This window comes from Gayadomonas joobiniege G7, from assembly GCF_000300815.1.
GTDB lineage: Bacteria > Pseudomonadota > Gammaproteobacteria > Enterobacterales > Alteromonadaceae > Catenovulum > Catenovulum joobiniege.
Genome location: NZ_AMRX01000003.1, coordinates 461370 through 519040, shown reverse-complemented (window position 1 = coordinate 519040; position 57671 = coordinate 461370). Strand labels below are relative to the sequence as shown.

Annotated in this window: 56 protein-coding genes and 3 pseudogenes (2 of these 59 cut by a window edge); 19 read left to right on the top strand and 40 right to left on the bottom strand. The window is 41.6% G+C overall.

What is annotated here, in order from left to right; translation table 11 throughout:
- The 7 genes from nusB to glyA form a co-directional block, all read right to left on the bottom strand.
- Positions 1-4, bottom strand: partial view of a transcription antitermination factor NusB gene (gene nusB, locus C727_RS0106545; protein ID WP_017444829.1) — the start only. 416 nt of this gene lie to the left of the window's left edge; the window shows 4 of its 420 coding nt (coding positions 1-4); it begins with the start codon at positions 2-4; its stop codon lies off the left edge, out of view.
- Positions 5-14: 10 nt separating this feature from the next.
- On the bottom strand, positions 15-479 hold the full coding sequence (ribH, locus tag C727_RS0106540) for a 6,7-dimethyl-8-ribityllumazine synthase (protein WP_017444828.1): 465 nt from the start codon (positions 477-479) through the stop codon (positions 15-17).
- Between the two features lie 64 nt (positions 480-543).
- Positions 544-1656: a bifunctional 3,4-dihydroxy-2-butanone-4-phosphate synthase/GTP cyclohydrolase II gene (ribBA, locus tag C727_RS0106535; protein WP_017444827.1), complete on the bottom strand. Its 1113-nt coding sequence runs from the start codon at positions 1654-1656 to the stop codon at positions 544-546.
- A 10-nt stretch (positions 1657-1666) separates the two neighbouring features.
- Entirely contained in the window at positions 1667-2317 is a 651-nt protein-coding gene (locus tag C727_RS0106530; RefSeq protein ID WP_017444826.1) for a riboflavin synthase, read from the bottom strand.
- 3 nt (positions 2318-2320) lie between these two features.
- Positions 2321-3430, bottom strand: a complete 1110-nt coding sequence (gene ribD, locus C727_RS0106525) for a bifunctional diaminohydroxyphosphoribosylaminopyrimidine deaminase/5-amino-6-(5-phosphoribosylamino)uracil reductase RibD (protein ID WP_017444825.1) — start codon at positions 3428-3430, stop codon at positions 2321-2323.
- Complete coding sequence (gene nrdR / locus C727_RS0106520) at positions 3427-3906, bottom strand: transcriptional regulator NrdR (RefSeq protein WP_026052594.1); 480 nt, start codon at positions 3904-3906, stop codon at positions 3427-3429. Before nrdR ends, ribD begins: the two co-directional genes overlap by 4 nt.
- 84 nt (positions 3907-3990) lie before the next feature.
- Entirely contained in the window at positions 3991-5247 is a 1257-nt protein-coding gene (glyA, locus tag C727_RS0106515; protein ID WP_017444823.1) for a serine hydroxymethyltransferase, read from the bottom strand.
- Positions 5248-5497: 250 nt separating this feature from the next.
- Here glyA and C727_RS0106510 point away from each other — a divergent pair, with 250 nt between their 5' ends.
- A complete protein-coding gene (locus C727_RS0106510; RefSeq protein WP_017444822.1) occupies positions 5498-6211 on the top strand; it encodes an NlpC/P60 family protein in 714 nt (237 codons plus the stop codon).
- 53 nt (positions 6212-6264) lie between these two features.
- On the opposite strand, the gene C727_RS0106505 is transcribed toward C727_RS0106510, so the two are convergent.
- Positions 6265-7263, bottom strand: a complete 999-nt coding sequence (locus C727_RS0106505; protein ID WP_017444821.1) for a DUF4382 domain-containing protein — start codon at positions 7261-7263, stop codon at positions 6265-6267.
- 238 nt (positions 7264-7501) lie between these two features.
- A complete protein-coding gene (locus C727_RS0106500; protein ID WP_017444820.1) occupies positions 7502-10171 on the bottom strand; it encodes a TonB-dependent receptor in 2670 nt (889 codons plus the stop codon).
- Between the two features lie 232 nt (positions 10172-10403).
- Here C727_RS0106500 and C727_RS19755 point away from each other — a divergent pair.
- The 7 genes and pseudogenes from C727_RS19755 to C727_RS0106455 form a co-directional block, all read left to right on the top strand.
- Positions 10404-11226 (top strand): annotated as a pseudogene (locus tag C727_RS19755) (IS3 family transposase); the annotation flags it as partial.
- Between the two features lie 261 nt (positions 11227-11487).
- Entirely contained in the window at positions 11488-12333 is an 846-nt protein-coding gene (locus C727_RS0106480) for an LAPAL motif-containing putative phage structural protein (protein ID WP_017444818.1), read from the top strand.
- Positions 12334-12368: 35 nt separating this feature from the next.
- Positions 12369-12617 (top strand): hypothetical protein, encoded by a 249-nt coding sequence (locus C727_RS0106475; RefSeq protein WP_017444817.1) that lies wholly within the window; start codon positions 12369-12371, stop codon positions 12615-12617.
- Positions 12614-13084 carry a hypothetical protein gene (locus C727_RS0106470; RefSeq protein ID WP_017444816.1) on the top strand — a complete coding sequence of 157 codons (471 nt, stop codon included), beginning with the start codon at positions 12614-12616 and terminating at the stop codon, positions 13082-13084. Before C727_RS0106475 ends, C727_RS0106470 begins: the two co-directional genes overlap by 4 nt.
- 241 nt (positions 13085-13325) lie before the next feature.
- A complete protein-coding gene (locus C727_RS19520; protein ID WP_017444815.1) occupies positions 13326-13478 on the top strand; it encodes a hypothetical protein in 153 nt (50 codons plus the stop codon).
- Positions 13436-13758: pseudogene (locus C727_RS19965) on the top strand (transposase); the annotation flags it as partial. The gene C727_RS19520 and the pseudogene C727_RS19965, both read left to right, overlap by 43 nt.
- 344 nt (positions 13759-14102) lie before the next feature.
- Positions 14103-15869, top strand: coding sequence for a GmrSD restriction endonuclease domain-containing protein (locus C727_RS0106455; protein WP_017444813.1), 1767 nt, complete (start codon positions 14103-14105; stop codon positions 15867-15869).
- Positions 15870-15949: 80 nt separating this feature from the next.
- Here the strand turns inward: C727_RS0106455 and ltrA are convergent, their stop codons facing one another.
- Together ltrA and C727_RS19515 are read right to left on the bottom strand one after the other, a co-directional pair.
- Entirely contained in the window at positions 15950-17287 is a 1338-nt protein-coding gene (gene ltrA / locus C727_RS0106450) for a group II intron reverse transcriptase/maturase (RefSeq protein ID WP_017444812.1), read from the bottom strand.
- Between the two features lie 48 nt (positions 17288-17335).
- The gene (locus tag C727_RS19515; protein ID WP_017444811.1) at positions 17336-17500 is read right to left on the bottom strand and encodes a hypothetical protein; all 165 of its coding nucleotides are present in this window, start codon (positions 17498-17500) and stop codon (positions 17336-17338) included.
- Between the two features lie 493 nt (positions 17501-17993).
- Between C727_RS19515 and C727_RS0106440 the strand changes: the two genes are divergently transcribed.
- On the top strand, positions 17994-19787 hold the full coding sequence (locus tag C727_RS0106440; protein WP_017444810.1) for a DUF262 domain-containing protein: 1794 nt from the start codon (positions 17994-17996) through the stop codon (positions 19785-19787).
- Between the two features lie 339 nt (positions 19788-20126).
- Here C727_RS0106440 and C727_RS0106435 read toward each other — a convergent pair whose 3' ends face one another.
- Entirely contained in the window at positions 20127-20630 is a 504-nt protein-coding gene (locus tag C727_RS0106435) for a hypothetical protein (RefSeq protein WP_017444809.1), read from the bottom strand.
- A 98-nt stretch (positions 20631-20728) separates the two neighbouring features.
- Here C727_RS0106435 and C727_RS19750 point away from each other — a divergent pair.
- A pseudogene (locus tag C727_RS19750) lies at positions 20729-20938 on the top strand (IS110 family transposase); the annotation flags it as partial.
- Between the two features lie 117 nt (positions 20939-21055).
- On the opposite strand, the gene C727_RS18135 reads toward C727_RS19750, so the two are convergent.
- From C727_RS18135 to C727_RS0106405, 5 genes are all read right to left on the bottom strand, one after another.
- On the bottom strand, positions 21056-21526 hold the full coding sequence (locus C727_RS18135; protein ID WP_017444807.1) for a YhfG family protein: 471 nt from the start codon (positions 21524-21526) through the stop codon (positions 21056-21058).
- A 571-nt stretch (positions 21527-22097) separates the two neighbouring features.
- Entirely contained in the window at positions 22098-23744 is a 1647-nt protein-coding gene (groL, locus tag C727_RS0106420) for a chaperonin GroEL (RefSeq protein WP_017444806.1), read from the bottom strand.
- A 60-nt stretch (positions 23745-23804) separates the two neighbouring features.
- On the bottom strand, positions 23805-24095 hold the full coding sequence (locus C727_RS0106415) for a co-chaperone GroES (RefSeq protein ID WP_017444805.1): 291 nt from the start codon (positions 24093-24095) through the stop codon (positions 23805-23807).
- A 188-nt stretch (positions 24096-24283) separates the two neighbouring features.
- Complete coding sequence (locus C727_RS0106410; RefSeq protein ID WP_017444804.1) at positions 24284-25033, bottom strand: methylenetetrahydrofolate reductase; 750 nt, start codon at positions 25031-25033, stop codon at positions 24284-24286.
- Positions 25034-25045: 12 nt separating this feature from the next.
- The gene (locus C727_RS0106405) at positions 25046-25789 is read right to left on the bottom strand and encodes a dienelactone hydrolase family protein (protein WP_017444803.1); all 744 of its coding nucleotides are present in this window, start codon (positions 25787-25789) and stop codon (positions 25046-25048) included.
- Positions 25790-26017: 228 nt separating this feature from the next.
- Between C727_RS0106405 and C727_RS0106400 the strand changes: the two genes are divergently transcribed.
- The 6 genes from C727_RS0106400 (at position 26018) to C727_RS0106375 (ending at position 33608) form a co-directional block, all read left to right on the top strand.
- Positions 26018-26920 carry a hypothetical protein gene (locus C727_RS0106400; protein ID WP_237742320.1) on the top strand — a complete coding sequence of 301 codons (903 nt, stop codon included), beginning with the start codon at positions 26018-26020 and terminating at the stop codon, positions 26918-26920.
- Positions 26917-27726 carry an HAD-IIB family hydrolase gene (locus tag C727_RS0106395; RefSeq protein WP_017444801.1) on the top strand — a complete coding sequence of 270 codons (810 nt, stop codon included), beginning with the start codon at positions 26917-26919 and terminating at the stop codon, positions 27724-27726. The genes C727_RS0106400 and C727_RS0106395 overlap by 4 nt, the downstream gene beginning before the upstream one ends.
- A 42-nt stretch (positions 27727-27768) precedes the next feature.
- Complete coding sequence (locus C727_RS0106390) at positions 27769-29001, top strand: glycosyltransferase family protein (protein WP_017444800.1); 1233 nt, start codon at positions 27769-27771, stop codon at positions 28999-29001.
- Between the two features lie 10 nt (positions 29002-29011).
- Positions 29012-30751: a sugar phosphorylase gene (locus C727_RS0106385; protein ID WP_017444799.1), complete on the top strand. Its 1740-nt coding sequence runs from the start codon at positions 29012-29014 to the stop codon at positions 30749-30751.
- Between the two features lie 79 nt (positions 30752-30830).
- Entirely contained in the window at positions 30831-31529 is a 699-nt protein-coding gene (locus C727_RS0106380) for a DUF3334 family protein (RefSeq protein WP_017444798.1), read from the top strand.
- A gap of 15 nt (positions 31530-31544) precedes the next feature.
- Positions 31545-33608 carry a tRNA(Met) cytidine acetyltransferase TmcA domain-containing protein gene (locus C727_RS0106375; protein ID WP_017444797.1) on the top strand — a complete coding sequence of 688 codons (2064 nt, stop codon included), beginning with the start codon at positions 31545-31547 and terminating at the stop codon, positions 33606-33608.
- Here C727_RS0106375 and C727_RS0106370 read toward each other — a convergent pair.
- Genes C727_RS0106370 through rsgA form a run of 4 tightly spaced genes read right to left on the bottom strand, consistent with a single transcriptional unit; the run spans position 33592 to position 37116 of the window.
- Positions 33592-34257 carry a glycerophosphodiester phosphodiesterase gene (locus C727_RS0106370; RefSeq protein WP_017444796.1) on the bottom strand — a complete coding sequence of 222 codons (666 nt, stop codon included), beginning with the start codon at positions 34255-34257 and terminating at the stop codon, positions 33592-33594. The genes C727_RS0106375 and C727_RS0106370 overlap by 17 nt on opposite strands.
- A 40-nt stretch (positions 34258-34297) precedes the next feature.
- Positions 34298-35176: a DMT family transporter gene (locus C727_RS0106365; RefSeq protein ID WP_017444795.1), complete on the bottom strand. Its 879-nt coding sequence runs from the start codon at positions 35174-35176 to the stop codon at positions 34298-34300.
- The gene (gene asd / locus C727_RS0106360) at positions 35173-36036 is read right to left on the bottom strand and encodes an archaetidylserine decarboxylase (RefSeq protein ID WP_017444794.1); all 864 of its coding nucleotides are present in this window, start codon (positions 36034-36036) and stop codon (positions 35173-35175) included. The genes C727_RS0106365 and asd overlap by 4 nt, the downstream gene beginning before the upstream one ends.
- A 39-nt stretch (positions 36037-36075) precedes the next feature.
- Positions 36076-37116, bottom strand: a complete 1041-nt coding sequence (rsgA, locus tag C727_RS0106355) for a small ribosomal subunit biogenesis GTPase RsgA (RefSeq protein ID WP_017444793.1) — start codon at positions 37114-37116, stop codon at positions 36076-36078.
- A 113-nt stretch (positions 37117-37229) separates the two neighbouring features.
- Here rsgA and orn point away from each other — a divergent pair, with 113 nt between their 5' ends.
- From orn to C727_RS0106340, 3 genes are read left to right on the top strand one after another with little or no spacing between them, the layout of a single operon-like run.
- Positions 37230-37775 (top strand): oligoribonuclease, encoded by a 546-nt coding sequence (gene orn, locus C727_RS0106350; protein WP_017444792.1) that lies wholly within the window; start codon positions 37230-37232, stop codon positions 37773-37775.
- 11 nt (positions 37776-37786) lie between these two features.
- Complete coding sequence (locus tag C727_RS0106345; protein ID WP_017444791.1) at positions 37787-39175, top strand: S41 family peptidase; 1389 nt, start codon at positions 37787-37789, stop codon at positions 39173-39175.
- Between the two features lie 4 nt (positions 39176-39179).
- On the top strand, positions 39180-40055 hold the full coding sequence (locus C727_RS0106340) for a TraB/GumN family protein (protein ID WP_017444790.1): 876 nt from the start codon (positions 39180-39182) through the stop codon (positions 40053-40055).
- Here the strand turns inward: C727_RS0106340 and flhB are convergent.
- The 19 genes from flhB to C727_RS0106245 form a co-directional block, all read right to left on the bottom strand.
- Positions 40052-41185 (bottom strand): flagellar biosynthesis protein FlhB, encoded by a 1134-nt coding sequence (gene flhB / locus C727_RS0106335; protein WP_017444789.1) that lies wholly within the window; start codon positions 41183-41185, stop codon positions 40052-40054. The two genes, C727_RS0106340 and flhB, sit on opposite strands and share 4 nt — an antisense overlap.
- Positions 41186-41959, bottom strand: a complete 774-nt coding sequence (gene fliR, locus C727_RS0106330; RefSeq protein WP_017444788.1) for a flagellar biosynthetic protein FliR — start codon at positions 41957-41959, stop codon at positions 41186-41188.
- A gap of 2 nt (positions 41960-41961) precedes the next feature.
- Complete coding sequence (gene fliQ, locus C727_RS0106325) at positions 41962-42231, bottom strand: flagellar biosynthesis protein FliQ (protein ID WP_017444787.1); 270 nt, start codon at positions 42229-42231, stop codon at positions 41962-41964.
- A gap of 1 nt (position 42232) precedes the next feature.
- Positions 42233-42982, bottom strand: coding sequence for a flagellar type III secretion system pore protein FliP (gene fliP, locus C727_RS0106320; protein WP_017444786.1), 750 nt, complete (start codon positions 42980-42982; stop codon positions 42233-42235).
- Positions 42979-43362 (bottom strand): flagellar biosynthetic protein FliO, encoded by a 384-nt coding sequence (gene fliO, locus C727_RS0106315; protein WP_017444785.1) that lies wholly within the window; start codon positions 43360-43362, stop codon positions 42979-42981. The genes fliP and fliO overlap by 4 nt, the downstream gene beginning before the upstream one ends.
- Positions 43362-43757, bottom strand: coding sequence for a flagellar motor switch protein FliN (gene fliN, locus C727_RS0106310; RefSeq protein WP_017444784.1), 396 nt, complete (start codon positions 43755-43757; stop codon positions 43362-43364). The genes fliO and fliN overlap by 1 nt, the downstream gene beginning before the upstream one ends.
- A 21-nt stretch (positions 43758-43778) precedes the next feature.
- Entirely contained in the window at positions 43779-44846 is a 1068-nt protein-coding gene (gene fliM, locus C727_RS0106305) for a flagellar motor switch protein FliM (protein WP_017444783.1), read from the bottom strand.
- 11 nt (positions 44847-44857) lie between these two features.
- Positions 44858-45376: a flagellar basal body-associated protein FliL gene (fliL, locus tag C727_RS0106300; RefSeq protein WP_017444782.1), complete on the bottom strand. Its 519-nt coding sequence runs from the start codon at positions 45374-45376 to the stop codon at positions 44858-44860.
- Positions 45377-45432: 56 nt separating this feature from the next.
- Positions 45433-47814: a flagellar hook-length control protein FliK gene (locus tag C727_RS0106295; protein ID WP_017444781.1), complete on the bottom strand. Its 2382-nt coding sequence runs from the start codon at positions 47812-47814 to the stop codon at positions 45433-45435.
- A gap of 85 nt (positions 47815-47899) precedes the next feature.
- Positions 47900-48340, bottom strand: a complete 441-nt coding sequence (fliJ, locus tag C727_RS0106290; protein WP_017444780.1) for a flagellar export protein FliJ — start codon at positions 48338-48340, stop codon at positions 47900-47902.
- Position 48341: 1 nt separating this feature from the next.
- Positions 48342-49673 (bottom strand): flagellar protein export ATPase FliI, encoded by a 1332-nt coding sequence (fliI, locus tag C727_RS0106285; RefSeq protein WP_017444779.1) that lies wholly within the window; start codon positions 49671-49673, stop codon positions 48342-48344.
- Between the two features lie 2 nt (positions 49674-49675).
- A complete protein-coding gene (gene fliH, locus C727_RS0106280; RefSeq protein WP_017444778.1) occupies positions 49676-50446 on the bottom strand; it encodes a flagellar assembly protein FliH in 771 nt (256 codons plus the stop codon).
- Entirely contained in the window at positions 50433-51470 is a 1038-nt protein-coding gene (gene fliG, locus C727_RS0106275; RefSeq protein WP_017444777.1) for a flagellar motor switch protein FliG, read from the bottom strand. The genes fliH and fliG overlap by 14 nt, the downstream gene beginning before the upstream one ends.
- Positions 51463-53169, bottom strand: a complete 1707-nt coding sequence (gene fliF, locus C727_RS0106270; RefSeq protein WP_017444776.1) for a flagellar basal-body MS-ring/collar protein FliF — start codon at positions 53167-53169, stop codon at positions 51463-51465. Before fliF ends, fliG begins: the two co-directional genes overlap by 8 nt.
- Positions 53170-53191: 22 nt before the next feature.
- Entirely contained in the window at positions 53192-53530 is a 339-nt protein-coding gene (gene fliE / locus C727_RS0106265) for a flagellar hook-basal body complex protein FliE (RefSeq protein ID WP_017444775.1), read from the bottom strand.
- A 70-nt stretch (positions 53531-53600) separates the two neighbouring features.
- Positions 53601-54935 carry a sigma-54-dependent transcriptional regulator gene (locus C727_RS0106260; protein WP_017444774.1) on the bottom strand — a complete coding sequence of 445 codons (1335 nt, stop codon included), beginning with the start codon at positions 54933-54935 and terminating at the stop codon, positions 53601-53603.
- The gene (locus tag C727_RS18130; protein ID WP_017444773.1) at positions 54925-55947 is read right to left on the bottom strand and encodes a sensor histidine kinase; all 1023 of its coding nucleotides are present in this window, start codon (positions 55945-55947) and stop codon (positions 54925-54927) included. Before C727_RS18130 ends, C727_RS0106260 begins: the two co-directional genes overlap by 11 nt.
- Before the next feature lie 86 nt (positions 55948-56033).
- Positions 56034-57473 carry a sigma-54 dependent transcriptional regulator gene (locus C727_RS0106250; protein ID WP_017444772.1) on the bottom strand — a complete coding sequence of 480 codons (1440 nt, stop codon included), beginning with the start codon at positions 57471-57473 and terminating at the stop codon, positions 56034-56036.
- 153 nt (positions 57474-57626) lie between these two features.
- On the bottom strand, positions 57627-57671 hold the 3' end of the coding sequence (locus tag C727_RS0106245; RefSeq protein WP_017444771.1) for a flagellin N-terminal helical domain-containing protein. The gene runs 753 nt beyond the window's last position; only the last 45 of its 798 coding nucleotides appear in the window; its start codon lies beyond the right edge, outside the window — the gene reads right to left on this strand; it ends in the stop codon at positions 57627-57629.

The following is a 57671-nucleotide window of genomic DNA, read 5'->3' as shown; positions in this document are numbered from 1 at the left end:
TCAACGATAGGCTCCTATATTTGACCTAATACGTTAACCATTTCAAGCGCGCTCAGAGCCGCTTCACCGCCTTTATTACCCATTTTAGTGCCCGCACGTTCAATGGTTTGTTCAATTGTATCTGTTGTTAATACACCAAAAGCTAACGGAATTGAGTACTCTAACGATACTTGCGCCAAACCTTTATTGCATTCATTCGCCACAAAATCAAAATGTGGTGTGCCACCACGGATCACAGCGCCTAATGCAATGATTGCATCATATTTGCCTGACTCAGCTACTTTTTTTGCAATCAAAGGCAACTCATATGCACCTGGGCAACGAACAATAGTAATGTCGTCATCAGCAACCTGACCGTGGCGTTTTAACGTATCAATGGCGCCTTCAACCAAACTCTCTACGATAAAGCTGTTAAAACGAGAAACAACAATGGCAAACTTTTTACCTTGTGCTGGAAATGCACCTTCAATTACTTGCATCTTTTAAACCTTTTAATTTCATCTATGGGCGCGAATTTTAGCAAAAATTTGCGCCGCAGGGTATTTATTCTTCGACGTAATCAACTACTTCTAAACCAAAACCACCTAACGAGTGATAACGTTTTTGCGAGCTTAATAATCGCATTTTGCCAACATTCAAGGCCGCTAAAATCTGTGAACCGACACCAACAGTGCGTGAAGTGCCTCGCCAAGACCCTGTTGTGCGTAGAGGTTTGCCCTGATCTTCGGCCTCAAACGCTTTAACCTTGGCGATGAGTTCTTGCGGTGTTTCATTCTTGCCTAACAAAACAAGCACACCACCTTCTTTGGCTATTTTTTCCAGAGCGTGGTGCAACTCCCAGCTTTTTGATGCTTCGCGGGTTGAGCGTAACAAATCAGCCAGCACATTAGTAACATGCACCCTGACTAAAACAGGTTGATCAGGCGTTATCTCTGTATTTTTAAGCGCAAAGTGAACCTGTCCGTCAATGGTATCCACAAAGGTTACTAAATCGAACTCACCAAACTCGGTTGGCAATTTACATTGACCAATTTTTTCAATGGTCGTTTCAGTATTATTGCGGTACTCAATTAAGTCAGCAATAGTGCCGATTTTAATGTCGTGTTTTTTGGCAAATACTTCTAACTCAGGACGGCGCGCCATAGTGCCATCTTCATTGAGGACTTCAACAATGACACCTGCGGGCTCTAACCCGGCCAAACGCGCTAAATCACACCCCGCTTCAGTATGGCCAGCTCTATTTAAGACACCACCATCCTGCGCCATAATTGGAAAAATATGGCCTGGCTGCACTACGTCTTCCGGTTTAGCGTTTTTGGCAACCGCGGCTTTTACAGTTGTAGCCCTATCTGCCGCTGAGATACCCGTTGTAACCCCTTCTGCAGCTTCAATTGACAAAGTAAAGTTAGTGCCAAATTGTGCTTTGTTACGGTCAACCATTAACGGTAAATCAAGTTGCTCGCAACGGTCACGAGTTAAGGTTAAACAAATTAACCCGCGACCATGAGTGGCCATAAAATTGATCACTTCTGGCGTACAATGTTCTGCGGCAACGATGAGATCACCTTCGTTTTCTCTATCTTCGTCATCCATCAAGATCACAATTTTACCTTGACGAATATCTTCGATGATTTCTGCTGCTGAGTTTAACTTCATATTTTTTACCTTATTTAAGCATGCCACTTTTTTGCAGCAGATCCAAAGTCACACCACCTTGTGGGATCTCTCGTGCTTGCATTAGACGTTCTAAATAACGGGCAATCACATCCACTTCTATGTTGATTCTAGCACCCGGCTGCCAATCTTTTATCGATGTGACTTCCGTGGTATGAGGGATAATGGTTAACCGAAAAAACCGTCCATTCACTTCATTCACGGTTAAACTAATGCCATCAAGCGTGATAGAACCTTTTTCTGCAATATAGTGAGCGAGCTCTGCCGGTGCTTCAATCCAATAATCTGTTGCATTGGCATTGGCAGAGACTCTGTCTACACGAGCAACCCCATCAACATGACCACTGACGATATGTCCCCCTAAACGGGTTGTGGGCAAACAAGCTTTTTCAAGGTTAACTAAGTCTCCTGCTTGTTGATCGGCCAATTTAGTGCGTTTAATGGTTTCAGCTGATACGTCTGCTGAAAAGCTTTGGCCTGTATAATGGGTCACTGTTAAACAAACACCATTCACGGCTATACTATCACCCAGCGCCACATCGGAGAGATCCAGTTGACCTGTATTAATGACTAATTCAAAGTCGCCCCCTTTGGGTTTAATTTGCTCGATAGTGCCTACGCATTCGATAATTCCGGTGAACATGTTTTAGATAGCCTTTAAAATTAGTTTTAAATCATTGCCAACGCGTGTTTGACTAACATATTGCCAGCGACTGGCATTTTCAAGCTGGCTAAGGGCATTAAATTCAACCAAACGGCGAGTTTGTTGACCTAACAATATAGGGGCTTGATAAATAATTAACTCATCAACTAAATTTTCATCAATTAGCGCGCCAGCTAATTGGCTGCCCGCTTCAACCCAAATATCATTGTATTCTTGTACCCCAAGTTGTTTAAACAACTCACTTAACTGAACTTGGTCGTTTTTATCATTTTTAGTAACAGTTAAAAATTTAACCGTATCAGGCCAATTCCCAGAACGATGTTCTGTTCCAACTAAAGTCACTGACTGGCCGTCATTAAACATTTTATAATCAGGCGTTAGTTTATGCTTACTATCAATTACCAACCTTTCAGGCTGACGTATTTCACCCGGATACTCAAAGTTTAATTCGGCTGCTCTGACATTCAGAATTGGGTCGTCAGCCAGTACTGTACCCGAACCGGTTAAAATTGCTGAACTTTTTGCTCGATAACCTTGTACATCGCGTCTAGCAGCTGCGCCGGTGATCCATTGACTTTGTCCGGATGCCATCGCTGTGGCACCATCTAGACTGCAAGCCAATTTTAATCTTACATAAGGTAAACCTGTACGCATGCGTTTTAAAAAACCAGGATTAAGTTGCTCGCAGGCTGCCTCTAAACATTCGGTGATCACGTAGATGCCTGCGTCACGCAATTTTTGAATGCCACGGCCACTCACCTTTGGATTTGGATCTTGCATCCCGACAACAACGCGTGCGACCCCCGCTCGAATTAAAGCGTCAGCACAAGGCCCCGTTCGTCCAGTGTGTGAACAAGGTTCTAAGGTGACATACACACAACTTCCACGAGCCATACTACCGGCTTGTTCTAACGCATGACGTTCGGCGTGCGGTCCACCGGCTATTTTATGATAACCACGACCTATCACTTGACCGTCTTTTACTATTACACAACCAACGTTTGGATTAGGGTGAGTAGTAAAGCGACCTTGCTCTGCCAGTTTGATGGCCTGCGCCATGTATTGAAAATCTTGTTGCGTTAAAACACTCATAGATCCTCCTGCGCTTTAATGTGCTTACCTTTATTTAAACCAGCAATTGCTTGGCCGAACTCTTCAATGTCTTGAAAACAGCGATAGACAGACGCAAAACGCACATATGCGACCTGATCCACTTGAGCCAGTTTACTCATTAAAATATTGCCTATGTGCTGGCTTTCAACTTCTCGCTCTCCAGTGGCTCTTAACTCAGATTCAAGCTGACTGATTAAGGTTTCAATTTGTTCTGTGCTGACGGGCCTTTTTTCTAACGCCCGCATGAGCCCATTACGGAGTTTGTTTTCGTTGTAGGGTTCACGAGTGCCATCGGTTTTAATCACTCTAGGCATCACTAATTCGGCCGTTTCAAAAGTGGTAAAACGTTCACTGCAACTGAGGCACTGACGTCTCCGTCTAACTTGGTTACCGTCAGCGACCAGGCGACTATCGATAACTTTAGTTTCTAGCTCACTACAAAAAGGACAGTGCATAAATAATAAACCCGATAACAAAAAAGGCCGCAAAGGCGGCCTGATTATAGCTAAATAAAGCTAAAATTGTTAGCTAGCAAAAAATTATGCGTAAACTGGTAGTTTTTCGCAAACTGCAATCACTTTTTGTTTAACTTGTTCGATAACAGCTTCGTCTTGAATGTTATCTAATACATCACAAATCCAACCGGCTAAGTCTTTAGCTTCTGCTTCTTTAAAACCACGACGTGTAATAGCAGGCGTACCAATGCGCAAACCTGAAGTCACAAAAGGTGAGCGAGGATCGTTTGGTACAGAGTTTTTATTTACAGTAATGTTTGCAAGCCCTAACGCAGCATCTGCTTCTTTACCTGTGATATCTTTGTCGATAAGGTCAACTAAGAATAGGTGGTTTTCAGTTTTACCAGAAACCACTTTGTAACCGCGCGATTGTAACACTTCGACCATAGCCTGAGCGTTTTTAACCACTTGGTTTTGGTAAGATTTAAACTCTGGCTGCATGGCTTCTTTAAAAGCAACTGCTTTTGCGGCGATTACATGACATAAAGGACCACCTTGGCCGCCTGGGAATACTGCGCTGTTTAATTTTTTATGTAACGCTTCGTCATCTTTTGCAGACAAAATCAAACCACCGCGAGGACCAGCTAAAGTTTTGTGAGTGGTGGTAGTCACTACATCAGCATATGGCATTGGTGACGGATAAACACCCGCAGCAATTAAACCAGCAACGTGAGCCATATCAACCAGTAAGTAAGCACCAACTTTATCTGCAATCTCGCGTAAACGAGCCCAGTCAACTACTAATGAATAAGCAGAAAAACCACCAATAATCATTTTAGGCTTGTGCTCTAATGCCAACGCTTCAACTTGCTCATAATCAATTTCGCCAGTTTCTGGATTCAATCCATACTGAACTGCATTGTAGTGCTTGCCAGAAAAGTTTACATGAGCACCATGCGTTAAGTGACCACCGTGTGCCAAGCTCATACCTAAAACAGTATCGCCTGGTTGTAACAATGCTTGGAACACAGCACCATTTGCTTGTGAACCAGAATGCGGCTGCACATTGGCATAAACAGACCCAAATAACTCATTAGCACGATCAATTGCTAATTGCTCAACTACGTCAACATGCTCACAGCCGCCATAATAACGTTTGCCCGGATACCCTTCGGCATATTTGTTGGTCAGTTGTGAACCCTGAGCTTCAAGTACACGCGGGCTGGCATAGTTTTCTGAAGCAATCAGCTCGATATGCGCTTCTTGGCGGGCAGTTTCCTGCTCCATAGCCTGAAACAATTCTGAATCAAAATCAGCAATATTCATGTTACGAGTTAACATGGTGTCTCCTGTAAATCAACACGGATGGATATTAGAAAACGCGTATTGTATTGCAAACCGTCGATTTTTCCTACTGCAAAAGGCAGCTTTTATTTCAATGCCCTTTTGAAGTTTATTCAATTACCACAATTATCTTGTGGCAAATAAAAAAAAACACCAAAGATGTTTAACCTTTTAGACTAAATCTGTTTATTATATAAACAATAGCCTTGATTCAAGAGTAACGGATGTTTTTAACAGGAGTTCAATGATGAATATTCGCAATCTACAACAAGCATTAACGGATTTAGGTTTTGATCCAGGCCCCATTGATGGGATTCCTGGGCGGCGCACTCGGCAAGCCATTATAGCGTTTCAAAGCGCGAACAGTTTGTTAGCCGATGGCATTGTTGGCCCACAAACGCGGGCTGTAATTAACCAACAAATTCAATTAAATTTGCAACCCGACCCTTTTCAAATACCCGTTAGCATGCCTTGGATGTTTGCCGCGCACAATTTATTAGGTACTCAAGAGCAGCCGGGCCGTGGCTCTAATGAGGCCATTATAGGTTGGGCTCAAGAGTTAGAAATGACCTCTTATGATGATGATGATATTCCTTGGTGCGGGCTGTTTGTAGCACATTGCATTGCGGCTCAGCTACCATACGAAGCGCTGCCTAATAACCCTTTAGGCGCTAGACAGTGGCAACATTTTGGCCACAGTGTCACGCCACGGTTTGGCAGCTTAATGGTGTTTTGGCGCGGTAGCCGAGATGGCTGGCAAGGTCATGTGGGTTTTTACTGGGCCGAAGATGAACAGGCGTATCAAATTTTGGGTGGCAACCAATCCAATGCTGTTACCATTACTCGGATTGCTAAAAACCGCCTTATAGATGCCAGATGGCCCACCACTGGCATAAATTCAGACGCTCAAATTAGAATAGCTGCAAACAATGGTAAGTTATTATCCATGAACGAGGCTTAAAGGCGCAACTACCGACGCCTTTAAGCTGGTAACTAACCCTGCTCAGCAGGTTGTTATTGAATGGCAACTTCAAGTGCATTGTCAAACCGCAGCTCATCTTCCGTTTCGCCTGCGTTAACCTGAACCTCTAAGGTACTGATAATAGTTAACGTCTCATCTTGCTCTGGATCATCATTTAAATCACAAGTTAAAGCTAAGCTATATTCGCCGGTGGGCACAAAACCAATCTCAAAGTTGTATTCGCTTGCGCCATCAAAATACACTTGAGTAGCGGCAAAAGCTTCATTATTAACGTCACCAAAATCGCCCATCTCTGTTACAGCTACGTCAGCCCCATGGTATAAATATACATTCGCTACAGGCTGGTTTAAATTGCTTGGTGTTACCGGACAATCTTGATTTAATAATAAAGTTTCAGACACCTCGCCCTTAAGGTGACCAACTGTCAGGTTATTGACTAACCGCACCCCTCTAGGTTTTAAAAAATAGGTATCTTGTCCAACAGGATTGGTCATTGATTTTTTTAAATCAAACTCAAGAGTATAAGCTAAGGTATCGCCGGCTCCAACAACAAAACCATCCATTTTTAATTGATTAGAGGGTACAGTCACAGCAACTTTTTGCTCGCTATCTGCTATGGTCGCATAAGATCCTTCGGCAATAGTTAAACGCAATTGACTATACTCGCCCGCTGGAATCTCGACTTGGTTCAACAATGCCACAGATGCTTGCCCTGGATAGGACATTAGATCAATCCCTACCGTGTTTGCAATCACGTTATCATTTTCGTCACGACATAAATTATTAGCCGGGATCGTATTCGCATCAGCACCAAGTTGAAAACTTTGTTTTTCCCCAGATTTAGCATTGAGTTCGATCTGATTAAAACAAATAACGACAGAAGAGAGTTGTGGTACTGGCGCATCGCTTACAGCCAGTGAGAAGCGACCACTCGTTTGCTCTGAAGAACTATCATCTCCGCCTGAACCGCCACAACCCGATAAAATTATACCTGCCGACAATACCGAACCAATCATTAAATTTTTTACCATAATATAAGCTCCTTACCACTTTGTCTTAATGCTAAAAATTTAACATAGTTGAAACTGGCAATCAGTTTAGAATGCCAAACTGTGAGACAGATTTAACATGATTGAAGCAAAAATCCTGATTCAATCCAATGACTACTGTGAGTAAACCATGTAAGCAAAGCTTGAAAACCTGGGCTGGTATATAAAATTTAATCACCTTGATATCGTAAAAGAGGACACCAAGGTGGCGGGTGACCGACTAAAACAAGTAAGAAGCCGATAGCTTAAATGCTCGGCCATAGACTGTGTTTGATCTAAGCGCAGACTTGACCGAATCATAGGTTCTAAGCTGACTATCCAATAAGTTACTCGCGTTGAAGGTAACCGTTATCTGCTCATCATATTGATACTGAGCAGTAAAAGATAAATCTTCATAGGTATCAAAATAAGCACCCGTATTAGCCGAGCTGATTGAATTAAGGTATTCATCTCGCCAGTTATAAGCTAATCGAAGATTATATTGGTCCTTTTCGTAGTACAGAATAGCGTTAATATTATTTTCGGACAGACCCGGAAAACTTAAGGTACGGCCACTAGAGTCTGTCATCGGTGTTTCGCCATCAATAAAGGTGTAGGTTAATAGAGTACCTAAACCTTCTAACACCTCTAATGGTTGCTGGTAAGCAACTTCCAGCCCTTTAACTTTTGCCCCATCGCCGTTTATTTCGCGTGTAACCAAGTAATCAACACCCTTGATATTTTCTGTTTGTGTTTGAGTAACAATAAAGGTATTGATGTCTTTATAAAATAGACCGCCTGAAAGCATTGAGTCTTGATTAAAATACCACTCAAGTGATATATCATATTGATTTGCTTCAAACGGATTTAAATCGGGTGCGCCTCCGCTAGCCACTGGCGGTGTGCCTTCTGGAAACAGTCGGATATTATTACGTAACGAACTGGTTGCTGGATACGACACAACTTTGGCTGTTCCCATTCGCAGTAATAAATCCGGTTGCAGCTCTATTTTGGCGACGGCGGATGGCATTAAGTGACTATCATCCCGATTAAAAGTTTGATCGCTTAACTCACCACTATTTTCGACCACTCCTGTTGAATCTAACGACCGGCTAAGATACCGTAAACCAAAGTTACCACTAATAGGAAAGTCCATCAGCTCACTTAAAAAATTAGCTTTTGTATAAAGTGCGGTAAAGGTCTCTTCAATGTTAAACGCATTTTGTGGCCCGGGCGCATCCTGACCAGAAATACATCTAGCTTGTTTATCTTGCTCTAAATAATCGGCTAGCCCCATGCAGCCAGCCACACCGCCCCCACTAAAGGGCAATTTGGCAAAGGTTAAAAACTCACGCGGAACTCCCTCTAACTCACCTTTCATGTAGTCGTGATTAGTATGAAGTTTAACTATGCCATCTTCATATAGCTCGGTCACACCACCGGCTGGCGCAAAGCTGGTATCGAAATAACGCAATTGGTGTTTACTGGTTTCTAATTGCTGTCGATAAGCACCAAATTCCACGCTAGAAATAATATCTTGATCCAGAGTCCAATCAATATCGACACGCATAGTGTTATCTATCGAGTTATCAAAAAACTGCTGAAAAAACATTACAGGTACATTAAATTGCTCGCTCGCTGAAAAGTCCTGTTTATAATCATAACGGCCAAAATCGCCATCACTTAAATCAAATTCTATTTGCTTTTTATCGATAGTTTGCAAACGCGCATACTGCTGATCATATAAACCTTCAGACTCTGTGTAAGCGTATTCTGCAAAAAGGGAAAGATTGTCTGTGATAAACCACTTGGCATTCACCGCAGTTGATGCAATCGCTGATGAAATATCGGCATACTCAACGTTGGTATTACTGTTTTGCTCTACAACACCTGAAATTAGTACTTCTTGTTGATTGAAGTTTGCATTGCGATAAGTCACCCCAGAGCCTACATAAGCGAGCCAGTAACGCGCTCGTTCTGACTCTAATTTAGAGTCAAAATGGTCAACTGTTAGTACCAGCGAGTCAGTCGCTTGATACTGAACGACCGCATTTAAACCACGGCGATCACGCTCTTCGCCAATTTGCCATTGACGAGGATCTAAATGCAAGATCCCATCAACTCCGTCGTTATTCACATCACTACTTATCGGTGAACCTTGCGCGTCTAAATAGGTTGCTAACTCATTGGTTGCGCGACCATACCCCGAATAAGTGCCCAAGCCCTGCTCCATGCTTTCACGTGATGATTGATTAAAATTAATGAGCAGACCTAACTTGTCGTCTAAAAATGTATTTGAATATAAGCCATATATTTCATGGCCAAAACCGCCCAGCTCTTCATCTTGCACCCCCAACGACAAAGCACCTCGTTCGCCAAGTTTATCAAACGGCTTGTGTGTTACTATATTTACAACACCACCTAAACCTCCAGAAACTTGATCGGCCGCAGATAGCTTTTCAACTTCCATGCGATTAATCAACGCAGAGGGCACTGTACCTAACAAACCATAAGTTGAAGTACCTAGCTGATCCGGACCACTAGCCCCGCGCCCTGCAGAGTCCCAGACCTGACGGCCGTTCAACAAGGTCACATTTTGTTTAAGCCCACGAATTGAGATATCACTGCCCTGACCTATACCCCTATCAATTTGCACCCCCGGTATTCTGCCCAACGATTCAGCCACAGTGGTGTCTGGCAGTTTACCGACATCTGACGCAACAATGGCATCAACAAATTGATTATCGAATCTCTTATGGTTAACAGCTTCACTTAAACTTCGACTGATATTGCCACGAACTTCAATCACTTCGGTACCATCACTTGATGCTGCCTGCAACTCTGCTGAGGCAATGCAGGCAAAAATACATCCGGATAAATAGGTTAACTTTTTACTGTCTTTGTTAGTCACAAGCGCCTTCCTTTTGATTATTTCAACGTCAACACAGTTGCTAATATAGCGACAAAAATAAAAATGTAAAGAGAGCTTGTTAATAAATAGGTTGCTTTTAAGTGGATTTGTTAAATAAATATTTAATAGTTTCTATAACCTCTGAAGGTTATCAAAACCGGTTGAACTGGTTTAATTGAGCCGGACACTTTAATAATGGACAATGTCCAAATATTGAGGTGTTAAATGAAAAAAACGAAAAAACAAAACTTATACAACCGAATTTAAGCAAGAAGCAGTTGCTTTAGGCACTGAGCAAGGTTATTCAGTTTCAGAGGCCGCAGTCTCTTTAGGGATCACCACCAAACTTATTTACAATTGGAAAGCTAAATTCGAAGAACAACAAGCTGGTAATTCATTAAATGAAGATGAGCGCGCAGAGCTAAAGCGCCTAAGAAAAGAAAACAAAGATCTCAAAATGGAGAAAGAGATCTTAAAAAGGCCAGCGCCGTCTTTGCGAGAGAAATGAAGTATCAGTTCATTAAAGAAAATAGCCAAGTTTTTCGAGTTATAAAATTATGCCCAGCTATGAAGGTGGGTATCTCAAGTTATTACGCATGGCTGGCGCGTCCAGCAAAGCTTATAACGGCCAAAGAGCTGCATCTTTATCGCAGAGCCAAGACGTTGCTTAAACGCAGCAGAGAAAGCTTAAGTTACCGTGAGTTATGCAAGAACTTACGCAAAGAAGGTTTTAAAATAACACGCTATAAAACAAGAAAGTTAATGGCGAAACTCGATTTAGTGGTTAAACAACGATTGGCTTAAAAAGTGACAACTAAGCGTAAGCACTCTAAAGCAGTTGCGGATAATTTGCTTAATCAGAGCTTTAATCCGGTAGCACCGAATCAAATTTGGGCTGGCGATGTGACATATTAAGAACTGGCGAAGGCTGGATGTATCTAGCCATTGTTATGGACTTATATTCTCGTCGTATTGTTGGTTGGCATATTGATAGACGCATGACGACCGATTTGGCCAGTAAAGCGTTGATAAAAGCGTATAACTTACGGCAACCGCCTGAGTACGGCTTATCAAAGGGCTGGTATAGATGAGGGCAGTGCTGCATTTGCTGTGGGTCATAAAGGCGGTAAGACAATGACATATGGTTACTACTCTAAAGGTGAGGAGCTAAGAAAGCTTTGTAAGAATGCGGAAAAAGCAGCTGCAATAATCTTGAGAGATTGGCTATAGTTGTTGATAACATCTAGTGAAATTTATATCCACATCTGTTATAACAATGTTTTTAGTGTTTAAGCATTTTATAGGTTGACCTTTTAATGGAAGAAATAATAGTCAGGTATGATGGTGAAAGTTTAGCAGACCATAGTATGAATCTTAAGCTAGTGGCTGAGTCATTATCAGGGTTAGAAGCCTTAGTAAGAGAAGTTCACGATGAACTGGGCGGTAAAGAAGAAGAGCTTGCACTGCACGTTAAAGGGGGCTTTAGTAAGGGATCTTTCGAGTTTCTTATTGGAATAGAACAAGTATTAAACAATAATATCGACCTCTTGAAGATTATAGGTTTTGGTGCACCCGCAGCAACAGGTACTTTAGTTAGTTATCTTAAGTGGCTTAAAGGAAGAAAAATCCAAAAAATAACCCTTAATGAGCAAGGTAACTGTAAAATAACAACTGAAGATGGAGATTCAAAAGAATCACCTAGCTACATGCGCCCTCTATTAGCATCAAACTCTGTACGAACAGCATTTAGTAAAATAATTAGTAAGCCACTAAGACGCGGTGGGATTGAGTTATTTGAGACCCAGTCAACAGAGAATAACAAAGGGGAACGCACGTCTTTTGTTTCTATAACTGATGATGAAGAAACATATTTCAGACAGAAAAATGTAACTGTTATTGATATATCGGATACTAAACCACTCGATGAGAAAGTAATCACATTTCTAAGTGTTCATAAGGATAAAGACACTGGATGGAGAATTGATTATGACGGCGAAGCTCTCACAGTCAAAATGGAAGATGATATGTTTTTAACCAAATTTCGAAAAGGCGGAGAACCTGATATTTTTTCGAATGCTTATACGGTTGAAATTAACGAAATTGAAAATACAATAACACTGGACAAAAGTTATTCTATAGTTAAAGTATACGCCCCTGAGTAATTGGGGTCTTTTTGGATAAATTTTAAGGGGGGCTTATGGGTGAAGGTATCAGAACACTGCTTATTATTATTGCATGCGCTCCCATTTTATATTGGTCTTTTAAAGTATTAACAACATATTTATTATATAAATTTGCTCCCCCTCATGAAGTGGTTTTTGAGTATAAAGATGAAGAAGGACGAGTGCACTCAAAAGTAATTGATGTATCTAAAGATAAAAATTTTTACATAGCGGTTTCTAACGTTTATCAAAGCGCTAAAAAGTCGAGAGAGTCTGTAAGTTGAGCCACGCAGGTAAGATAGTAAATACTATAACAGCTATCTTAGGCGCCATAGCCATTGACTATGCCTTAACATTAGATGAGCTAGTAAAGAACTATGTTTTATATGCTATCCCTGCACTGACAGTTATTTGTAAATTTATACTTACAATGCTTAGTAAGGCTGCAGGAGTTAAAGTCTTCGATTTGTTAGCATCAGACTCCTCGAAACAAGCTCTAGAACTCATTAAAAGTCAACTTGACGACCCTCTGATTGAAGAAGAAAGAAAAAAATCGCTTCGAGCTCAATATAATGAGATATATGACACCATGACAGATTCTAAATTTAATAAGTTTAGAGTATTTACTAAGGCTCATTCAGAAGCATTTAATTCAGCAGTGGATACGAGCGAAAATGGAGTCAGTGACAAAGAAATTGAAACAATAAATAAAGACGCAAAAAAACTCTCTGCTGAGCACACTTCGAGATGAATACTACACCACCTAAAAAGTCTATCAAATAAAGTACCCATTTAGGTATACCTAAACAAGTATGGTCATAACGTGATCAAACGTAACCGTCGGCTAAGCCACACCTAGTTTTTGATATTCCAAGGTAGTAAATCATGGATTTGGAAATCCGGTTTGCAGATTTGGGTTAAACAGTAGCATATAATGGAAGTGTTTAGAAATCTGTGTCATTTCAGTAATACTAAGAAAAAAGGAATGACACATGACCCAATCTTTCGACTTCAACAAAGCATTAGCTGAACTTCAATCTGGTAAAGGTCTAACTGGCGAAGATGGTGTTTCAACGCCAGCCACACACCCAGCGCGATCAGCTTTAAATATAAAGCCTATCGAGATAACGACCAACAGAAAATAATGACACTTACAACAGATGAGTTTATCCGGCGTTACTTGCAACACATACTGCCCAAAGGCTTAGTACGAGCTCTCCACTATGGTTTTTTGGCAAATGCGTGCCGTAAACGCAAAGTGAAGCTCATCAAGGCGCGATGTAAAACAGGCAACCTGTACAACAAAAGCAAAATCAGACACAGAAAGACATTGGCCTTGCACTGAATGCAAATTAGGCAGTGCTTAAACAGGTTAGAATTTTACTGCCAAACAGACAGTTAATAGAGCCGGCACTCACTGGCTGAAATTTTTAAAGCAGTAAAGGCTATAACAAACAAAGCCCATTGGATTGGGTTAGGCCCAGCTGTGCATATTAAAAATAAAGTTGCAAAAGACGACTAATTTGGATTAAATTAAAACTTATTAAGCGAAAAAACGCGCTAAAAATGGATTGATGAAATGCAAACAACAAGGAAATCACCTGCCATGCCAGCTCAGCTTGAAAAAGCAAATTCCTATAGCATAAATCAAACCAGCCGCATCCAATTATACCGGTTGTGCCGTTTGCCCGTTCAACAAGAGGTTCATCCACACTCAGGGTGTATGAACACTAAAGCGTTATGAAAAAAATCAAACGAAAGGATAATAAATGAGCATTACTCCTAGAGGTATGAGTGTACAAGAAGCTTATCGTTTGTACCGTGATGACAAGCTGGAAGTAAATAGAAAGTATCAAAGGAAATTGGTATGGACTATAGGTGAGAAACAATCACTAATTGATAGCATCATAAATGATTATCCAATTCCTTTGATTTTGCTTGCAGAAGAAAAAGGGAGATCAAAATATGAAATTCTCGATGGTATGCAAAGGTTGAATGCAATTTTTTCGTATATCGATAATGGATTTCCATGTAATGACAAATATTTTGACATCGGTGAATTTTCAAGAGCAAATCAGGCTCATGAGGCAGGGCTATTTAAGAAAGCTGAACTAGGATCAAAACTACTTGAGCCAAACCACTGCGCTGATTTTCTAGACTACCAGCTAGCAGTAACCATATTTCCTGCAGTTGATGACTCACAAGTTACAGATGTTTTTGGAAGAATTAATTCTGGTGGTCGACAATTAAGCTGGCAAGAAAAGAGACAAGCTGGAATGACAGACGCTTTCTCTAATTTGGTCAGAGTGGTGTCATCAGAAATTAGAGGTGATGCTTCGCGCGAGAGACTACCGCTCGTTGAAATGCCTGAAATAAGCATTGATTCTGCAAGATTAGAATTAGGGTATCAATTAGTTGCAGAAGATATATTTTGGTGTAAACAGGGTGTTCTGTGGGTTAAACAACTCCGTGATAGTGAAGACGAAGAGATAATTGCGGACATTGGGTCATCAATCATACTTTCAAAACCGATTGCAAAAAGTAAGGATCTTTTAGACGAAATTTATGATTATGAAACAGCTGTTTTTAAGGAAGTTCGTACTGCTCTGTCAGCATATGGTGAAGAAAGATTAAAAGAAGAAATAAAGGTTACATTTTCTGTTCTGAACGAAATAATTGAGAATGTCGATCCAGGTCAAAATGCTCTTCGAAAAGCTATTAACCCAAAATCTACAAACCCTATTAAAGCTGCTTTTTATAGTCTATTTATGGCGTTACACGACTTAGTGATCAATGAAGAAAAATCGCCGGACAACTATGGCGAAATATTCAAAGCTATATCAGGACTTCAGAAGCAGATGAAAACCACAGCTAAATATTCCAAATCTGAAGACCGGGTGAAAAACATCTCCATCACTAAAGGGTTAATACAAAATTTCTTTGTGAAAAAAGATCCGCCTCTTTTACGACATGGAGCTGGACTCGCTCTTGATCTTGAAAACTCCTTACGTAGATCAAAGATTGAAACATCGAGGTATGAATGTAAGCAGGGGTTGGTTGATCTTTCTCCAAGTCGAAAACTTGCTCAAGGAATTTTGCCAAAAATAGTCGATACACTATGCGCAATTGCAAATGTAGGACCTGATGCAGACGGCTTTCTTTTTATAGGAGTTGCCGACAAGGAAGAGGATGCCAACCGCATTCGTGACCTTGATAAGGAAGATGCAGTTCGAGTCGGTAATCGGTTTGTTGTTGGTATTGAGAGAGAGTTATCGCATTTGAATTGTAGTTTAGAGGCGTATCTTTCGAAGGTCCTATCAGCAATCAAAGATTCAAATTTATCTGAGCCCCTAAAGAGCAACATACTTAGCCAAGTAGATACGATTGACTATAGAGGAAAGACCATAATAAGATTGAGAGTTCCGAAGCAAAGCGAAGTATCTTTTGTTGGCGATATGGCATATGTCCGTGAAGGAAGCTCGACCACAGAAGCAAGCGGCAAGAAGCTTCTTGCTGCAAATTCACTGTTCTCATAATCGGGTAGCCGAGGGTATCTAGCCCTCAGCCCCCACAACACCCTGCATGCGGGCCCGCACAGGGCGTTTCATCTAACTGATTATCCATTCGGATAATGCACTTTGATCCATCCATCTCTGAGTGAATATAACCCTTCAGATTTCAGATAACACAAGCTTAAAGCCTGCTGAATACCGGGTGTTTTTGAACTGCGCCAAGGCCCTTTGCTTGTGATCCCACAAGCAACGGCAGCTTGCACATGCACACCACGTTTCATCAGATTTCTAACTTTAGTTCTCGGTTTGCGCCATTGCCGCCAGTAACACATTCTGACTCTGCGCCGTATCCAATGGTCTAGGTCAACGCACTGCTGGTATGCATTTGCAATTCCATAGTAGTTAATCCATCCCCTTAGATATTGACTCAATTTAAACAGTTGGTAGTGCATACTCACGCCCCAGTTTCGGTTAGTTAGTATCCGGACTTGTTGTTTAAATTTGTGCAGGGTTTTATCGTGCCATTTGATTAATCCGCGTTTAAAGGTAAATCCTAAGAACTTACTTTGCGTAGATTTAACCACTTGGCTTTTGTCTGTGTTAACGAGTAGCTTAAGCTTGGTTTCTAAGAATTGGGTGACACTGGCAAGCACACGTTCGCCAGCCCGTTTTGATTTTACCAGAATGATAAAATCATCTGCATAACGGGCGAACTTGTGGCCTCGCTGTTCTAATTCTTTGTCTAAATCATCCAGCATCATATTGGATAATAAAGGAGAGAGTGGACCGCCTTGCGGAACACCTTTTAGACTTGGAGATAGAGTACCATTGTCGTCAATTCCGGCTCTAAGGTAACGGCCAATGAGTTTCAGCAAGCGTTTATCTTTGATATGACGTGATAAATTTCGCATCAGTAAGTCGTGATTGACACGGTCAAAGAACTTCGACAAATCGACATCTACCGCAATTTTGCGTTTGGATTCTATGATTTGTTGTACTTGCTTTACAGCTTGTTGGCCGTTTCGGTTTGGACGAAAACCAAAGCTGTTATCTGAAAAAGTATTATCAACAATGGGCGATAATACTTGAGTAATGGCTTGTTGAATGACGCGGTCAACTACTGTGGGTATCCCAAGTTGTCGTTTGCCACCGTCGGGTTTATCAATTTCAACACGTTTAACGGGTTGTGGTTGGTAAGTCCCATTTTCAATTTGGGTTTTGCATTGTTGCCAATGTTGTTTTGCCCAGTCGATAAATTGGTCTATTTCCATTCCATCGACACCCGCTGCGCCTTTGTTGGCTTTAACTTGCTTCCATGCACGTTGAAGATTATCGTTTGATAAGACTTGTTCGAATAAATCAAAGTTGAAGGTTGATTGCATTGTTTCACGCTGCATATCAGAACCACTGGACTGTGGCATATAGTTATGTAAGTAAGACATGAAGTATTCCTTCGGTTAAATGTTCAGGCCTTCACCGTGTCCCACCCATTACGGTAGGCGTTTGGCTACTATGCCATCTGCTGACTGCTGGATAATCACAAAATAAATTGCTTTATATTGCGCTGCATTCGCTTCGTTGAGGTGTTGCTGTGGTTTCGCTCGTTGTCTATTTCGCAACCAAATAGCACGCCAAGGGGTTGTTTGACCAGCCACTTACTGGTATTTTCCGCAGCGATAGCGCAGGCCGCTTGTTATCCAGCTCTCCCCGAATAAGCGCATTAACTTTCATTGCACAAAGCTTCCGCTCCCAGCTCACGCCCCTTACCTACATCCATGTAGGCAACTGCATCATTTACGGTGGCCGTTAGATCACGAGACTTCGTTATCTTGTGCTAACTCGTCTTCAGCCTACGCCTAATATGATGTTTTTGTTCATCAGCTCGCAATTTTGCTAGCGGCTTCCTCCATACAACTCCTCGCGGATTTGCACTTGCCATTCGCTAGTAGTTATCGTTTAATAACAATCAGTTATTTGAACGGTGATCTTCCTACAGAGGACTTTCACCTCATTAGTTAATGCCCATGTCGGGCGTACACAAGTTGCTGCACTTGGAAAAATTACTCGCTACGTTCCTAATTTTCCGGTGAGCAAGGCGTTATATTTTTTTAAATTTGGTTCACATTTTAAATTTAGGACATTTCAAGAATGCAAGGGAATCTTAGTATAAAAGGCATTACAGTTCAGAATATTTACACTCAATATTTATCTGGCTTATTTGTTATTAATCGCCGTTATCAAAGAAAATTAGTATGGAGCGTGCAAGAAAAAGAAAAGTTTATTGATTCGTTAATAAATGGTTTTCCTATCCCGATGGTAATTACAGCAAATCATAAAAATTCTGATGAAAGTAACTCATCTGAAATATTAGATGGAATGCAAAGGCTTAACGCTATAACTTCATTTATAGAAGGCGAGTTCCCTGTAAATTCAAAATATTTTGACTTGTCGGCTGTGGCTCAGACAAAACAAAAACTTGACACAAAACAGTTAATACAAAAAACTCCTATTTTAGACCTAACTGAGTGCTCAAAAGTACTCGACTACCCTGTTCCATTTTCTGTTTGCGACGTTAATGACCCTAAAAAAGTAGATGAAAGCTTTAGGCGTATAAACACTGGTGGACGCACTCTTTCCAAACAAGATGTTAGGCAAGCAGGGGCTTTAGGTATTATCCCAGACATTGTTAGAGATGCTTCGGTTTACATTAGAAAAGATAGCTCTCGTTCTAACATTCTTAACCTATCCAACATGAAAAATATTAGTTTGAGTAATAATGGACTTTCTTATGGTATCGATCTAAGGAATATATTTTGGGTTCGTACTTCTATTGTCACACCTGAAAATGTTAGGAAGTCCAGAGATGAAGAGTTAGTAGCTCAATTAATTTCATACATAGCTAACCCAGAAAGCTCACAAACCACATCATATTATCTTGATGCTATTTACCGCGATGAAACGGAAGAAAGCAAAACGTTAGCTAGAAAAATTAATACTAAAGGTTATGAGACGGTATACAAACAATTTTGTTTTGTCTTTGATGAGATTGAGAAAACTCTTAGAAATACAGACCAAACTTTTAGTAAGCTTGTTTACTCTGGTAGACCAGTGCGTGTTGCTAGAGTTTTCCAAGTAATATTCATTGCTTTCTATAAAGCGCTGATATCATCAAACTTAAAAGTCTGCAACTATAAAAAATTATGTAACTCATTAACAGGGGTCTTTGATAAACACTTAAAAGCCATTGATTCTGATAGAAAGTGGGATTTAAATGATAGAGAGAGATTTTCTGACTCTATGCTCGGTGTAATTAAAAAACATTTTACTACTAGATCAGGAAGTGATCGAAACTTAAGCTCTTGGGTTGAAAGTCTGGAAAATATTTTAAATGAATCTAAAACAGAACAAGTTTGTTACGATTTTAAAATAGGCTTACACCGAATTAGCGATGGCTCAGGAACTTATAACAAGAAAACTTTATCAAAAATCATTAAAACGTTAGTGGCAATGACCAATACAAAAGTCGGCGATTGTTATGTGATTTTAGGTATTGCTGATGATGAAAGCTCCGCAGAGTTACATAAGGCACATTACAACTCTAACTATATTAAATATAATAATTTTTCGATTACAGGTATCGATAGTGAAGCCAACAAATATTGTGGTTCAATTGAGTTATTTGAGAGAAAAGTATTGTCTCAAATAGAAAAAGAACCTATTTCTGATTACTTCAAAGAGCTAATTAAAGCAAACCTTGTTACCTTCACATATGGCGATAAAGAAATGATGTTATTCAAGGCTAGGCGTTCAGATAAGCCTGAACTTTATGATGACTCATACTTTAAGCGCTCAATTTCGCATAATGATAAAGTAGGGCGAGATGCTGAATTTGATTTCTTTGAATTATTTAAAAAAGAAAGTGAATTGGCACAAAAAATATAACACATTTGAGCCTCCCCGAGGTCGGTGTTTTTCAAGATAGTTGTCGCGTAAAAGTTTAAGCCGCTTCCTCGCCGTAAGTTATCCATAAGTGAAACATTACCTGAAGATCATAAGAAAGCTGTCATTAGAAAGCTGGTAGCGGTAGTGAGTAACTTATGCAACCTTCCCGCAGGATTACTTTCATCAATCAAATTTCTTTCTCCATTGGCTTAACGCCCACCAGCACAGGCAGCGCGAAGCGCATTGTATGTTAATGTTTGAGCGAAAGCGAGTCACACAAAAGGTGCTTCGCGGTGGCTGTCGCTCTGTTACTGATTGTTAAGCACCCTGATTCATATACTAACCGCTACCGCCTTCTCTTTTTATCTCTCGTTGAAATACCATCCATCCTTTATTGAACCAGACGACGGAAAAGATCGAGGTTATTATGCTTACCGAAAATATCATCGCGGCTTGCAGTCTCATAACCAGTAAGTCGTCATCGTACTTTCGGGTACCACTATACTGTTCTGGCATGTAGTTAAAATACCATATCAGACTGACAATCAAGCTGGCCATATGGGCTAGCATCACGGCGTTGAAGAATGGTTTAGTCACCCTAACCCTACAATCTATAGAGTTAAGAAATGAGTATGCTAGCGGCCAAAGCATGGTCATCACGTACTTTGGAACTGAAACGCTAAAGTAGCTTAATATCTCTTGATGTTGATCAATGGGGCTCAAAATAGTGATCCCATACTCAGGATTAATTATTGCTAAGCTACGCCCCAATAAAGCCATTCCCAAAAGAAGTACTGCATACCTGAGATTTTCTGGCTTCAGTAATTCGATTATTTTATCCATACTCACTCCCTTGCATTCACTTGATACTCATTGAGCCTCCGCTTTAGCCTGCCATGATCGACTAAGCTAAAAAGCGCCAACTAAGAGGAGAAGACTCAATGAATTTTTACAATAACATGCATCCCTATTACTGTGGAATAGATCTACACACCATTTCGTTATATGTCTTCATTTTAGACAAAAATGGCAAGAAAGTCCTACACAAAGAAATCAAAGCACCACCTGATAAACTACTCGATTTATTATCATCCTACATCAGAAATGTCGTTGTTCGCGTTGAATACATGCATTGCTGGTATTGGGCGGCAACAAAGGATAAGTCTTTTTCCGCTTCAGAGAGTAGTTTTTCATCTTGAATTGACAACTTATTTTTAAGTAGGTTAGTTCCAGGATAACAATATGGATCATACCCAGCACCATATTTATCAAGCATTGACTAACTGTGCTCTTTTTGCATAATACTTTAATAATTCATATCGTTCATCTTGGAGCTGCTTCTTATTAGCACTTAAATCAGTTTTTTTAGATGATATCCCCTCCAAACGAAGACTTTCATTATAGTTTTTGAGTTTAACTGAGTTTGAATATTCAATTTTATCAGACAGTGATAATAATTTACGCTTTCGCTGATTTTTTGATGAGATTCTACTAGCTTTTGCTAAATCCAACTTATATAAGCGCTCAAAAATTGAAGAACCTGTCTCGAACACGAAGATTCTATAAAGAAGTAAAAAGAGTTTTTTCTCTTTTTTAAAACATATACCTAGATTTAAGTGCAAATCTTTAACAACTGATCGAACTTTCCTTTCTGAAATACCTGTAGAATTAACTATAACCCTAGTGTTAGCATGTTTTAACTGTACTAGAGCTGCTAAAACTACAAATTCATATTTCATAGAAAATACCTTCCGGCATATATATATGCGACTTTAAACCTAGTTTATTATAATTTGGCAAAGATAGCAGTTAAGATCAGAAAGAAAGCTAACGCCAAGCTCGTCGCGCGCAGTAATGTTGGCGATTTTACTGGGTGTTTTCCCGGAAAGGTGAAAACATTATGAATGTCCGGTAGAGCTGTTTGTTACGTTATTAGTAAGTCGCATTTTCACTTAACCACCAGTTTAATTCGTCCTCTAACTGCCAGATTTTAGAAGCGACACAAGACTTTGAATCACTAGGTCCGCCTATGATGGAGCCGTCATAGCTCTCACAAGTGAATATTTTCTGCTTTGATAATTTCCACACTTTAAGTGCTTTAATAGCTCATTCATAGTTTTTAAACAGCTTAATCATTAGAAGAGCGTATAGAAGTGTTTAACATTGAGTCTATCAACGCCATTCCAATAAACTTTAAATTAATCATTTCATAAACTTAAGCATTATAGCTATGCACTAAAAAATCAAATTATAAAAAGCAAAAACCCGGCTTGCGCCGGGTTTTTAAGAGCTTAGATAGCTAGGCGATGATTACATCATGCCGCCCATGCCACCCATTCCGCCCATGCCGCCCATATCTGGTGCAGCTGGTGCTTCTTCTTTCGGTAACTCAGAAACCATAGCTTCTGTAGTGATCATTAAACCAGCAACTGAGGCAGCAAATTGAAGTGCGCTACGAGTTACTTTAGTTGGGTCTAAGATACCCATTTCTAACATGTCGCCGTAAGTGTCGTTACCTGCGTTGTAACCGTAAGCGTTGTCACCTTTTTTCACGTCTGCAACAACAACAGAGGCTTCAGCACCTGCGTTAGTTACGATTTGACGCATTGGCGCTTCCATTGCACGTAGTGCAACTTTAACACCGTGGTTTTGGTCTTCGTTATCGCCCAATAATTCAACCAATTTAGCAGCAACACGAACCAGTGCAACACCACCACCAGGGACAACCCCTTCTTCAACTGCAGCGCGAGTTGCGTGTAATGCATCTTCAACGCGAGCTTTTTTCTCTTTCATTTCAACTTCGGTTGCAGCGCCCACTTTAATAACGGCAACACCACCGGCTAATTTAGCCAGACGCTCTTGCAGTTTTTCTTTGTCGTAGTCAGAAGTTGATTCTTCGATTTGACCACGGATTTGAGCAACACGGCTTTGAATCGCGTCTTCTTCACCAACACCGTCGATGATAGTTGTATTGTCTTTGTTGATAACAACACGTTTTGCTTGACCTAAGTCTTCTAACGTTGCTTTTTCAAGCTCTAAACCAATCTCTTCAGAGATAACAGTACCGCTAGTTAAAATCGCAATGTCTTGTAACATAGCTTTACGACGGTCACCAAAACCAGGTGCTTTAACTGCAGCTACTTTTACGATGCCACGCATGTTGTTAACAACTAAAGTTGCTAAGGCTTCGCCTTCAACGTCTTCAGCAATAATTAACAGTGGTTTGCCGGCTTTAGCAACAGCTTCTAGAGTACCTAATAATTCACGGATATTAGAGATTTTTTTATCAACTAATAAAATGAATGGGTTTTCTAATTCAACAGTGCCGTTTTCTTGGTTGTTGATGAAATAAGGTGATAAATAACCACGATCAAACTGCATACCTTCTACAACGTCTAATTCGTTTTGCAGCGCTTGACCTTCTTCAACTGTGATTACACCTTCTTTGCCTACTCGATCCATTGCTTTAGCAATGATTTCGCCAATTTCGCTATCAGAGTTCGCTGAGATAGTACCAACCTGAGCAATGGCTTTGTTGTCTTCACAAGGTTTAGATAATGCTTTTAATTCTTCAACTGCTGCAACAACTGCTTTGTCGATACCGCGCTTAAGATCCATTGGATTCATACCAGCGGCAACAGCTTTTAAACCTTCGTTAACAATAGATTGGGCTAATACAGTTGCAGTGGTAGTACCGTCACCGGCTTCGTCATTGGCTTTAGAAGCAACTTCTTTAACCATTTGCGCGCCCATGTTTTCGAACTTGTCTTCTAGCTCGATTTCTTTTGCAACAGAAACACCATCTTTAGTGATTAAAGGCGCACCAAATGATTTGTCTAAAACTACGTTGCGGCCTTTTGGACCTAAAGTTACTTTTACTGCGTTTGCTAAAATATTAACGCCCGCTAACATTTTTACGCGTGCGTCTTCACCAAATTTTACGTCTTTAGCTGCCATGATTATTTGTTCCTATGAATATCTGTTAAAAAAATGACTAAGTGTTAATGATTAAATCAATTAACCTTCAACCACACCCAGAATATTTTCTTCTTTCATAATTAACAGCTCTTCGCCGTCAACTTTCTGAGTTTGCTCGATTGAATAGCCAAACAGAACTGTTTCGCCAACTTTAACGTCAACAGCTTTCACCTGGCCGTTGTCTAAAGTACGACCATTGCCTACGGCAATGACTTCACCTTTTGAAGACTTTTCAGCCGCGCTGCCGGTTAAAACGATACCGCCCGCTGACTTTGTTTCTTCTTCTAAGCGTTTAACGATAACGCGATCGTTTAAAGGACGAATTTTCATCTTCTCCAATCTCCTGAGAAACTAATTAACATAGGGTTGTTAACACTGCAGTGATCACACTACAGAAAAATTTAAGATGAACCTTAAATGGGGTTGCTGTTTTTTAACACAAGGGGGGAAATGAAAATTTTTTAATTTTTTTTGCTGGCACTCTACAAATGAGGACCAGCAAATTAATAAGCCGGGTTTTACAGCGACAAACTTTGTTTAATTGGCAAAAAATAACGCTCTAAATCAATTCTGATGGGCATAAAATAACAGTGAGAACCTGTTTTTTGGCAATGTTTGAGTACTTCAGTGGCAAAGTTAATATTCCACTCGTATGAGGCATCAAACGACTTAGGAAACACCACTTTATTCACGCTTTCCCAGTAGGCTTTGCTTTTATCGGTAATAACCGGTGATACGCCCCAATAAACTTTGTCAGCAGGTAAAAAGTCGGCATACACATCCATTAATCTTATGTCAAAAAAGGGTTGCGACAAAATCGCATCACAGCCTGCATCAAACTTTTTGTTAATGTACTCTTTTTCTTGCTGAACACCGCTGCGGTAGGGGTCAAAACCGCAAAATATTTCAATCTCTGGAAAGTCTTGGCGTATTTTGCGCACTAGCTCAACAACGCCAGTAGGATACACTCTAAATGAGCGATCTGGTGGTGGATCGCCAGTCACTATTAATATTTTATCCAGCTCTTTTTCTTCGATGATTTGCTGCAAACGATTTGATTTCATATCAAAGTCAATTGAACGAATATGAGGAATATAGCTGTATTTATTGCTATCAACATAATCCACTCCATCCCAACTGCGAATTGGCAAACGCAATAGGTCAGGTACATTAATGGTGTTCACAAACGGAAGCTGCTCGGCGATAAATTGCATTTGCTGTTCGGTTGCAGCGGCCGTTCTAGGGACGATTTCAAACGAAATATTCACTAAAAAATCCTGTTATTGTTTAAGTTGGCGGCGGAATAAATCAACAGACATTGCATACACTTGCAACGCAAGTTCAGGGTCATACCTGTCTAAACCTTCGTCACGCATAAAAGCATGTGCGGCATTAAATTCATGCCAGCTAAAATGGACCCCTTGCGTTTGCAAAGTTTGTTGAATTAAAGCTCGGCCTTCATCTGGCACATGTGGATCTTGTTTGCCCCAAATCATTAACAGTTCACCTTTAATGTCGCTGCAACGAGTTAAAGAATCATTGCCCGCTTCACTTGGTAAAGTATTAGAATGGATATCGGTCGCATACAAACATGAGGCGGCTTTAATGGCTGGATTAAGTGCCGCTCTAAACGCTAAATGCCCACCAATACAAACGCCCATAGCACCGACTTGGCCCGTGCAAAATGTTTGTTCTTGCAGCCAATCAATCATTGTTTGGGTATCAGAGTCGTGCGCTTCTAACGCTTTTGTAAACTTATCCTGATTCCCTTTATCTTTGCCTTTGTCATCATAGTCCATCACAGTGCCAATTGGATTGAGCTCGTGAAACACTTCTGGCACTAATACAACAAATCCGTGCCCAGCCATAATAGCCGCAGAACGGGCAATTGGTGCAGTTTGCTGAAAAATTTCAGAATAATATAAAATGGCCGGATATATACCAGCGTCTTGCGGACGATAAATATAAGTCCGCATCACACCCGTTGGGGTGGTAAGGTCAACTGTTTCGGTTTGAATCTTCATTCCGGGTACCTGAATTCACAAATTTTTCTATTATACAAAATACTCAGTTAATTTTTTGTATTTTTATTCAACAACTGCTTAATTTAGCAAAGACCCTAAGTGGATTAATCTATAAACGAATATTCTGGCAACAAACTTGCTTACCATTTGGTTAAGGCGTTTATCTAAATTAATCAGCGGGACTCTTATTTTATGCACCAGGCTGTATCCCAGACTAAGGACATGGACATGATCCAATCTCAGGACACCCAGATGTTGATTCAACAAATGGTGCGGGCTCAGTCTTTGCCGCCCCAATTTGAAACAAGTGCACAGCGCTGGTACTTGCCTTTGTGTCGACAAATACTCGCACGACAAAAAAACAAACAAGGCACTTTATACGTAGCGATAAATGGCTGCCAAGGCAGCGGTAAATCAACCATGGCTAAATTTGTTGAGATGATTCTAACTCAGATTCACGGTTTAACCGTGGCTAATTTATCCATCGACGATTTTTATCTCACCCGCAAAGAACGCGAACATTTAGCCGCTCATATCCACCCACTTTTGATCACCCGTGGGGTGCCTGGCACACACGATATACCACTTGCTATTAATACGTTAAAAAACTTAGCCAGTGATCATAAAAGTATCTCCTTGGTGCGTTTTAATAAAGCGATTGATGACAGGGCCGAGCCTGAAGATTGGCAAAAAATTGATGGGCCAGCGGATGTGGTTATTCTAGAGGGCTGGTGTGTTGGTTTATCGGCCCAAAGCGAGAGCGAGCTTTATGATCCCATCAACGAACTAGAAAGCCGTGAAGATGCAAACTGCCGGTGGCGCAATTATGTTAATGAGCAAATGCGTGACCATTATTCTGACTTGTTCGATATGTTCGACATGCTGATTATGTTGCAGGCTCCGTCATTTGACTGTGTATTTCAATGGCGTAGTCTACAAGAACAAAAATTGCGCCAACACGCTCGGTTTGGTACCCATATTATGGACGACCATGAACTAGCACGTTTTATTCAGCATTACCAAAGGCTCACCGAGCACGCTTTAAATACATTGCCGCAACAAGCTGATATTGTATTTAAAATGAGTGAGTATCAAACTTTTACGCAAGTACACGGATTGGAGGTTAAATGACAAAACATCTATTAGTGTTTACTGACATGGATGGCACATTGCTAGACCATGACGACTATTCTTGGGACGCTGCAAAACCCGCTCTGGCTGAATTACAAAAAGCGGAAGTTCCTGTGATCTGCAATACCAGCAAAACCTTTCACGAAGTGGCCGGTCTACATCGACAAATGAATATTAAAGCACCTTTTATTGTTGAAAATGGTTCCGCTATATACCCAGCTGAAGCACATAAGAGTGAAGAAACCTTGCACATTAATGGTGCAAAACGAGCAGATATCTTACGCCACCTCGCAAAAATGCGCGAAAAAGGTTTTGAATTTTCAGGTTTTAATGACTGGACTCAGGCCCAAATCATTGAACATACTGGACTGAATGAAGCCGATGCTGCAAAAAGTGGGCAACGAGATTTTTCTGAGCCACTACTATTTAATGGCAATACTGAACAAAAAGAGGAATTTATTCGTTTAACCGAAAGTGCAGGTTACCTGGCGTTACAAGGTGGTCGCTTTCTTTCGGTTCAAGGACAGTGTGATAAGGGCGTCGCGTTAAAATGGCTGGCACAAAAGTATGCTCAGCAATGGCAAGCAGAGGTGTTAACGATAGCACTGGGTGATAGCGAGAATGATGTCGCTATGTTAGAAGCTGCTGACGTGGCGGTTTGGATCAAGCGGGATAAAGCAGCCCCTCAGTTAAGTCGAACTGAACAAGTGTTTTTTGCGACCGAAAAAGGCCCAGTTGGCTGGAATCAAATTATGGCGCACTTATTGCAGCTCCATCAATCAGGAAAATTAAAAACTTTAAGATAATAAAGATGCAACGTCGCATCGCTTATTCAAAGAGGAAATAATATGGGTGACTTTTATCAAAATGGCGTGATCACAACTCTTCATAACTTGTCTCGCAACGCCATTAGTATTGAAGAAATGGAAGCTGAATTAACCGAGTTCTCAAAAGTAAGACCTTTATCCCTCGTGCTCCCTTCCCTTTATAGCGAATTACAGGGCCCTGCGCTTAAAAACATTGTCGAAAACTTATGCGAAGTGCCTTATTTAAGTCAAATTGTTATTGGCCTAGACAGAGCCACCGAAGAAGAATATCGCCATGCACTTGAATTTTTTTCGTGTTTACCACAAAACGTAAAAGTGCTTTGGAATGATGGTCCCCGCCTAAAAGCTCTAGATAAAGAGTTAAAAGACGAAGGTCTCGCCCCGAAAGAACTGGGCAAAGGACGTAATGTTTGGTATTGCTTAGGTTTTGTTTTAGGCTCGGGCACCGCCCAATCAGTCGGCCTGCATGATTGTGATATTTTAACCTATGACCGCAACTTATTAGCCCGTTTATTATACCCAGTAGCGAACCCAAGTTTTAACTATGAATTTTGTAAAGGGTATTATGCCAGAGTCGCTGAGGGCAAAATTAATGGCCGTGTCAGCCGTTTATTAGTCACCCCTCTGTTGCGGGCGTTGAAAAAAATCTTTGGTAATCTAGATTATTTAGAATATTTAGACAGTTATCGTTACCCTTTGGCAGGCGAATTTTCGTTTAGAACGGATGTAATAAATGATATCCGCATTCCCAGTGATTGGGGCCTAGAAATCGGTGTACTGTCAGAAATGGACAGAAATTATTCTAACAACCGTTTATGTCAAGTAGACATTGCTGACTTTTATGATCATAAACACCAAGATCTCTCTGTTGAGGACGCCAATGCAGGGCTGTCTAAGATGTCGATCGACATTTCAAAAGCAATATTCCGAAAATTAGCGACCAATGGTGTGGTGTTTAATAGTGAAACATTCCGTTCAATTAAAGCAACCTATTATCGGATTGCGCTTGATTTTGTCGAAACCTATCGCAACGATGCCATCATTAACGGCTTAAAGTTTGATATTCATAGTGAAGAAATGGCCGTTGAATTATTTGCGCATAATATCTTAAAAGCCGGATTACACTTTTTAGAAAACCCAATGGAGACCCCCTTTATTCCCAGCTGGAACCGAGTGACCAGCGCGGTTCCTGACATTTTCCCTAGAATGATCGAAGCAGTCGAAGCCGACATGGCTGAATTTGGAACTAAGTAAGGCGCTCACTATGACAGAATCATGTACATCTCAACTTATACACAAAGTAAAAACCCATATTGAAATGGTCTACCCGCAGCAGGACAGTGCAGAAGTCTGCTCTACCCTGCTCAATCTGATGCGACTGGAGGCCGAATGCGAAACACCTGGCAATCACCAGAATCATTGGACTCAGGAAGACATGATTCTGATCACTTATGGCAACAGCTTGTTGAGGGACGGCGAAAAACCGCTATGCACCCTCAACACCTTTTTAAAAGATCATTTAGAAAGCACCATTAACAGTGTTCATATATTGCCTTTTTATCCGTACAGTAGTGATGACGGTTTTGCCGTAATGGATTATTCATCGGTAAATCCATCGCTTGGAGATTGGGATGATATTGAGGCTATCAGTAAAGACTTTAAGCTAATGGCAGATCTAGTCATTAACCATTGTTCAAGTCGTAGTATTTGGTTTGAAAATTTTAAACAAGGTAAGTTTCCGGGTAAGGACTTCTTTTTCACAGCTTCACCGGATGATGATATTTCTCAAGTGGTGCGCCCACGCACCAGCCCTTTGTTACGAGAAGTCGCTACACCAGAAGGCACCAAATATGTATGGTGCACCTTTAGCCATGATCAGGTTGATTTTGATTTTACCAACTTAGATGTTTTATACGAATTTGTTCGTATCATTAGGCTCTATCTAGACAAAGGCGTTAAAATATTTAGATTTGATGCAGTGGCGTTTTTGTGGAAAGAAGTTGGCACTAAAAGTATCCATTTACCGCAAACACACGAGATTATAAGATTATTAAGAACCCTTGTTGAACACGCAGTGCCAGATGCCATCATAATCACCGAAACCAATGTGCCTAACATAGAAAACTTAAGTTATTTTGGTAATGGGAACGAAGCTCACTGCGTATACAACTTTTCACTGCCTCCGTTGTTACTCAATACCTTGATATCGGGCGATTGCCGCCATTTGAAGCGTTGGCTAATGACAATGCCGCCCTCACAAGTCGGCACAGCTTATTTTAACTTTATCGCCTCACATGACGGTATTGGCCTGCGACCTGCTGAAGGTTTATTAAACGAAGATGAGCTTTCAACTTTAGTAAATACTATAAGCATGTTTGGTGGCAAAGTATCTTGGCGTAGTGACAAAGGCGTCAATAAACCGTACGAATTAAATATTGCGCTATTCGATGCATTGCAAGGCACTCATAAAGGCCCAGATAAATATCAAATTGATCGTTTTATTTGTGCACATGCCATTATGTTAGCGTTAGAGGGCATACCTGGTATTTATATTCATAGCATGTTGGGCACTGGCAACGATTATGAAAGGGTTGAAAATACCAGCCAAAACCGAAGTATTAATCGCCATCAATGGGATATCAGCCAACTCGAAAGTGCATTACAAGATAAATACAGCCAGCATGCAAAAGTTTTTCAACGCATGAAATCATTGATCAGTATTCGCAAAAAACAGCCAGCGTTCCACCCAAATGCCGTTCAGTTTACGCTACAGTTGGGGGATCAATTGTTAGGATTCTGGCGACAAAGCCAAAATCGAAAACAGAGCATCTTTTGCATATTTAATGTTAGTGACCAGCCCCAAAGCATACCGCTTGCTGAAATTAACTTAATAGATACAGATGACTGGCATGATCTTTTATCGGATATTAAATTTTCTGATATGCAAGGCTACTTAGAGTTAGCACCCTATCAGCCTATTTGGCTCACAAACTATCAAAGTTAATTTTAATCAGCTAAAAACCTTGCCTTTGAGCAGATAAAGCCCTAACTTTACCTCTGACTCAAAGCGCAGGGCAATAAGAATGAATAAAAAAGTAGTACCACAAACTAAAAAGTCCACCATAGTAACCACTGATGATATTTTGGTTATGTTATGTAAGTCGGTCACAGGCGTGCTTGCAAACGCAAATGCGAACCAAGTGACTTACTCAGCTCTCGTTCAAAAAATTACTAAAACCAGCTTAAAACCAGACATAGGTTCTTTTGTTTTGTTTGATGGCGGCTTTACTGGCTTGGTTGTAATTAACTTTAGCTCTGCAGCTGCCATCGAAATTTATCAAAGTTACATGAGCAACATGGGCATCCCATTAGCAGAACTTTCAAGCCATCATACCTCCGATGATGTATCCAATGTTATGGGTGAACTGCTCAACCAGATCTTAGGTGATTTTACTGGAATGGTCGGGCGCGAATTGCAAACCTCTATTACTCAAAATCAGCCTAAAATGCTGACGGTTAATAAGCAGCTATTGATTTCTATCGATACCAACTTAGACCGCCCACAAGCCCGACGTGTCACTTTTACCACCCAGCAAGGCAATATTTTTTATCTAGAGCTGGCAATGGATAGAACCGAATTTATAAAATTGCACGACTTTGTACCCGAAGATTTAGATCCGGATGAAATTATCCGCGGTGCCAATCAGACTCTCAGCAGTAAAACAGACAAAACGACAGCGGGTGACGTAGATCAAGATCTACTGGACGAATTAGGTTTATAAAACCAACAACTATTTGTGTACCAGCCCAATTTAATAGAACAAACGCTGATTGACCATTGCCAGCAGCTTAAACAAGCTGGCTGGCGTAGTATTTTATTGCTTGAAGGCGACGCCCAGTGGCGACAAGCCTGGGTGGCAAAACTCATACAAACAATGCAGTGGTCCAATGGCCTGCATACTGCTGAGCTAACACAACATTTACAAAAGTATCTTGGCCAAGAATTTCAGTTTGTTCATATTGATAGTCAAGACGGTTTATCAGCTGATAAAATCGCTGCGCTCTCTGGCACCATAATACCTGGTGGTTTGCTTATAATCAGCTTAGATGAGCGCGTATTGGCAGGTGATAGTGCGCTGCGTCAAGCGCTGCCCTGGCACGCTCAAGATGTAAGTATTTATTCATATTTTAATCAGCGCTTAATTAAAACGATTAAACAGTCTGCTGGCAACATCTATTACCGTCAGAACAGCTCACTAACGTGTAACGCTTTACCTCTGCCCGAATCCGGCTTTAGTTACCCAACCTCATGGACAAAAGCACAAAATCAGTTGATTGAGCAGTCGCTAATTTTGTCTCAAGGTGTTCTCACGATCACCGCCGACCGAGGTCGAGGTAAGTCAGCTGCGCTTGGAGAAATCGCCCGACGTCATCTAAACCGGCATCAAGCAATTGTTTTAGTGGCACCCGCTAAGCGCTGCTTAACCATATTTTATCAATGGCTTGGAGAGCGCTGTCAGCAGTTATTAACATTTTTACCACCTGATTTAGCTGTGGTGACTGAAGCACCAGAAGATGCAGTATTAATAGTGGATGAAGCTGCAGCTATGCCGGCACCTTTATTAAAGCAGCTTATCAAAAAGTATCACAAAGCCATTTTAGCCACCACTGTACAAGGCTATGAAGGATCTGGCCGTGGTTTTGCAAAACATTTTTTAACTGAGCTAGATGAAGCCAAAGCGCCCCACCTGAATATTCAACTCGATCAGCCAATTCGTTGGGCAATTCACGATCCGTTAGAGCATTGGGTACAAGATACCCTTTTAATGCAAAAAAAACCGAATAAACAAGCGTTATCAATCGCCGCGACTGGCGATTGTGTGACCGGTCCTGATGAACAATGTTATCAAATAGCTTGGCTCGATAAAAAGCAGCTTGCGAAGGATCCACACCCTTATTTTTATTTGCTGTCGCAGGCACACTACCGGACCAAACCAGAAGATTTAAAGTATTTGCTCGATAGCCCTTTTTTAAAACTGGCTGCGCTGTATCAAAATCAACACTTGTGTGCCGTTTGTTTGATTAGTTTAGAAGGCGGACTGCCAGAAGAGTTAGCACTTGCTTGCAGTCAAGGCACTCGGCGACCCAATGGACATCTAACCAGCCAAATTATCGCCGCACAAATGGGCGATATTGAGTTTGCAAAACTTAAAGGTTGGCGCATTGTGCGCATTGCTGTGGCTAACGCACGGCAAAATTCAGGTTTAGGTAGCCTGTTATTAAACTGGCTAACCACACAAGCAAAGCAGCAACAAGTCGCTTATATTTCAGCCTCATACTCTGCCAGCATTGGTGTTTGCCATTTCTGGCTCAAAAATCAATTTATAAATATTCGTTTAAGCCATACAGCAGAGCATCATAGTGGCTTTTATTCTTTATTATCGATCAAAGCTATAGAGATGGCACCAGCTCATGTCAATCAGCTATCTATACAGGGCATGACACATTTGCTGTATCAAATCAGTGATTATCAACAGCTCTCGGCAGAACAAATATGGCATTGGCTGGCGGGTTTTATAAGCCCACCATTAAGCGCCAATGAGATAAATTTAGCGAACGGGTTTAGTCAATATGCAACTAACTGGCAAGCTGCCAAACTGAGTATTTTTAAACAGTGCCTTGAACATGCCAAGACATTAATTAAACATCAAGATAAACAAATGTTGGCCGTATTAACCGCATTGTTAATTAAACATAAACCGTTACCAGAGGTTGCCAAAACGCATGGCTTTGCTGGCCAAAAAGCTCTGATAAAATGGTTAAGAGCACGGTTAAAAGAAATATTTACGGAAAGTCGGTAAAATAACCATCGACTTTTAGTGTCGTTACCCACTCTTTTTCGCGCGGCCGATTAACCGTATACACATTAACTTTTAAGCCCGCGGCATGAGCCTGTTCAACAAGTTCTCTATTAATAAAGTGCACATCACAATGAATCGCAAAAAATGGCAATTCAGATAAAACGGCTTGAAGTTGAAGTGGTATGTGAGATATCAGCGCCGAATAATGCAAATGAGGTGCAAGCTGGTACATTCGCGCTAACATATGATGGTCAAATGACGAGATTAAAAAATCACTATCCTGATATACACCAAGCTCAATTTGCCTGTTAATTTCGGCCAGCACTATGGATTCACAATTGGGGGCTTTAATTTCTAAATTAACCCGACAGCGTCCAGCGATCTCCTGCAGCGCTTGACGTAAAGTTGGTACAGGCTCCCCCGAGCGCGTAGTTAACCGAACAAACTCTGCTTCAGATAATTCGTCAAGATATTTTTTGATACCCGTTGTGCGCTCTAACCATGGCTCATGTAATACGATGGGCTGTCCGTTATATATTTGAACATCCATTTCAATGCCGTCAGCACCTCGGTCAATGGCTGCTTCAAACGCTGCTAATGTATTTTCATCATGGGTGCCACTAGCCCCTCGGTGAGCCCAAATAAACATGCAAATTTAACCTTATGCTGATATGTCAATTTAGCAGTGTTCAGCTGCGATGCACGGCCACCGTTTCATAAATCGCCGCTGATACCACAATAGCACCCCCAACCAAGGTTTGCCAATTAGGGTATTCAGATAATAAAACAGCGGCGAATATGGCGCCATAACAAGGCGACAAACAAGAGACCAAACTCATGGTTTTCGCTTTTATTGAGCGTAAACCGTTAACCAATAACGCATGAGGCAGGGCCGTAAATACAATGCCTAGCAGCACTATCCATAACCAAGTTTGCACTGAGGTATCGGCTAAATTATTTATCTCAAACGGCAGCAATACTAATGCGATAATAATTGATTGAAACATCATATTGCGAGTCCCTGTGTAATGAGAAAACACCTTATGATTAAGAATGTTTCGTGCTGCAAAAAATACTGCAGATAAAACCCCTAACGCAATCCCTAGTGTAAAGTCGCTGCCAAATGAAAGCTCCGGTACCATTAAAGCCACCCCAAAGAGCACAAACATCGCCATGATTAAATCCATTTTACGCGGCAAACTTTTGTGAAACAGCGGCTCAAATATCACTATCATAACCGGGTAGGTATACAAAGCTATCATGCCAGTTGCAACTGTCGATAATTGCATTGCATAAAAATAGGTAACCCAGTGAATCGCCATCATAACGCCAAGTAAAATGCCATTGCGATAGTCTCTTGCATTATGTAGCCGAATACTGCCCTCAAAAGTTTTAACAACTAACAGCAAAAATAACGCAGCCACCACAGCGCGGGCAAAGGATATGGTCGCCCCCGTTAAAGGAATAATTTTAGAAAACAGCGCAGTACCACCCAGCAGTAACACACCTAGGTGAACCTGCGCAAGCGCTAGTTTACGCTGGGCAGGTGCGTTTGATGATGCACTCATGAAGCTGTTGTATCAGCTAAGTCAGCTAACGCTTCGCCTAATCTTATTTTGCTGCCATTTTGATGTTTATCAGCAAATACGGGTGGTTTTTCAAATGCCATCACAACCGTTGAACCCAGCTTAAAACGTCCCATCTCTTGGCCTTTATCTAAAACAATGGCGTCTTCATCTTTATAATGCCAAGTAAAAGGTCGTTTTGCTCGCGGCGGCGTGATATTGCCAGCCCATACAGTTTCAATGCTCGCCACTATCATAGCGCCGACTAAAACCATTGCCATTTCGCCATATTCGGTATCAAAATAACAGACCACTCGCTCATTTCGGGCGAATAAACCTGAAACATGCTTAGTGGTTAATTGGTTAACGGAAAATAGACGCCCAGGCACATACACCATACGTTTTAGTTTACCGCGGCACGGCATATGAATTCTATGGTAATCGCTAGGCGCCAAATAAATGGTTGCAAAGCTGCCTTGTTGATAAGTTTCGGCAAGCGTTGAATTACCGCCAAGCAAGTCAGTTAAACTATAACTGTGACCTTTAGCTTGATAAACTTGTCCGTCTTCTATTTTACCGGTTTGGCTGACTTCACCGTCTACTGGGCTCACATAGGTGGTTTCGTCTATCGGTCGTGCCCCTTCTTTTAAAGCACGAGTGAAAAAGTCATTAAATGATTTATATTGCGAAAACTCCCCCCGTTGGGCGTCGTCTAAAGTAATGTTATAAGCTTTAGCAAATAGGTGAATAAAAGGCAGCTTGATAATGGCCCATTCGCTGGCAGCTAAACAGCCAACTAAACGCGATAATAAATGTTGTGGTACACAATACTGTAAGGCTACTTTAACTTTTTTTAAAGACACTCGGATATCCTAATAATACAACTACCGGCGGGCTGCCAACTACTCAGCATCCAGCCTGTAGGCAGGTTTATTTTCATTGTTTGAGCGCACGATTTTATGATAATGCTCAAGACGTGATGGCAAAATTTTACCTTGCTCGGCGGCTGCACGCAATGCACAGCCAGGATCATTTTGATGGCTGCAATCTCTAAATTTACATTCAGCTGCTATTTCACTAAACTCGATAAAACCATCAAATACTTGGTCTGGTTCTAAGTGCCACAAAGCAAACTCTCGTACCCCTGGTGAGTCGATTAAAATGCCACCTGTTTTTAAGTGGTAAAGCTTTGCAACTGTCGTTGTATGTTTACCCAAACCTATGTCATCGATTTCGCCAACAGCGATCTCTTGCTCAGGTAACAAAGCCTGCACCAGCGACGATTTACCGACCCCAGACTGACCAACAACGATAGAAGTTTTATCTTGCAGGATTGTTTCAACCTGCTGCAGACCTGTTTCACTTTTGACACTTAACCAGTCCAGCTGATAACCAATTTGACGGTAATAGTCTAAAGTTTTGTCCAACTTTAGCCGCTCTGTTTCGCTGAGCAAATCAGATTTATTAATCAAAACGACTGGCTGTGAACCCATATTTTCGACCGCGATTAAATAGCGATCTATGATCTCTAACGATAACTCTGGTGCGATCGAAGATAAAATAACAACTTGATCAATATTTGCTGCTACAGGTTTTAAGCCATCATAAAAATCAGGGCGTTTTAATATACTAGTGCGCTCTTCGACTGCTTCGATAACCCCAGGGATGTCATCTTGCGCCTGTTTTTCACGCCAAACCACATAGTCACCTGTGACTAATGAGTCTATCGTTCGGCGAATATCGCAGCGCAATACTCGGCCTTGTTCATCTTCAACATCTGCGTGCTGACCGAATCGACTGATCACCCGTCCTTTTTGCGCCGAGCCTAAAGATAAGTCATTGAGTTGTTGCTCAAATTGTTTGTCTTTTTGCTGTAACTTGCGCTGGCGGTTAGACTGGATACGTCGGATCTGTTGTTTACTGAATTTCTTTTTTTTTGCCACAGGATTACTTTTTATGAATAATAACCATTAAATACACAGCAACTTTACACTAAAAGCGCTGTTCAGTAACCTTAAACAATAAATATTGTTTAATAACGATTTGGAGTAGGAATATGGTTCAAGCCTCAGATAACCTTATTTGGCTGGATTTAGAAATGACAGGACTTAATCCTGACAAAGATGTGATACTAGAAATCGCCAGTATCATTACCGACAGCCAGCTAAATATTTTGGCTGAAGGGCCAGTATTTGCTATTCATCAACCGGCTAGCGTTTTAGAAAATATGGATCCTTGGTGTATTAAACAACATGGTAAGTCAGGATTGACCCAACGTTGTTTAGACAGCCAGATCACTTTAGCAGAAGCAGAAAAACAAACCTTAGACTTTGTTAAGTTATATACTGAGGCGGGCACATCACCGATGTGTGGTAACAGCATTGCCCAAGACAGACGTTTTATGTATATTTATATGCCAACACTTGAAGGACATTTTCATTACCGAAACTTAGATGTCAGCAGCGTTAAAGAATTAGCAAAACGCTGGAATCCCGAAGTATTGGCTGGTGTAAAAAAATCAGGTTCTCATCTGGCACTCGACGACATTCGGGAATCTGTCGCAGAGTTACAACATTACAAAAATCATTTTTTTAAAATTTAAAAGGAATTTATATGCTTGGGTATCGCGTGGTGCTTAGTGCATTAGTACTTGCGGTTGTCGGATGTGGTGACGACGCAAACACCTTATCATCAGGCGAGCATAATAGTGGTTTTGCCAGCTGCTCCCAAGCAGATAAAAACAGTTATTGGGATCATGTTTTAAAGCAAGAATATTATTGGGTAAATGATCTCAATCACCCACAATTAAGCTATCCAGAATACGCTAATAGTAATTTATTTTTAGCGGATGTATTGCCGTTAAAAGATAGATTTTCTAACGTAACTGCAACCGAGAATTTTAATAACCAAACCCAAGGACAAGCGTTTGGTTTAGGCGTGCGTCTAAAAATCTCCGCAGAAGGTTTATATGTTAGCCAAGTTTATCAAAACTCATCGGCAGATACGGCTGGACTGGCGCGGGGCGACCAAATACTATCCGTTGGCGGCCTTAGCGGATCTGATCTAGCAAACTTATGGTTAAATGGGAATTACAGCAAGTACAATCAAGCATTTGGCCCAAACCAAGACGGCTATCCGGTTACCTTAACATGGCAAGCCAGCACAGGTGAAGAGTATCAAAAAACTCTAAATAAAAGCAGTTTTACCGTAAACACAGTACCCTACGCAGGCATTCTGCCAAGCAATGCAGGCAAGATTGCTTATCTTGCATTTCCAGAAGGTTTTTTAAAAAATAGCAGTGAATCCCTTTTAAATGCTTTTAAGTTTTTTAAACACTCAGAGTTTGATCATTTTATTTTAGACTTACGCAACAATCGTGGTGGCTTGTTATCTCAGGTTGGTCGGTTAGCCTTATATTTAAGTAGTGAGCGCCTCTCTGAGCAAGCTTTTGTTGAAATTAGGCATAACTCAAAACTAAGCTATTTAGACAGTTCAGAAACCCCTGAAGATTTATTAACTGGCGAAGGGTTAGCGCCACAACTGATCACTGCAATTAAAAACCTAAGTTTGAATTTAACGAAAATGACTGTATTGACCAATCGTGCATCTGCATCGGCCAGCGAAGTTTTAATCAATAGTCTGGATGTCGAGGCTTATTTAGACGTTACCCTAATTGGCGAAACAACTTTTGGTAAACCAGTCGGTTTTTATCCCCACCCTTCTTACTGCGGGGAAACCTTATTAGCCGTTAACTTTGCAACCTATAACGCCGCCGGCGATGGCGACTATCTCTCCGGTCTGCAACCAGATTGCCCAATTGCTGATGATGCTCAGCCTTATCCTTGGGGTGATACCAGAGATCCTGTACTAGCGGCAGCTATCGCCGACCTTAGCGGCCAACAATGCCCTACATTGGCAGCTAAATTTACCGCCGAACCCAGTACAAATGAAATAAACTCAGCTAATATACCTGTATTAAATCTATTTGGCCTGACTCGGTAACTGAATGAAAAAAATATTGGTTTTAGCATTGGCTACACTGACACTTTGCGTTAGCCAAACACTGTACGCCGCGCCTGCGCTTTGGCAGATTGACTATCAAAATAAAACCTCGTATTTAGTCGGTACAATTCACGCGACGAACCCTGAATTACGCAAGTCACTCAACAAACTGGTGCCTTATGTAAAAAAAAGCCGGGTTTTTATTGCCGAAATCAACCTCGCTGACAGTCAATTGCAACACGCGGGGCAATGGATGTTAGAAGCCGCCAGTTGGTCTGAAGGTTTACCCGATGATTTTTACAGCGCCCAAGAGTCAATAAAAATTGCCAATAAACTGGCCGAAATGGGGCTACCAAAGCAGCTGATGAAGCGTTTTGAACCCTGGTTTTTGAGTTTAAGATTAATGATTTTACAAGCAGTAAATGCAGGCTACGACTTTACTCACTCTGTTGATCAGGCACTGTTTGAAATGGCTCAAAAACATCAAATCCCCAGCAAAGGTTTAGAAACTAGCCGTCAGCAAATTGCTTTTTTAGATAGCTTTGATGAACATGGCAAAAGCTTGTTATTAGATACAATTAAGCAGCTTGATGACATTCGACTGTCGATGGACGCTATTAGTGCCATTTGGCAAAGTGGTGATGTACAACAACTAGAACGGCTAATTGATTATAGCGATAAAACGTATCCATCTAGTCGACAAGTTGAAGAGAGATTGTTAAAACAAAGGAATATGCGCTGGATCTCTGATTTAATGCCAGAGCTAGCCGTAGGTGATGCTTTCATTGCTGTTGGTTTAATGCATATGGCGGGTCCTAGCAGTTTATTAAAAGGATTAACAGCCGAAGGCGCTGTGATAACACCTGTCCCACTCGATTAATAAATCATATCAGGCGGGATGGGCAATTTAGACGGTTTAAAACTGTTTGGACGCTGTTTACTTTTACCTTTTTTATAATCCCGCATAGCAAATACATACGCCAATACTTGGGCAACAGCGGCAAACAGCTTTTCGGGAATTTCTTCTTCAAAGTCTGTGGTGTAATAAATTGCTCGGGCTAACAAAGGCGCACTTAAAATGGGCACTTGGTGGGCTTCGGCAATTTCTCGGATATGACGAGCCATTTCATCCGCACCTTTTGCCAACACAACAGGCGCGCCTCGTCCTAAGGGATCGTACTTTAACGCAACCGCAAAATGCGTTGGGTTAGTGACCACCACATCCGCTTTAGGCACTTCTTTCATCATGCGTCTTTGGGTGGCTTTAAACATAGCCTGACGTATGCGTCCTTTAACCTGTGGGTCACCTTCAGCGTTTTTATGTTCGTCTTTGACTTCTTGTTTTGTCATTTTTAACTGCTCAGTGTGCTGATGCATCTGATAAGGCACATCTATCAAACTGATCACCGCCAGCGATGCAGATAAAATTAAAAAGACCCAAATTAAAATCTCAAGGGCTTTAAATAACCCTCCAGGCAAACCGGCAATATTAATTTGTAATAATTCATCGGCATAGAGTAGATAACAGGTATACGCAGCACCAACAACCACAGCAACTTTGGCAAAAGATTTTAATAGTTCGACTAGGCCTTGCATGCCAAACATTCGCTTAAACCCTTTCAACGGGCTCATTTTAGAAAGCTTAGGTACCATCGCCTGAGTTGAAAAATTAAAGCCACCTATGGCTAGGGTGCCAAAAATGGCAAAGATGAATAAAATGATATTAACAGCCAACAATGGAATAGCGATTTCAGCCGCCAGATCTTTTAAATGTATAAACATGCGGTGCATATCAAAAGCATCTGCACGCTCTAAACTAAAACCTTTTTCGAAAGTCCGGTACAACGCTGACGCTAGGTAATGGCCAAATAATAAAAAACCAAATCCTCCACCGAGTAAAACCATCATGGTGCTGAGTTCTCGTGAACGTGGGACTTGACCTTTTTTACGAGCATCCTCTAATTTTTTGCTCGTGGGGTCTTCGGTGCGACCGTCATCATCTGCTGCCATTTAACACCCCGCAACTTCGCACATTAAACCAGAAGCACTTTGCCACAATGTATCAAAGTGCAAAATAAACGCCGATAAGCTGATCCAAACGACCAGCAAGCCTGTGATCTGTGCAACCGGAAAACCAATTGAAAAAATGTTTAACTGAGGTGCTGCCCGTGTCATTATGCCAAAGGTTAGGTTTATCATTAACATGGCCGTGATGGGTGTTAGCGCAATTGTCACCGTCGCAATAAATAACCATTGTCCCCATTCAACAATTTTATCGATTTTAGCCAGGCTTAACCAACCCGAACCTATTGGCATAGCTTCAAAGCTTAAAGCTATCATTTTAATCATAGCTAGATGACCATCGACCGCCCAAAAAACCAACGTCGCTAGAATAATATAAAACTGACCAATTGCTGCGGTATTCACGCCATTAACTGGGTCAACTAAAGTTGCAAACCCTAAACCACTTTGCACAGCAATGGTCTGTCCAGCCATTACAAAGGTATTTAGAAAGATTTGACTAATAAAACCAATTGCAACACCAATTAAAATTTGCTGCATCACGAGCAAAAATCCTTGCACCGAAAATAATTCAGTAAAACCAGAAGACGGCATTGCAGGACTAATAATAAATGCAATAGATAACGCAAGCAGAGCTTTTACTCGAGTGGGCACAGTTTTTCCACCAAAACCTATCATAGCAATTAACAAAGCAGATATGCGAACAAACGGCAGCATAATATCGGCCAGCCATTGCATCAGAAATGCTTGCGAAAACACCATTTTTAACCAACCACTTGCGAGACGCGTTCGAACATACTAATGGTATATTCCATCAGTTTATTGATGCCCCAGTGGCCGCCATAAATAATGGCAGCCAAGGTAACAATAAGTCGGGGTAAAAAACTTAAGGTTTGTTCGTTAATAGAAGTAGCCGCCTGAAATATTGATACGATTAAACCAACAATCAAGCTAGGGACAATCACCAAGCAGACAAACAAAATAACCATAAACATGGCTTCTTGTAAGATGTCGACAAATACTTCAGGTTGCATATTAGGTTCCTAATCCAAAACTACCTGCGAGTGTACCCATGGTTAAGTTCCAGCCATCTACCAAAACAAATAACATTAATTTAAAAGGCAATGAAACTATCATTGGAGATAACATCATCATACCCATGGCCATTAACACCGAAGCCACCACTAAGTCTAAAATTAAAAATGGAATAAATAACATAAAACCGATCTGAAATGCGGTTTTGAGTTCTGAGGTCACAAATGCGGGTATTAAAACTCGCATCGGCACATCTTCTGGGCCATCTAAGGTTTCATATCCAGCTATTTCGGCAAAAGTGGCAATGTCTTTTACCCGAGTTTGCTGCAACATAAAATCTTTCAGTGGTAAATGGCCTATTTCAAATGCTTTACGCGCGGTGATCTCTTCATTCATGTATGGCTGTATTGCGGTTTCATTAATTTTGTCAAAAACTGGAGCCATAATAAAAAAGGTTAAAAAGAGCGCTAAGCCGACCAATACCTGGTTCGAAGGGGACTGCTGTAAACCTATGGCCTGGCGTAATATTCCAAGCACAATAACGATACGGGTAAAAGAAGTCATCATCACAACAATGGCTGGCAAAAAGCTCAGCATTGTCATTAATGCTAGCACCTGTAAGGTGACAGCATAATCTTGCCCGCCGTCTGGATTATCTGTCACTGTTAACGCAGGAATACCAGTATCTGCAGCAAATGTTGGCAGTGCAAACCCTGCCAGTAAAAGGATAATCCAGTGTTTATAATTCATACATCTGAGTTCTTTTTCATAAAACCGGCTAAGGTTGTTTTAAAATCATCTGATTGAATGTCCAGTGGCGGCGAGAACTCTTTAAGAGTTTGAATAGAGTGCGCTGTCACGCCCAACAATAATTGACTATCCCCTACCTCAACTAACATCAAACGCTCTCGATTTGATAATGGCAGCACAGACACCACTTTCATGCCTTGGCTTTTCATTTGTCCCAGTTTGCTTTTTTTAGCCAAGTTAGCCAGCACAAAAATAACCGCTAAGGTCGTTAACAAGCCTAAAATTAAACTGATGATCGACTCACTAACATTACTCTGGGCATATGCTGGAGGTGTGCTTAATAGAACAAACAGTGCCAGCCAACTTTTTTTTGTGTTCATTAACGTAACTTTTTAATGCGTTCAGTTTGGCTAATAACATCGGTTAAGCGAATACCAAATTTATCGTTAACAACCACAACTTCGCCATGCGCAATTAAAGTGCCGTTGACTAATACATCCAATGGCTCACCAGCGACTCTGTCTAGCTCCACGACTGAACCTTGGTTAAGCTGCAACAGGTTACGGATACTAATTTTGCTGCGCCCTACTTCCATTGAAATGGTAATAGGGATATCTAAAATGGTATCCAGCTTGTTTTTTTCATCGGCAGATAAATCAGATTTAGGATCGTTAAAATCTTCTAAATCAGCAACCTGAGCCTCGTCGTTTGCATTTTCTTCAGACTCGGCCTGTTCAGCCATCGCGGCTGCCCAATCGTCCATTTCATCACTCATAATCAGTTACTCTCTATCTGTCTAATCAAAGTCTTCGAGCTCTCTAAGCTCTGCTTCGGAGTCGATACGGCGACCTCCACGGGTCACCATTAATAGTTCAGATTTGGCCGATGCTGGCCGCTTGATTTTTTCTTTAATCTGCACTGCAACTTGCTCACCCGAGCGCCCCATTTTACCGCGGAATGTAGGTAAATCTTCAGCATAAACGGTTAAATGTTCTGGCATCTCGATTGGAATAATGTCACCCGCTTTAAGCTCCATCACTTTTTCTAGCGGCAATTCTGTTTCTAGCAATTTAGCCATCATTTCAACTTCGACATCCATGATTTCATCACGAAGGGCTTTACTCCAACGTAAATCTGTATCTTCTTTATCGCTTTGCACACCTGCATCTAACAGTTCACGGATTGGCTCTAACATAGAGTAAGGCAGACAAATATGAAAATCACCACCACCACCGTCAAGTTCAATATGAAACGAGCTTATCACTACAACTTCGGTTGGACTAACGATATTCGCCATCGCTGGGTTGACTTCTGAATCTAAATATTCAAAAGAGACATCCATGACAGGCGCCCATGCTTCTTTGTAATCCTCAAAAACTAATTTAAGCAGCATTTGGATGATGCGGCGCTCAGTTGGGGTAAATTCGCGCCCTTCAATTTTTGCGTGATAGCGCCCATCCCCACCAAAAAAGTTATCTACGAGGATAAATACCAAGCGAGCTTCCATCGTTATCAATCCCGTGCCTTTTAACGGCCTAAAGCGCACCATGTTTAAACTTGTTGGCACAAACAAGGTATGTATGTATTCGCCAAACTTAATCATTTGCACGCCATTGATAGACACCTCAGCCGTTCGTCGCATCATATTGAACAGGCTGATACGCATATGCCGAGCAAAACGTTCGTTGACGATTTCCAACGTCGGCATACGCCCACGAACAATGCGATCTTGTGACGAAAAGTCATACTCGGTGGCTAATGAAACCCGACCAGACCCACTTTCATTAGAAGATTCCTCTTCTTCGATGTCGTCAACACCATGCAATAGCGCATCAATTTCGTCTTGCGATAATAAATCACTCATAGATCATCCTGTTATTGCATGACAAAGCCGGTAAACAGCACTTTATCAATGACGGGGCGTCCAGTTATGCTGACTAAACGGTCACGTAAAGACTTTAACGCATCGTCTTTTAGCGCTTCTTTACCATTAACAGTTCCCAATTCGTTGGCGTTAGCGCCGCTAAATACTTTTAACATGGTATCTTCAATTAACGGAATATGTTTTTTTGCCGTTTCTTCATCCTGCACACCACGAACCAATAGCTGAACTTTAATCTGTACCGTGCGATCTCGTGAATGGCCCGGTACTTTAAATACAAATGGCCGAGGCATTGCTACATATAAAGCATTCCCTAATTCGGCATCTCCGCTGGCAGCTGATGTTTGTTCGCTTGGTTCTTCCGCCACTGCTTCGGTTGGCTCACCTGCAAATAAAAAAAAGTAAGCCGCTGCACCGCCGCCCGCTAGTAACAAAAGTAGAACAACAATGATGATCAGCTTTTTTTTACTGCCACCACTTTCGACTTTTAATTCTTCTTGCGCCGCAGCCATAAAACCCTCTCTATTAAAAACCTGATAAACGTTATAACTATACCTGAATTTAACAATTATGCGTAATAGTCTACCGCGCCTAAATGACCATTATTTATTTGTACCTGCTGGCTATAACTCAACTCGTCTTGTTGCCCATCCTGCCCAGCCTGACTATTATTTGACGCACTGCCACGCTCGTTGAAGGATTCTCCCTGTTGCCAGTCTTGCTGCTGCGACACATCTGCATCGGCCAGCTCTAGGCCTTGTTCTTGTAACATTTCTCTTAGCTTAGGTAAACTCTGCTCCAGTAAATCTCTTGCTTGTTGATTTTGCACTAACATGCTAACGCTGGCTTGGTCACCGGACAAGTTTAATTGAATTTTCATACTTCCTAAATCAGCCGGATCCAATCTAAGCTCAGCCGCCTGTACTTTGCCCGAGTTTAAAAATTTAACTGACTCATTTAATACTCGAGCTGCGTTCGCTTTTGTTAAATCTAATGGCTGTTTAAATTGATGCGTCTGGCGACTAAATTCTTGCTGTTTTTCAGCATGAACTCTTTCTTGCTGATGCACTTGTTGCTGAACCTGCTGTTGCACTTGCTGTGTGCTGACTGATTGCTGCAGCTGAGCGCTTTGAGATCGTGCGTCTTGCGCACGTGCTTCGGGCTGTTGTAAGTGCATCAAGTTAATGGGATCCTCTAGTTTAGATTCAGCTGCAGTTGAATCTAAAGACCCCACCCCTTGCTCCGATTTAACAGCTTTAGCGATCGTCTCGCTTGCCACTTTTATGGTTTCGGTTTTTCCGGTTTTATCGTTTTTTTCTGCAACCGATTTTTTATTTACTGATGAGGTTTGACTGGTAACCGCTTGTACGGATTGTGCAGCGCCGGTCGCCGGCGCGTTCGCAGCAAGATGTATCTCACTCACGTCAGTCTCAGTTTTGATATCGGTTTGCTCTGCGGCTAGTTGTCTGGCTTGCTGTTTGCTTTGTTGAGACACTTTTTGACTATCTTGTTGAGCTGCTTGTTTTGTGGTCGGTGCAGCGGACTCAGCTGTATTTAGCTCAGCATTCTGTTGGGATTTGTTTGAAGTTTCGAGGACGCTTTGCTCATCCTTTGCATATTTTAATGTTTCTGTGGTCAGAGTGCGTCCCGGTGCGCTATCGTTTATCTGCTTAGTCCCCGTTTGTTTTGTTTTGTTTTCGGGTGCAGATTTGCCACTCATTTGTTCGTTCATCGCTATTTTATTGACATCAGCTTGAGCATCAGCTGAGTTTGCTATGTTTGCCTCAACTGATTGAGTTGACTTTCCACCCGCTAATGGCTCTTTTGTACCCGCTAGTGGCTCTTTTGTACCCGCTAATGGCTCTTTTGTACCTGCTGATGACTCTTTTGTACCTGCTGGTGGCTCTTTTGTACCCTCAAATGGATCTGAGCCATCAACCACTGAAGGTTCTTTCGTGTTCGCAGAGGGATCTGATTTTCCCTCTCCTTTTATATTCGCTTTAACCACTTCTTGAGATGTGTTTTTTTCAGCCTGATTTGTTGTTTTTAGATTCTGCGAACTGTTTTTTTCTTTTTCACTAGTCGTCAGCGTATCCGACAATTGACTGCCTTTGTCTACTTCAGTTTTAATCACATCAGCTTGCTTGTTATTAGTGGCTAGTTTGCTAGAGACGGACTTATCAAGAGCTTGTTGCTTGCTTTGATCACTGTTTTGGTTGCTCACTTTATCAGCTGTGGTCATTTGCTCAGCAATATCTGAGTTGCTTGATTTTGCTGCCTCAGTATTGGTCTGGGTCCTAGTTTTATTAGAGGAATGCAAATCAACGGCTTTACTAACGATTACGCTAGTTTCCGCTCTGTTTTTTGTGCTGATTTTGTTTTCTTTTTCTGTGGTGGCCTCTAGGTGAGTGTCTACACTCTTGTTGACGTTGATTTGTTTATCTGTATTGCTCAACTGAGTATCAGCTAATTGACTTTTTGTTTGCTCATTGTCGATCGCTTCGCCGGCCTCTGATGAAGTCGCTGCTATTTTTCTGTTGGCACCTGTTTGATGAACAACATCCGAGCTTAGTTTATCTGTGCCTGATTTAACTATGCCTGGTTTTTCTGTTTCCTCTACACTGGCTTTAGCGGCCGTTACCTTGTTTTGTTCAGTTTTAGCAAGCTGATCATTGGCTTTATCTAATAGACTTAACCAGTCATGGCTGGCTTGTGCACTATCATTTTTACTTGTTTTTACCTCTTGTTGGGTATTGACCGAAGTGGCTTGCTGCGTTTGGTTAAGCTCTAATTGAGCCTGAGCTGATTTATGCAAATCGGTGCTGCTAACAAATGATTTAAAAGGCACCGATGTCGCAGAGGTATCAAGCGATTTATCCAATGCCTTGGTAGAGTTTTTATCCAACAAAGCGGCAATTTTTGACGGTATACCGGCAAGATTTGGCATCATATACAGACCTTCTTAGACAGGTTTTTGGCGCTACAAATAAACATTGATCAAATTAATTAAATATATTCAAATAATGTGCCATTATTTAAAAAACTTTCTGTTGGCGCGCTTTCAACATTGCAAATTCATCGAGCATTTTTTGTTCTTCTTTTTGGGCTGCTTGCTGTTTAGCTTCGGCTTGTTTTGTTAATAAGTGTTCAAGTGATTTGCGTTTACGTTGTTGTTGTAACCAGAGCGCACGGCGCTGTTGAACCACTTTTTCGGCATTATCTATTTTGCCTTGCTGTTGGCCACACGCTTTATCTAGTTGGCCGATAAATACTTGCAAGCGCTGGAAACCAGCACTGGAGAGACCATTTTGACCCGTATTATGCACTTGCTGAATGTATTCAGTTCGATAGTTTTGCAAACCTAAGAGTCTATCTTGCTCGTTTTTTAACGCGTCACTGGCTTGGCCATATTGTAAGGCTAGTTTATCTTCTTTTTTTTGTTCTAATTCCAGCACTAACTGTAATTGGCGACTCATATTAAGCTCTTAATGGTTGGGTAACATTTGCTAACATTGCCAAACAATCTTGGTAATTCACGACGTCTGTCATTCCTTGCTGTAAAAACTTATCCAGATTAGGTTTGAGTTTAATGGCGGCATCAACCATAGGATCACTGCCTTTGTTGTAGGCTCCGATTGAAATTAAATCTTTACTATTTTGGTAGGCAGTGAACAACTGCTTCACAATTCTCGCCTGCAGTTGATGGTCCTCACTTGCTACGGCTGGCATCACTCGGCTGACGGACTTACCAATATCGATGGCTGGATAATGCCCTTGGTCAGCTAACTCACGAGACAGCACTATATGCCCATCTAATATGGCTCGCGATGCGTCAGCAACTGGATCCTGCATGTCATCACCTTCTGACAAAACGGTAAAAAATGCGGTGATCGAACCTTGCTGTCCACCACCGTTGCCGGCTCTTTCGATCAGTGCCGGAAGTTTTGCAAACACTGACGGCGGATAACCTTTAGTTGCCGGCGGTTCCCCCACCGCTAATGCGATTTCTCGCTGCGCTTGTGCGTAACGCGTAATAGAGTCAACCAATAACAAAACGTTTAGCCCCTGATCGCGAAAATACTCAGCGATAGAAACTGCGGTCTCACAACCTTTTAAACGCATCAATGGCGCATTATCGGCCGGTGCCGCGATCACCACTGCGCGTTGGCGACCTTCTGGACCTAAAATTTCATCGATAAACTCTTTAACTTCGCGGCCCCGTTCACCAACTAACCCCACCACAATAACATCAGCGCTGGTGCCTCTTGTCATCATGCCAAGTAACACACTTTTACCAACCCCAGAGCCGGCAAATAAACCTAACCTTTGTCCCATGCCAACGGTTAATACTGAGTTGATTGCACGAATACCTACGTCTAATGGTTGCTTGACAGGCCGCCTGTTGAGCGGATTGATACGCTGGCTTTGGTAGTGATTGGGAGAATCTGAATCAATAGGGCCTTGACCATCAATCGGTTGACCTCGTGCATCTAACACCCGACCTAATAGGCCCATCGAATAGCGTATTTGCACCTGTGCGCTTTGTGGGATCACTTTAGCACCAGGCAATACACCTTTTAATTCATCGCTCGGCATTAAATATATTTTATCGCCTTCAAAACCAACTACTTCAGCATCAATGTAACCTTGCACACTTTCAACCAAACAGTGGCCGCCAACCGCCGCTTGGCAGCCAGTGGCTTCGAGTGTCATACCGATAACGCGAATGAGACGACCACACACCCTGGGTTTTGGTGTGTTTATTTTGTTTTGATATTGAGCAATTTTGGCTGCTAAAGAAGCACTCATGGTTAAGTACTCGGCGTTTGTTGTTCTATCAGTTCGGCAAAAACCTCTTGGATCCTCTGCTCTATACTGTACTCGACTTGCGTCTGTTCGCTATAAATTTGAATACTCCCTTGGCTCATCGTAGGATCGCTCACAATTCGCCAGTTCCGTTTTTCTAAAGTGTCAGCATCATAAGCTTGCAAAACGGTTTTATGATCTTCAGGATTAACAATTAGCTGACAACTTTTTTGATTAAATGGCAGTTTTTCTGCCGCTTGCTGAATACTTTTAATGATGACGGCTGGGTTGGTTTTCACTTCTTCTTGGATCACAGCTTTAGCCAATGCTAAAGCCAAATTAAGCACTTCTTGCTCAACTTGTTGATCAATTTGTGCAATTGGCTGAGTTAATTGATCCAGTAAAGCACGCCACTGTTCAACTTGCTCTGTAATTTGAACACGGCCTTCTTCAAGCCCTTCGGCCAAACCCGCCTGATGCCCTTCTTGCTGGCCAGCTTGGTAACCATCTTGTTTGCCTTGTTCAAAGCCTTCTTGATAGCCTGCTTGACGGCCTTCGGCAAAACCTTCATCATGCGCTGCTTGTTGGATCCCTTCAATTTCTTCCAGCGTCGGTGGTTTAGGAACGACCTCTTCAGGCGGCTCTTCTGGGGGTTCCCATTTCCAACCAGATGGTTTACCTAGTGCATTGGTATAACCTTCTTTTTGTTTGCTCTGCGGTTCATCAAAACTCGGAAGTTGCCAGCTTTGACCGGCTTTATGATCAGAGGAACTCATCGCCGCCGCCTCCGCCTAACATAATTTCACCCGATTCAGCTAAACGTCTTGCGATTGACAAGATTTCTTTTTGTGCTGCTTCAACTTCACTAATACGAATAGGTCCCATGGCCTCTAAATCATCCACTAGAAGATCGGCTGCCCGTTTAGACATATTGCTAAGAATTTTATCTTTAAGTGCTTCATCAGCACCTTTTAATGCACGTTGCAGTACATCTTGTGGCGCTTCACGTAGGATCGCCTGAATGCCTTTGTCATCAACGTCTGCTAGGTTATCAAAAACGAACATCAGATCTTGAATCTGTTGACTCATTTCTTCATCATGTTCACGGATTGCATCCATCAACTGACCTTCAACATTGGTATCTAAGTAGTTCATGATTTCAGCAGCTGCTTTAAGACCACCCATCTTGGCCGCTTGCGCACCCGCTTGACCAGCAAATTGTTTTTCCATAATTTCGTTAAGTTCTTGCAATGCCGCTGGCTGAACTTCTTCTAAGTTGGCAATACGCATCATTAAGTCTAAACGAACTTTTTCAGAAAATTGTCCCATGATTTCAGCCGATTGATCAGGCTCTAAATAAGATAGAACAATGGTTTGTATCTGTGGGTGTTCGTTACGAATAATGTTAGCGACTTGTTTAGAGTCCATCCACTTGAGGGAGTCCAAACCACGGGCGCCACTGCCCATGATGATTTGTTCGATTAAATTGCCTGCTTTGTCTTCGCCTAAAGCCGCTGTTAATGCTTTACGCACAAACTCTTGACTTTGGAAACCTATGGTGCTGAATTTTTGAATTTCGTCGATAAATAATTTATGAATTGCGGTGATTTTACCTTGGCTAAAATCTTCCATTGATGCCATTAACATCCCGACTTTTTGCACTTCTTTTGGCTCTAGGTGCTTAAGAATTTGGGCGGCATCTTCTTCCGACAAACTTAATAATAAAACGGCTGCTTTTTCGGCTCCATCCAACCGTGATATATCAAATTCGTCGCTTTTGGCTACTTCGTTATCAGGCATCTTCGTTTAACCACGCTTTAACTACTTGAGCTGAAAGGATAGGTTCGTTGGCCACTAGCGCACGAACCGCTTTAAGTACGTCTTCATCTTTATGCAGATCTGGCAGCATCAGGGTACCATCTTGGTTAAAGCCGACTGAACTGGCATCAAAGTCTGATGATAACATATCAATAGTTTCATCACCCAAATCAACCCCACGCTCAATTGATTCTTCAGAATAAGATTCTTCAGCATCTGGATGAATCAGTTTACGCAAGATAGGTCGTACGACTGCCCAAATTAATACTATGATAACCAAAGTGCCTAATACCAAGCGGATCATACTATTAAACCATGCTTGTTGATAAAATGGCGTACTCTCAATTTCGCCTAGGTCGGGACGCATAAAGGGCACTGTCACCACTTCTAATGTGTCGCCACGGCGGGTATCAAACCCTAAACCACCTTGTAATAAGCGACGAATATTTGCAATATCAGCTGAATTTCTTGGTTGGTAGTCGGTTTCACCAGTTTCTTCGTTTGTGGTAGGAATATAATCAACAGCAACAGAGACACTCAAACGACGAACAACACCTGTTTGCTGACGAGTGTGACTAATCGTTGTATCTAACTCATAGTTACGGGTGGCTTCGCGGTGGCTTTTGCCTGGCGCTGATCCACCCGCGATGCCGCCTTCCGCTTGTTCTGGAATATTAGATTCAAGAGGCGGCTGGTTACTTAAAGCACCCGGAATACCGCCGTTTATACCACCGACCGAGTCGGTTTCTATCGTCATTTCACTACGTACCGCTGGTAAATCAGGGTTGAAGCGCTTTTGCGTTTGTTCAACCATAGTAAAGTCCATGGTGACATCAACTTGTGCAGTGTAATTACCCAATCCCACGACTGGAATTAAGATAGAATCAATTTTTTCTAAATAAGCTGTTTCACGTTTTTGCTCAATTTCGTATTCTTTGCGCGAGCGAGCAGACAAGTCATTTTGTGATCCTGAATTTAATAGGCGGCCATTTTGATCTGTCACTGTGACCCGAGTTGGCTCTAAACCCTGCACAGCTGATGCAACTATATCTACAACAGAGTCTACTTCTTCAGACGAGGCTACTTTTCCGCGTTTCATGGTCAGCACCACGGTGGCACTAGGTTTTTTTTCGTTGCGGGCAAACACATTTTGTTTAGGAATAGCTAACAAAACCTTAGCACGCTGAACTGAAGTAATCTCCTCGATAGTACGTGCCAACGTTTGCTCTCGGCTATATTTTAAGCGTTCGCTTTCCACTCTTTGGCTAACGCCAAATCCCATATCTGTTAATAAAATATCATCAGCGGCAGTGGTTTCTGAGGTCAGTCCAGAGCGTTTCATTTGCAAACGTATGTCTTGATATTGGTCCTCTGGCACAGATACCACATCACCTTCAATGCGGTAGTCAATTTTTTGTTGGTCTAAAAAGTCAAGGGTTTGAATTAACTCGTCGGTTTCCATTTTACCTAGCGGCCGATATTCAGACTCTTGCATCCATAAAATGGTAAAGATACCTATTGCTAAACAAATCGCTAAAACCAAAATTAAGGTAACTTGACGCAATACATCAACACCGTTGAGACTGCTCAAAAAACCAGGTTTTTGCTCTTCGTTAGTTGAATCTTGACTTGTTGAGTTGTCGTTGACAACCATATCTGTGGGTGCTGTTTGCTCTGCCACTGTTATTTGCTCCGCTTAACCACTATACCGGCATATTAATGATTTTATCGTACGCTTCGAGAACCTTATTGCGTACTTGCACCGTTGCTTCAAACGCGATACCAGATTTGCTTTTAGCTATCATGACATCGGCTAAGGTGACATTGGGATCGCCCATTTCAAATCGGTTAGTAAGATTTTTAGAGTGATGGCTCATTTCATTGACGTTTTCGATTGCTCGGTTAAGCATGTCACCAAATTGACCATGCGTTGGGTTTTGAACTTTTTGTTCTAACGCGGGGATCTCTTGACCGATGGGCGACGCACTACGGTTTGCCATTGCTTGCATTTCTGCATATAGATTATTTGCGCCAATTTTCATCTGCAATCTCCAAACTGTCAAAATTTTGTTTATAACAGGGTATATGCAGACTGTATGCCAATATTAAAAGTTAATCTGGGATTTGCATACCAAGATCACGCATCTTGGCTATTTTATAGCGTAGGGTACGAGCACTTATGCCTAACTTTTGCGCAGCTTGGCCGCGTTTACCTTGGCACTCGTTTAGGGTATTTTGAATGAGTTGGAGTTCTGTAAGTTTAAGCTCGCTCAATGTCTGGTTTTGTTGTTCGCTGGCCACCTGCGCAGCAATGTTTTGAGGTTCGTTTAGCTGGCTTTCAAAAAAGATATCTTGTGCATTAATTTGTCGCCCTTGTTTTAAAATGAGTGCCCTTTGCATCACATTTTCTAACTCTCGCACATTGCCGGGCCAATGGTATGCAAGAAGCTTTTGCTCAGCTTGTTGGCTAAAGGTTAACTGACAGCGATCGCTTTGATGTTTTTTTAATAAATGATGGGCCAACGGCATAATATCACCCGGCCGCTGTGCAAGCGTTGGCCAATGCAGCGGAAATACATTTAAGCGGTAATATAAATCTTCTCTAAATTGACCTGCGTCTACCGCTTGCCGAAGATGACGGTTAGAGGTGGCAATAATGCGTACGTCTAAGTCAATTAATTGGCTTGCCCCAAGGCGCTCAACTTGTTTTTCCTGTAGCACTCTTAATAACTTAGCCTGCAGTGGCAGTGCCATTTCAGTGATTTCATCTAACAATAAAGTGCCACCATTAGCTTGCTCAAATTTACCTGGGCACGCTTGGGTTGCGCCAGTAAAAGCCCCTTTTTGATAACCAAATAAAGTGGCTTCTAACATGGTTTCGGGGATCGCTGCACAGTTAATGGCAACAAAAGCTTGCTGATTACGAGCCGATGATTGATGGATCTCTTTGGCGAGTATTTCTTTGCCTGTACCACTGGCCCCAGTGATCAATACGCTGGCGCTGCTTTGTGCAACTCGGCGAGCTAAATTTAACAAATGGTGCGAAGCCGGATCGTTAAACACAGCACCGCTAGCAGATTCAGACGGAAGTGCTTTATCCACTAAATTAAGTAGGACTTGGGGTGAAAAGGGTTTACTTAAATAATCAATGGCCCCCTGCTGCATGGCACTTACCGCATCGGAGACAGTTGCATAAGCCGTCATCAATAAAATTGGAATGCCATCAAACTGAGTTTTGAGCAAACTCAATAGATCTAAACCTGTTTGATTTGGCATTTGCACGTCAGAGATGACTAAATCTATTTTAGTTTGTTTAAGTTCGATCAGCCCAGAGTCAACCTGATAGGCTTGTTTAACTTGATAACCTGCAAGTGATAAAGTATCGGCAATCGCCTCACAAAGCGCTTTATCGTCTTCGACAATTAAAATACATTTTTTATGCGGCATTTACACGCTCCTGCATCAAATGGCAGGGTAATTCGATGACAAAACAACAGCCTTTAGACTGCTCGCGTAACTTGATTTTTCCCTGGTGTTGTTCAACTACAGCTTTAACTACGGTTAACCCTAACCCACTGCTTTGCTGAGCAGAATAAAAAGGTTCGAATATTTTTGCAGCATGGCTAGCTTGGATGCCAGGGCCATTATCATTCACTGTGATTTGCACTGTTTTTTTGTCGGCTAACAATTGCGCCTGAATATCAATTTTTAATCCGGAGCGGCGAGTCTGTAGGCTATTTTGAATCAGGTTATTTAACGCGCTTACCAAAGTATTGGCTTGTCCATACAGCTGAATTGTTTGTGCCGTTGGTATAAAATTAACTTGTGCGTTTTGTTGATTGATACTGGCTTCTGCCGCGATTGCTAACTGCTCAAACAGCGTATCGAGCGAAAATGCTTCGGCTTGGCTGGTTTGGCCGCAGCGAACATACAATAACATATCGCTAATTTGCTGCTCTATGTCTTCTAAACGGCTGATGAGTTTCTGGCTAAAACTACTTTCGGATACGTCTTTTCGTACTTGTGCTAAATTGCCAGCATACAAGAGTGCTGCCGATAATGGCGTACGAATTTGATGAGCCAACGACGCCATCATTCGGCCTAATGCGCTCAGTTTTTGCATTTGCCCGATGCGTGCTTGCAAGGCTCTGGTATGCGTCATATCGTCCAATACAATCACTTGCCCTGAGTATGGCGTTAAAGCTGTTGTTTGTAACTTAATACGTTTACCGTTTGCTAATGAGATTTCGTGACCGTCGTCATCTTTCGGAGAGAAACACTTTTCAATTAAAGCACGCCATTTTTGACCGACTAAAGGCTCGCCTAATAATTCACAGGCGATTGGGTTGGCCTGTTCAACAATACCTTGTTGATTTAACACTACAACCCCATTTGGCAGCACTTGCAACAAATGTTCTAATTTTTCTAGACGTGCGTCTTGCGTTAATTGTTCTGGCATTGTTCTGGCTCACATTGGCAAATAATATTAGACACTGCAAATGAGATGCCAAGAATTTAGTCAGACTTTTGACAGATGATATAAGCTTATGTATTTAAACCGTATTTTTTCATTTTTTCGACTAAAGTCGTGCGCCGCATACCGAGCATTTCAGCGGCTCGTGCAACCACTCCTTGATGAACGTCAAGGGCTTGGTTGATTAAACTAATTTCTAACTCAGATAAATATTCTTTTAAATTAATCCCTTCTTCCGGTAGTGCATCAAACAAACTCACCGCTTTCTCTGCTTGCTCGCTATCGTCATCCTCGTCGCCGGCAAACAAATCATTAAGTGCGTCTCGCTCCATAATCGCTTCAGGATATTCTGGCTCGAAACTTTCTATTTCTATATGTTGATACTTTGTCGGTAAATCGCAAACGTCCACAATTTGATTTGGGTAGAGTATAGTGAGGCGTTCAATTAAATTAGCCAACTCACGCACATTACCCGCCCATTTATGTTCCATCAGCGATTGGCAGGCTTGTTCGGTTAATCGTATGCTTTCATCTTGCTGTTGACTCAGGCGTTTAATCAACTCTTCGGCAAGCAATGGAATATCTTCGCGACGTTCGCGTAATGCAGGCGTTTCGATGGGAAAAACATTAAGCCGATAAAAAAGATCTTCACGAAATTTCCCTTCGGCAACCAAATCTTCAAGTTGCCTGTGGGTCGCTGCCACTACTCTGACATTTGCTTTAACCTGAGTGGCTGAACCGACTCGCTCAAACACCCGTTCTTGCAGCACCCTAAGCAGTTTAACTTGCATAGGCAGTGGCATGTCACCAATTTCGTCTAAAAACAAAGTACCATTTTGTGCTAATTCAAAACGGCCTTTACGAGCACTTACCGCGCCAGTAAAAGCGCCTTTTTCGTGGCCAAATAACTCACTTTCTAATAGCTCACCTGGAATTGCGCCACAATTAACAGGCACAAATGGCCCTTTGCTGCGCTTGGATAGCTTGTGAATGGATTGCGCTACCACTTCTTTACCTGTGCCAGATTCACCCAAAATTAGGACGTTGGCATCGCTCGGTGCCACTTGCTCTATTAAACGCCGAACAACTTGCATTTCTTGGCTTTTACCAACCAAAGTATGCATAAGGTCTTTACTGTTTTGCAGGGGCTTACCGGGTTTTTTACGATGATAAGTCTCACAGTGATGGAGCGCCTGAGTCAGCTGAGAATAAGTTAAACTGCCATTAAGTGCTGCAACCACATTTGCAAATGCGGTTAACTCAGAAAGTTTTTGCTGAACAATAAAAGGTAATTCTGGCGCTTGATTTATAAACCGCTCACATTGGGACATATCGCCAGGATCTGTACCCAATAAAACCACTTTATAACTTTGATGATTTTTTAGTTGCTCACTGGCTTCATCTGGCTGGATCCAGTCAAAATCCTGATCGATAAACTGCAAAATGGTTTTCAGTTCTTGAAAGGACGTTTGATCACGCTCAATTAATAAAATTCTTTTATTGGACTGCATTGGAGTCAACTAATTGTTAAAGCACTACATATACGTTGAATTATTGACGATTTTTACCCCATGATCCAGCCGAATTGAAAAATACGTCAAAAAACTGCGTTGTTAGCTAGGTGGGTGCCAAAATAAAGGCGCTCGCTAAGCGCCTTTATTGAGTTAACTTAACAAGCTGAGCGCTTGCTCTTGATATTGGTTGGCTTG

What these genes read in the sequence shown, in the direction of transcription:
- ribH (WP_017444828.1), bottom strand. Translation starts at nt 479, where the DNA reads ATGCAAGTAATTGAAGGTGCATTTCCAGCACAAGGTAAAAAGTTTGCC.
- ribBA (WP_017444827.1), bottom strand. Translation starts at nt 1,656, where the DNA reads ATGAAGTTAAACTCAGCAGCAGAAATCATCGAAGATATTCGTCAAGGT.
- C727_RS0106530 (WP_017444826.1), bottom strand. Translation starts at nt 2,317, where the DNA reads ATGTTCACCGGAATTATCGAATGCGTAGGCACTATCGAGCAAATTAAA.
- ribD (WP_017444825.1), bottom strand. Translation starts at nt 3,430, where the DNA reads ATGAGTGTTTTAACGCAACAAGATTTTCAATACATGGCGCAGGCCATC.
- nrdR (WP_026052594.1), bottom strand. Translation starts at nt 3,906, where the DNA reads ATGCACTGTCCTTTTTGTAGTGAGCTAGAAACTAAAGTTATCGATAGT.
- glyA (WP_017444823.1), bottom strand. Translation starts at nt 5,247, where the DNA reads ATGTTAACTCGTAACATGAATATTGCTGATTTTGATTCAGAATTGTTT.
- C727_RS0106510 (WP_017444822.1), top strand. Translation starts at nt 5,498, where the DNA reads ATGAATATTCGCAATCTACAACAAGCATTAACGGATTTAGGTTTTGAT.
- C727_RS0106505 (WP_017444821.1), bottom strand. Translation starts at nt 7,263, where the DNA reads ATGGTAAAAAATTTAATGATTGGTTCGGTATTGTCGGCAGGTATAATT.
- C727_RS0106480 (WP_017444818.1), top strand. Translation starts at nt 11,488, where the DNA reads ATGGAAGAAATAATAGTCAGGTATGATGGTGAAAGTTTAGCAGACCAT.
- C727_RS0106475 (WP_017444817.1), top strand. Translation starts at nt 12,369, where the DNA reads ATGGGTGAAGGTATCAGAACACTGCTTATTATTATTGCATGCGCTCCC.
- C727_RS19520 (WP_017444815.1), top strand. Translation starts at nt 13,326, where the DNA reads ATGACCCAATCTTTCGACTTCAACAAAGCATTAGCTGAACTTCAATCT.
- C727_RS0106455 (WP_017444813.1), top strand. Translation starts at nt 14,103, where the DNA reads ATGAGCATTACTCCTAGAGGTATGAGTGTACAAGAAGCTTATCGTTTG.
- ltrA (WP_017444812.1), bottom strand. Translation starts at nt 17,287, where the DNA reads ATGTCTTACTTACATAACTATATGCCACAGTCCAGTGGTTCTGATATG.
- C727_RS0106440 (WP_017444810.1), top strand. Translation starts at nt 17,994, where the DNA reads ATGCAAGGGAATCTTAGTATAAAAGGCATTACAGTTCAGAATATTTAC.
- C727_RS0106435 (WP_017444809.1), bottom strand. Translation starts at nt 20,630, where the DNA reads ATGGATAAAATAATCGAATTACTGAAGCCAGAAAATCTCAGGTATGCA.
- C727_RS18135 (WP_017444807.1), bottom strand. Translation starts at nt 21,526, where the DNA reads ATGAAATATGAATTTGTAGTTTTAGCAGCTCTAGTACAGTTAAAACAT.
- groL (WP_017444806.1), bottom strand. Translation starts at nt 23,744, where the DNA reads ATGGCAGCTAAAGACGTAAAATTTGGTGAAGACGCACGCGTAAAAATG.
- C727_RS0106415 (WP_017444805.1), bottom strand. Translation starts at nt 24,095, where the DNA reads ATGAAAATTCGTCCTTTAAACGATCGCGTTATCGTTAAACGCTTAGAA.
- C727_RS0106405 (WP_017444803.1), bottom strand. Translation starts at nt 25,789, where the DNA reads ATGAAGATTCAAACCGAAACAGTTGACCTTACCACCCCAACGGGTGTG.
- C727_RS0106400 (WP_237742320.1), top strand. Translation starts at nt 26,018, where the DNA reads ATGATCCAATCTCAGGACACCCAGATGTTGATTCAACAAATGGTGCGG.
- C727_RS0106395 (WP_017444801.1), top strand. Translation starts at nt 26,917, where the DNA reads ATGACAAAACATCTATTAGTGTTTACTGACATGGATGGCACATTGCTA.
- C727_RS0106390 (WP_017444800.1), top strand. Translation starts at nt 27,769, where the DNA reads ATGGGTGACTTTTATCAAAATGGCGTGATCACAACTCTTCATAACTTG.
- C727_RS0106385 (WP_017444799.1), top strand. Translation starts at nt 29,012, where the DNA reads ATGACAGAATCATGTACATCTCAACTTATACACAAAGTAAAAACCCAT.
- C727_RS0106380 (WP_017444798.1), top strand. Translation starts at nt 30,831, where the DNA reads ATGAATAAAAAAGTAGTACCACAAACTAAAAAGTCCACCATAGTAACC.
- C727_RS0106370 (WP_017444796.1), bottom strand. Translation starts at nt 34,257, where the DNA reads ATGTTTATTTGGGCTCACCGAGGGGCTAGTGGCACCCATGATGAAAAT.
- C727_RS0106365 (WP_017444795.1), bottom strand. Translation starts at nt 35,176, where the DNA reads ATGAGTGCATCATCAAACGCACCTGCCCAGCGTAAACTAGCGCTTGCG.
- orn (WP_017444792.1), top strand. Translation starts at nt 37,230, where the DNA reads ATGGTTCAAGCCTCAGATAACCTTATTTGGCTGGATTTAGAAATGACA.
- C727_RS0106345 (WP_017444791.1), top strand. Translation starts at nt 37,787, where the DNA reads ATGCTTGGGTATCGCGTGGTGCTTAGTGCATTAGTACTTGCGGTTGTC.
- C727_RS0106340 (WP_017444790.1), top strand. Translation starts at nt 39,180, where the DNA reads ATGAAAAAAATATTGGTTTTAGCATTGGCTACACTGACACTTTGCGTT.
- flhB (WP_017444789.1), bottom strand. Translation starts at nt 41,185, where the DNA reads ATGGCAGCAGATGATGACGGTCGCACCGAAGACCCCACGAGCAAAAAA.
- fliR (WP_017444788.1), bottom strand. Translation starts at nt 41,959, where the DNA reads ATGGTGTTTTCGCAAGCATTTCTGATGCAATGGCTGGCCGATATTATG.
- fliQ (WP_017444787.1), bottom strand. Translation starts at nt 42,231, where the DNA reads ATGCAACCTGAAGTATTTGTCGACATCTTACAAGAAGCCATGTTTATG.
- fliP (WP_017444786.1), bottom strand. Translation starts at nt 42,982, where the DNA reads ATGAATTATAAACACTGGATTATCCTTTTACTGGCAGGGTTTGCACTG.
- fliO (WP_017444785.1), bottom strand. Translation starts at nt 43,362, where the DNA reads ATGAACACAAAAAAAAGTTGGCTGGCACTGTTTGTTCTATTAAGCACA.
- fliN (WP_017444784.1), bottom strand. Translation starts at nt 43,757, where the DNA reads ATGAGTGATGAAATGGACGATTGGGCAGCCGCGATGGCTGAACAGGCC.
- fliM (WP_017444783.1), bottom strand. Translation starts at nt 44,846, where the DNA reads ATGAGTGATTTATTATCGCAAGACGAAATTGATGCGCTATTGCATGGT.
- fliL (WP_017444782.1), bottom strand. Translation starts at nt 45,376, where the DNA reads ATGGCTGCGGCGCAAGAAGAATTAAAAGTCGAAAGTGGTGGCAGTAAA.
- C727_RS0106295 (WP_017444781.1), bottom strand. Translation starts at nt 47,814, where the DNA reads ATGATGCCAAATCTTGCCGGTATACCGTCAAAAATTGCCGCTTTGTTG.
- fliJ (WP_017444780.1), bottom strand. Translation starts at nt 48,340, where the DNA reads ATGAGTCGCCAATTACAGTTAGTGCTGGAATTAGAACAAAAAAAAGAA.
- fliI (WP_017444779.1), bottom strand. Translation starts at nt 49,673, where the DNA reads ATGAGTGCTTCTTTAGCAGCCAAAATTGCTCAATATCAAAACAAAATA.
- fliH (WP_017444778.1), bottom strand. Translation starts at nt 50,446, where the DNA reads ATGAGTTCCTCTGATCATAAAGCCGGTCAAAGCTGGCAACTTCCGAGT.
- fliG (WP_017444777.1), bottom strand. Translation starts at nt 51,470, where the DNA reads ATGCCTGATAACGAAGTAGCCAAAAGCGACGAATTTGATATATCACGG.
- fliE (WP_017444775.1), bottom strand. Translation starts at nt 53,530, where the DNA reads ATGAAAATTGGCGCAAATAATCTATATGCAGAAATGCAAGCAATGGCA.
- C727_RS0106260 (WP_017444774.1), bottom strand. Translation starts at nt 54,935, where the DNA reads ATGCCGCATAAAAAATGTATTTTAATTGTCGAAGACGATAAAGCGCTT.
- C727_RS18130 (WP_017444773.1), bottom strand. Translation starts at nt 55,947, where the DNA reads ATGCCAGAACAATTAACGCAAGACGCACGTCTAGAAAAATTAGAACAT.
- C727_RS0106250 (WP_017444772.1), bottom strand. Translation starts at nt 57,473, where the DNA reads ATGCAGTCCAATAAAAGAATTTTATTAATTGAGCGTGATCAAACGTCC.